Source organism: Pedobacter sp. ok626 (assembly GCF_900100435.1).
Lineage (GTDB): Bacteria > Bacteroidota > Bacteroidia > Sphingobacteriales > Sphingobacteriaceae > Pedobacter.
The window spans coordinates 230687-288357 of sequence record NZ_FNEX01000002.1 but is presented as its reverse complement, the minus strand read 5'-3'; the positions used below and the strand labels follow the sequence as shown (position 1 = coordinate 288357).

51 protein-coding genes (1 of these 51 cut by a window edge) are annotated in these 57671 nt (G+C 40.2%); 21 read left to right on the top strand and 30 right to left on the bottom strand.

What is annotated here, in order from left to right; translation table 11 throughout:
* The first annotated feature begins 689 nt into the window (after positions 1 to 689).
* A complete protein-coding gene (locus BLS35_RS03410) occupies positions 690 to 1094 on the top strand; it encodes a hypothetical protein (protein WP_090777811.1) in 405 nt (134 codons plus the stop codon).
* 44 nt (positions 1095 to 1138) lie between these two features.
* On the opposite strand, the gene BLS35_RS03405 is transcribed toward BLS35_RS03410, so the two are convergent.
* The 3 genes from BLS35_RS03405 to BLS35_RS03395 form a co-directional block, all read right to left on the bottom strand.
* The gene (locus BLS35_RS03405) at positions 1139 to 2665 is read right to left on the bottom strand and encodes a TlpA family protein disulfide reductase (RefSeq protein ID WP_090777809.1); all 1527 of its coding nucleotides are present in this window, start codon (positions 2663 to 2665) and stop codon (positions 1139 to 1141) included.
* 66 nt (positions 2666 to 2731) lie between these two features.
* A complete protein-coding gene (locus tag BLS35_RS03400) occupies positions 2732 to 4120 on the bottom strand; it encodes a RagB/SusD family nutrient uptake outer membrane protein (RefSeq protein WP_090777807.1) in 1389 nt (462 codons plus the stop codon).
* A gap of 21 nt (positions 4121 to 4141) precedes the next feature.
* The gene (locus tag BLS35_RS03395; RefSeq protein ID WP_090777805.1) at positions 4142 to 7366 is read right to left on the bottom strand and encodes a SusC/RagA family TonB-linked outer membrane protein; all 3225 of its coding nucleotides are present in this window, start codon (positions 7364 to 7366) and stop codon (positions 4142 to 4144) included.
* A 752-nt stretch (positions 7367 to 8118) separates the two neighbouring features.
* Between BLS35_RS03395 and BLS35_RS03390 the strand changes: the two genes are divergently transcribed.
* From BLS35_RS03390 to BLS35_RS03380, 3 genes are read left to right on the top strand one after another with little or no spacing between them, the layout of a single operon-like run.
* Complete coding sequence (locus BLS35_RS03390) at positions 8119 to 8349, top strand: helix-turn-helix domain-containing protein (protein WP_090777803.1); 231 nt, start codon at positions 8119 to 8121, stop codon at positions 8347 to 8349.
* Positions 8350 to 8394: 45 nt separating this feature from the next.
* Positions 8395 to 8595 (top strand): helix-turn-helix domain-containing protein, encoded by a 201-nt coding sequence (locus BLS35_RS28345; protein WP_090777801.1) that lies wholly within the window; start codon positions 8395 to 8397, stop codon positions 8593 to 8595.
* Positions 8595 to 8915: a hypothetical protein gene (locus BLS35_RS03380; protein WP_090777799.1), complete on the top strand. Its 321-nt coding sequence runs from the start codon at positions 8595 to 8597 to the stop codon at positions 8913 to 8915. Before BLS35_RS28345 ends, BLS35_RS03380 begins: the two co-directional genes overlap by 1 nt.
* Here BLS35_RS03380 and BLS35_RS03375 read toward each other — a convergent pair.
* The 20 genes from BLS35_RS03375 to BLS35_RS03280 all read right to left on the bottom strand — a co-directional run bounded on the left by BLS35_RS03375 (position 8902) and on the right by BLS35_RS03280 (position 30897).
* Positions 8902 to 9609, bottom strand: coding sequence for an FkbM family methyltransferase (locus BLS35_RS03375; protein WP_090777797.1), 708 nt, complete (start codon positions 9607 to 9609; stop codon positions 8902 to 8904). The genes BLS35_RS03380 and BLS35_RS03375 overlap by 14 nt on opposite strands.
* 90 nt (positions 9610 to 9699) lie before the next feature.
* Positions 9700 to 10923, bottom strand: a complete 1224-nt coding sequence (locus BLS35_RS03370; protein WP_090777795.1) for an ATP-binding protein — start codon at positions 10921 to 10923, stop codon at positions 9700 to 9702.
* A 91-nt stretch (positions 10924 to 11014) separates the two neighbouring features.
* Positions 11015 to 12130, bottom strand: a complete 1116-nt coding sequence (locus BLS35_RS03365) for an MraY family glycosyltransferase (RefSeq protein WP_090777794.1) — start codon at positions 12128 to 12130, stop codon at positions 11015 to 11017.
* The gene (locus BLS35_RS03360; protein ID WP_090777792.1) at positions 12127 to 12675 is read right to left on the bottom strand and encodes a WcaF family extracellular polysaccharide biosynthesis acetyltransferase; all 549 of its coding nucleotides are present in this window, start codon (positions 12673 to 12675) and stop codon (positions 12127 to 12129) included. Before BLS35_RS03360 ends, BLS35_RS03365 begins: the two co-directional genes overlap by 4 nt.
* The gene (locus tag BLS35_RS03355; protein WP_090777790.1) at positions 12662 to 13525 is read right to left on the bottom strand and encodes a glycosyltransferase family 2 protein; all 864 of its coding nucleotides are present in this window, start codon (positions 13523 to 13525) and stop codon (positions 12662 to 12664) included. Before BLS35_RS03355 ends, BLS35_RS03360 begins: the two co-directional genes overlap by 14 nt.
* On the bottom strand, positions 13518 to 14669 hold the full coding sequence (locus BLS35_RS03350; RefSeq protein WP_090777788.1) for an XrtY-associated glycosyltransferase XYAG1: 1152 nt from the start codon (positions 14667 to 14669) through the stop codon (positions 13518 to 13520). Before BLS35_RS03350 ends, BLS35_RS03355 begins: the two co-directional genes overlap by 8 nt.
* Positions 14650 to 16071: an exosortase Y-associated Wzy-like protein gene (locus tag BLS35_RS03345; RefSeq protein ID WP_090777786.1), complete on the bottom strand. Its 1422-nt coding sequence runs from the start codon at positions 16069 to 16071 to the stop codon at positions 14650 to 14652. Before BLS35_RS03345 ends, BLS35_RS03350 begins: the two co-directional genes overlap by 20 nt.
* Positions 16064 to 17182: a glycosyltransferase family 4 protein gene (locus BLS35_RS03340; RefSeq protein ID WP_090777784.1), complete on the bottom strand. Its 1119-nt coding sequence runs from the start codon at positions 17180 to 17182 to the stop codon at positions 16064 to 16066. Before BLS35_RS03340 ends, BLS35_RS03345 begins: the two co-directional genes overlap by 8 nt.
* Positions 17179 to 18462 carry a glycosyltransferase gene (locus BLS35_RS03335; RefSeq protein ID WP_254778632.1) on the bottom strand — a complete coding sequence of 428 codons (1284 nt, stop codon included), beginning with the start codon at positions 18460 to 18462 and terminating at the stop codon, positions 17179 to 17181. The genes BLS35_RS03340 and BLS35_RS03335 overlap by 4 nt, the downstream gene beginning before the upstream one ends.
* Positions 18452 to 19681: a glycosyltransferase gene (locus BLS35_RS03330; protein ID WP_090777780.1), complete on the bottom strand. Its 1230-nt coding sequence runs from the start codon at positions 19679 to 19681 to the stop codon at positions 18452 to 18454. Before BLS35_RS03330 ends, BLS35_RS03335 begins: the two co-directional genes overlap by 11 nt.
* Positions 19635 to 20672, bottom strand: a complete 1038-nt coding sequence (locus BLS35_RS03325) for a glycosyltransferase family 4 protein (protein WP_090777778.1) — start codon at positions 20670 to 20672, stop codon at positions 19635 to 19637. The genes BLS35_RS03330 and BLS35_RS03325 overlap by 47 nt, the downstream gene beginning before the upstream one ends.
* Positions 20650 to 21609 carry a glycosyltransferase family 2 protein gene (locus BLS35_RS03320; protein WP_090777776.1) on the bottom strand — a complete coding sequence of 320 codons (960 nt, stop codon included), beginning with the start codon at positions 21607 to 21609 and terminating at the stop codon, positions 20650 to 20652. Before BLS35_RS03320 ends, BLS35_RS03325 begins: the two co-directional genes overlap by 23 nt.
* Positions 21606 to 22538 carry a glycosyltransferase family 2 protein gene (locus BLS35_RS03315; protein ID WP_165973291.1) on the bottom strand — a complete coding sequence of 311 codons (933 nt, stop codon included), beginning with the start codon at positions 22536 to 22538 and terminating at the stop codon, positions 21606 to 21608. Before BLS35_RS03315 ends, BLS35_RS03320 begins: the two co-directional genes overlap by 4 nt.
* 2 nt (positions 22539 to 22540) lie before the next feature.
* Positions 22541 to 23863 carry a glycosyltransferase family 4 protein gene (locus tag BLS35_RS03310; RefSeq protein WP_132225978.1) on the bottom strand — a complete coding sequence of 441 codons (1323 nt, stop codon included), beginning with the start codon at positions 23861 to 23863 and terminating at the stop codon, positions 22541 to 22543.
* 2 nt (positions 23864 to 23865) lie between these two features.
* A complete protein-coding gene (locus BLS35_RS28125) occupies positions 23866 to 25113 on the bottom strand; it encodes an ABC transporter ATP-binding protein (protein ID WP_254778630.1) in 1248 nt (415 codons plus the stop codon).
* A 23-nt stretch (positions 25114 to 25136) separates the two neighbouring features.
* The gene (locus BLS35_RS03300) at positions 25137 to 26000 is read right to left on the bottom strand and encodes an ABC transporter permease (protein ID WP_090777770.1); all 864 of its coding nucleotides are present in this window, start codon (positions 25998 to 26000) and stop codon (positions 25137 to 25139) included.
* Positions 25984 to 27114, bottom strand: a complete 1131-nt coding sequence (locus BLS35_RS03295) for a glycosyltransferase family 4 protein (RefSeq protein ID WP_090777768.1) — start codon at positions 27112 to 27114, stop codon at positions 25984 to 25986. The genes BLS35_RS03300 and BLS35_RS03295 overlap by 17 nt, the downstream gene beginning before the upstream one ends.
* A gap of 119 nt (positions 27115 to 27233) precedes the next feature.
* The gene (locus BLS35_RS03290) at positions 27234 to 27746 is read right to left on the bottom strand and encodes a UpxY family transcription antiterminator (protein ID WP_090777766.1); all 513 of its coding nucleotides are present in this window, start codon (positions 27744 to 27746) and stop codon (positions 27234 to 27236) included.
* Complete coding sequence (locus BLS35_RS03285; RefSeq protein WP_254778628.1) at positions 27725 to 30124, bottom strand: GumC family protein; 2400 nt, start codon at positions 30122 to 30124, stop codon at positions 27725 to 27727. The genes BLS35_RS03290 and BLS35_RS03285 overlap by 22 nt, the downstream gene beginning before the upstream one ends.
* Positions 30124 to 30897 carry a polysaccharide biosynthesis/export family protein gene (locus BLS35_RS03280; protein ID WP_090777762.1) on the bottom strand — a complete coding sequence of 258 codons (774 nt, stop codon included), beginning with the start codon at positions 30895 to 30897 and terminating at the stop codon, positions 30124 to 30126. Before BLS35_RS03280 ends, BLS35_RS03285 begins: the two co-directional genes overlap by 1 nt.
* Positions 30898 to 30993: 96 nt before the next feature.
* On the opposite strand from BLS35_RS03280, the gene BLS35_RS03275 reads away from it, so the two are divergent.
* The 7 genes from BLS35_RS03275 (at position 30994) to BLS35_RS03245 (ending at position 39520) form a co-directional block, all read left to right on the top strand.
* Positions 30994 to 31743, top strand: coding sequence for a glycosyltransferase family 2 protein (locus BLS35_RS03275; RefSeq protein WP_090777760.1), 750 nt, complete (start codon positions 30994 to 30996; stop codon positions 31741 to 31743).
* A gap of 10 nt (positions 31744 to 31753) precedes the next feature.
* Entirely contained in the window at positions 31754 to 32479 is a 726-nt protein-coding gene (locus BLS35_RS03270; RefSeq protein WP_090777758.1) for a tyrosine-protein phosphatase, read from the top strand.
* Positions 32480 to 32551: 72 nt separating this feature from the next.
* On the top strand, positions 32552 to 33631 hold the full coding sequence (gene rhaT, locus BLS35_RS03265) for an L-rhamnose/proton symporter RhaT (RefSeq protein ID WP_090777756.1): 1080 nt from the start codon (positions 32552 to 32554) through the stop codon (positions 33629 to 33631).
* Positions 33632 to 33655: 24 nt separating this feature from the next.
* Positions 33656 to 35776: a bifunctional aldolase/short-chain dehydrogenase gene (locus tag BLS35_RS03260; protein WP_090777754.1), complete on the top strand. Its 2121-nt coding sequence runs from the start codon at positions 33656 to 33658 to the stop codon at positions 35774 to 35776.
* 10 nt (positions 35777 to 35786) lie between these two features.
* Positions 35787 to 37061, top strand: coding sequence for a sugar isomerase (locus tag BLS35_RS03255; RefSeq protein WP_090777751.1), 1275 nt, complete (start codon positions 35787 to 35789; stop codon positions 37059 to 37061).
* Between the two features lie 15 nt (positions 37062 to 37076).
* Entirely contained in the window at positions 37077 to 38468 is a 1392-nt protein-coding gene (locus BLS35_RS03250; RefSeq protein ID WP_090778161.1) for an FGGY-family carbohydrate kinase, read from the top strand.
* 20 nt (positions 38469 to 38488) lie between these two features.
* A complete protein-coding gene (locus BLS35_RS03245; protein WP_090777749.1) occupies positions 38489 to 39520 on the top strand; it encodes a GntR family transcriptional regulator in 1032 nt (343 codons plus the stop codon).
* A gap of 69 nt (positions 39521 to 39589) precedes the next feature.
* Here BLS35_RS03245 and BLS35_RS03240 read toward each other — a convergent pair whose 3' ends face one another.
* Positions 39590 to 40297, bottom strand: a complete 708-nt coding sequence (locus BLS35_RS03240) for a hypothetical protein (protein ID WP_090777747.1) — start codon at positions 40295 to 40297, stop codon at positions 39590 to 39592.
* 145 nt (positions 40298 to 40442) lie between these two features.
* On the bottom strand, positions 40443 to 42371 hold the full coding sequence (gene dxs / locus BLS35_RS03235) for a 1-deoxy-D-xylulose-5-phosphate synthase (protein ID WP_090777745.1): 1929 nt from the start codon (positions 42369 to 42371) through the stop codon (positions 40443 to 40445).
* Positions 42372 to 42464: 93 nt separating this feature from the next.
* Between dxs and glyA the strand changes: the two genes are divergently transcribed.
* On the top strand, positions 42465 to 43736 hold the full coding sequence (gene glyA, locus BLS35_RS03230; RefSeq protein ID WP_090777743.1) for a serine hydroxymethyltransferase: 1272 nt from the start codon (positions 42465 to 42467) through the stop codon (positions 43734 to 43736).
* A 17-nt stretch (positions 43737 to 43753) separates the two neighbouring features.
* Positions 43754 to 46531: a PAS domain S-box protein gene (locus BLS35_RS03225; RefSeq protein WP_090777740.1), complete on the top strand. Its 2778-nt coding sequence runs from the start codon at positions 43754 to 43756 to the stop codon at positions 46529 to 46531.
* Positions 46532 to 46757: 226 nt separating this feature from the next.
* Here the strand turns inward: BLS35_RS03225 and BLS35_RS03220 are convergent, their stop codons facing one another.
* From BLS35_RS03220 to BLS35_RS03200, 5 genes are all read right to left on the bottom strand, one after another.
* A complete protein-coding gene (locus tag BLS35_RS03220) occupies positions 46758 to 47456 on the bottom strand; it encodes a ComF family protein (RefSeq protein WP_090777738.1) in 699 nt (232 codons plus the stop codon).
* A 46-nt stretch (positions 47457 to 47502) separates the two neighbouring features.
* Positions 47503 to 48552 (bottom strand): dual-specificity RNA methyltransferase RlmN, encoded by a 1050-nt coding sequence (rlmN, locus tag BLS35_RS03215; protein ID WP_090777736.1) that lies wholly within the window; start codon positions 48550 to 48552, stop codon positions 47503 to 47505.
* 64 nt (positions 48553 to 48616) lie between these two features.
* Entirely contained in the window at positions 48617 to 49657 is a 1041-nt protein-coding gene (gene rluF, locus BLS35_RS03210; RefSeq protein ID WP_090777734.1) for a 23S rRNA pseudouridine(2604) synthase RluF, read from the bottom strand.
* Between the two features lie 90 nt (positions 49658 to 49747).
* On the bottom strand, positions 49748 to 50242 hold the full coding sequence (locus BLS35_RS03205; RefSeq protein ID WP_371328238.1) for a DinB family protein: 495 nt from the start codon (positions 50240 to 50242) through the stop codon (positions 49748 to 49750).
* A gap of 106 nt (positions 50243 to 50348) precedes the next feature.
* Positions 50349 to 51041, bottom strand: a complete 693-nt coding sequence (locus BLS35_RS03200; protein WP_090777730.1) for a helix-turn-helix transcriptional regulator — start codon at positions 51039 to 51041, stop codon at positions 50349 to 50351.
* Positions 51042 to 51166: 125 nt separating this feature from the next.
* Here BLS35_RS03200 and BLS35_RS03195 point away from each other — a divergent pair, with 125 nt between their 5' ends.
* The 8 genes in view from BLS35_RS03195 to BLS35_RS03160 are tightly spaced (at most 22 nt apart) and all read left to right on the top strand, a layout consistent with a single transcriptional unit that may run on beyond the window.
* The gene (locus BLS35_RS03195; protein ID WP_090777728.1) at positions 51167 to 52345 is read left to right on the top strand and encodes an amidohydrolase family protein; all 1179 of its coding nucleotides are present in this window, start codon (positions 51167 to 51169) and stop codon (positions 52343 to 52345) included.
* 18 nt (positions 52346 to 52363) lie between these two features.
* The gene (locus BLS35_RS03190) at positions 52364 to 53311 is read left to right on the top strand and encodes an NAD(P)H-dependent flavin oxidoreductase (RefSeq protein WP_090777726.1); all 948 of its coding nucleotides are present in this window, start codon (positions 52364 to 52366) and stop codon (positions 53309 to 53311) included.
* An 8-nt stretch (positions 53312 to 53319) separates the two neighbouring features.
* Positions 53320 to 53598 (top strand): acylphosphatase, encoded by a 279-nt coding sequence (locus BLS35_RS03185; RefSeq protein ID WP_371328237.1) that lies wholly within the window; start codon positions 53320 to 53322, stop codon positions 53596 to 53598.
* On the top strand, positions 53599 to 55083 hold the full coding sequence (locus BLS35_RS03180; protein ID WP_090777724.1) for an oligosaccharide flippase family protein: 1485 nt from the start codon (positions 53599 to 53601) through the stop codon (positions 55081 to 55083).
* The gene (dut, locus tag BLS35_RS03175; protein WP_090777722.1) at positions 55080 to 55511 is read left to right on the top strand and encodes a dUTP diphosphatase; all 432 of its coding nucleotides are present in this window, start codon (positions 55080 to 55082) and stop codon (positions 55509 to 55511) included. Before BLS35_RS03180 ends, dut begins: the two co-directional genes overlap by 4 nt.
* Complete coding sequence (locus BLS35_RS03170) at positions 55512 to 56561, top strand: tetratricopeptide repeat protein (RefSeq protein ID WP_090777720.1); 1050 nt, start codon at positions 55512 to 55514, stop codon at positions 56559 to 56561.
* Positions 56539 to 57333, top strand: a complete 795-nt coding sequence (locus tag BLS35_RS03165) for a lipoprotein insertase outer membrane protein LolB1 (protein WP_090777718.1) — start codon at positions 56539 to 56541, stop codon at positions 57331 to 57333. Before BLS35_RS03170 ends, BLS35_RS03165 begins: the two co-directional genes overlap by 23 nt.
* 22 nt (positions 57334 to 57355) lie before the next feature.
* A protein-coding gene (locus tag BLS35_RS03160; RefSeq protein WP_090777715.1) for a murein hydrolase activator EnvC family protein crosses the window boundary here: on the top strand, positions 57356 to 57671 show its 5' end (the start). 1001 nt of this gene lie beyond the right edge of the window; only the first 316 of its 1317 coding nucleotides appear in the window; the start codon lies at positions 57356 to 57358; its stop codon lies off the right edge, out of view.

Sequence of the window (57671 nt, the reverse complement as noted above, 5' to 3'; positions counted from 1 at the left end):
GTTGTAAGTATACTTATAACCTTAGCCAATTGGTTACCCGTTAAACTCGAAAAGCTGGGCAAAGATTTCGATATCAAGTACAGCTGGTGATTTATTTTAAAATAAAGGGGGACCGTTAATTCGGCCCCCCTTAGCATTTTCTATTTTTTTAAAAAGCAGCGTTTAAAGATATTCAGGCCTATTTTTCGGGCGAATATTCAAGGCTGGCTATGGCTTCTGTTTTTCTTTGCGGTGTCCCCCTTTATGCGTTTAAAGTACCTCAAAGGCAGGTAGAATGATCCCTCCCAGATCCGTTTTTTTAATGCTCTTTTGCTTCATAACCCTTTTTTAACGGCTATGAAAGCAAGAATGTACCCAGCGTTTAGTACCCGGATGTTTGTCCAGGGTAATCTTCTGTCCCTTTGTCTGTTTGACTGCGAGAATAGAGCGGCAGTATCCCTGAGTGGTCGATCGGCAGGTTATGTCTTGTTTTCACATGTTGTTGTCCACAATCGAAGATATGCAGTGTTTCCGGGTGGCGCCAGCAGGGATAGAATAATGGGATGCCCATCTTAGGGGCAAAAGAATAAAAACGATGAATAAGGATAATGATATAAATGGAATGCATTTTTCATTGCATTCGCTGTATTTGCCTTGTGGCTGGGAAAAGCAAAACAAACAATTAATTACAAAATTTAAAAATTAGTATTATGAAAAATTTAAGTTTAAATATCAAAAAAATAGGTTTAGGTTTAATGGTGGCTTTTTTAGCCATAGGGTTTAGTGCTTTCAAAATTGCTCAAGAGAGTAAGGCGCTCCAACCGGGATCAACATTTTCCATATCTGATGACTTCCTGGTTCAAAGGACTGTCGGAGAACTGGAACCGGTTAATCCAGGCTCACCAACAGAAGAACCTAATCCGTTTTTTTGTGAAACAGAAACCAGTTCATTTGCTTGTAGTTATCAGGTGACAGCCGCTGGTAAGGCTAATATCAGGCCACTTACACCTATGGCACCCGTTTATACTACAGCAGAAATCAATAGTTTCCTGTCCGCATCACCAAATCCATACATTGTGGCAGTTGGGACAACCGGAAGCATATACGCTGATTAACCTGTTAAAATTAACAATTGGCAATTGCCAATTGTTAATTTTACTTATAAATATTGATTGATAAACTCTTTAAAAGTATTGTCACTGTCTGGGATATTTTTAGATGGTCGCGGCGGAGCAGTAGAAATTACTTTCCCTTTTTTGGATATAATCAATAAAAATGGGAAACCAGTGATTTTATAATGCCTCACCATGGGATGGTTTGTGGCCAAACCATCGGTGAACAAATTCAGCTCATGCGGACTGCTATACTTTCCTTCCCTGATACTTTTGATCCAGGTTTTTTTGTCCCGATCAACGCTTACGGTGACAAACACAATGTTAGGATTCTTCTTGTATGACGCAATTATTGGTTTCATTTGTTCAGCTAATGCACTACAGCCAGAACAACCCGTAAACCAAAAATCCATAATCAACAGCTTACCGCTAAAATCACTTAATTTATGAACGGTTCCTTTCTCATCTGAAAGCTCAAATGGGAAAGCATTGCTGGAGCTGAGCTCTGCTAATGTTTGCAGGGCTGCCTTGAAGTTATTTTCACTAATATCAGCAATTGCGTTGATATAATATTGATTGATATCTGAGCGGCGGTTTCTTTCTGCCAGAAATGATATCAAAATCAGTTTATCATTTATAATCCCTTTGTATTTGTCTTTAATTCGTTCAAACACACCCTTGAAAGGATAATTTAGATTATAATATTGTCCTTCTGGTCTGCTTGTAAGTATTGTCGCGAATTTTGCCCGTTTATAAAGAAAATCACAGTATCTGTAAGACCTTAACAAAATATTCCTACTAAATTTATTCGTGTCCATTTTGGATTGCAGGTCCTGATAAGCTTTTTCGACGATGTCATGCCATTTATTGGCACGTTTTCTATAGGGTATAGATTTGCTGTATAAAACAGTTGTCAGCCGGTCATTGTATGCTCCCCAGAGATCGGCACCGATCAAAAAGTAAATCTCATCACCTAATTGGTGTCTGTAACGGGTTAATATTTCAAGTTTTTGCTGATAAAATAGATGTTCTTTATCAAAATAGGACTGGATCAACTCGCCCTGTTGCATATCAGGTGTTATAGGATTTCCTAAATTATAAACCTCACCATGATCCTTTTGGTTCAGCTTAGTCAGGCAGCTATATTTTTCATTTCCCTTTCCGCTAAAAGTAATCTCATCAGCATTGATGTGAATAACAATACTGTCCCCTTTCTCAAATAGATATAAGCTTTTATGAAGACTGGGGTGGGGACTTGATGAACTGAAATTAATTGTGCCATAGTTGATCGCTGAATTCAAGGGGACTTTAAAGGTTGTAATCGGTCCGTTGAGAGGATACTGATAAACATTAAGGTCTTTTGAATAACTGGTATTGATATCGTTGATGCACATTTCAAAAGTGATCGTGGCATCTTTGGCCATATCATTATTATTCAGAACAATCCTTACAAATACAAAAGATTGATCTGGCTTGCTGTTCTCTAAGCGGGCCTCAGTAGCTAAAGGAAATAAAACGATAGCGAACAAAACAAGGAGAAGCGTTTTCTTAAAAAAATACGGTAAAGACATCATTTTTTGGTTAAATAGTAATTGGGCTGTGGCCCATTATGATAATTTTGTTTTGGTACTGTCGTTTCTTCAGCGCGGATTTTGCTTGATCCCACTGAGTGCAACCTCATCAGGATATATCGGAAACACCCAGCGGTTATCGTTTGGCGGCAAAGTGTAGGTCTTTTCATTCACCTGCCGTGTGAGTGTGATATTGGCACCTTCCTTATTCAGGCGTTTGAGATCAAACCACCGGAGCCCCCGCCATACCAGTTCTTTTTGTCGCTCCAGTAATACTATATTCAGGGCTTCAGCAGCCGAAGTACTGGTTGCCGGCCGGAAGCTTGCCGGGGCGAAGCGCCTGATAAGGAGTTGGTTCAGTTTATCCATTGAAGCATTTACCTGGTTTCTTCTGGCAAGGCATTCCGCTTTAATCAAAAAGAGCTCATCAGTCGCTAATCCATAAAACGGATAATTAGCTGTTACTGCGCCGGAGTAACCTCGTTTTTTTCTGTAGCTGCCATCGGCTTCTTTAGCAAAGTATATCGGTAACCGAAGATCGTTTGAATTGTATAAGTTGATAAGGTTTACATTGATCCTGGCCACGGTACTTGCGGCGGCACCGATAACATTACTGTAATCCAGAGAAGGTGTAGAAATATAAATCAATTCTGGATTTGTGATCGGAAAAGGCGTATTAGAGGTTTTACTGATGTTGTTGTAATCGGTTAAATTACTATAAAGCGCAAGGCTCTTGTCTGCGTAAACTTCTGCTTTTTCATAATCGCGCGTATCCAGGGAGATTCGGGCAAGCAGGGCATATACAGCTATTTTAGACGGGCGGTTCAGATTCGCAGATGGCCGTTGTTCGGGTAGCAATTGTTCAGCGATAAAGAGGTCGCTAAAAATCTGATCGAGGCTTTCCTGCATTGTAGAACGTTGTTCCATGTAATCTATACCTGATTTTAGCCGCAGTGGGATTCCCAGGTCGGAACTTGCAGCGCCAGGATCATAAACCCTGCAATAATTCCTGACGAGGTCATAAAATCCATACCCTCTCACAAATAAAGCCCAGCCCTTTAAAAACCGGCCCTGGTCTGTGTGTTCAAATCCAGATTTGTTTAGCCCGTCTAAAACACTATTTGCAAAGAACACCTGTTTATAGATGTTATCCCAATCACTTGTGCCCTTTTGACCATTATATATATCACCGGCCCATATGTAAGCATTTCTGGGAACCGTTAATAACCCTTGCCAGTTGGCATATGAAGGGATTGTAAATTCATCAGAAGATAATTGGGCTAAGGTTACACCACCAGCGTTTATAACCTCATTATTTTCAAGCAGAGCCTGGAAATCCTTCAATGTTGTTGGCGTTAAGATACTGGTGTTAGGCTTTTTGTCCAGAAACTCCGATCGTTTACAGCCTGAGTAGATCAATAAAACTAATATAAACACGATATTTTTATAGGTTCTCATACTATTTTGATTTAAGATGGATTAAAAAGAAGCGGATAAACCAAAGGCAATAGTTTTGGCTGGTCTGAGTCCGCTGGTACTCGGGTAGTCAGGGTCAACTCCATGTTTATTGACTTTCCAGAGGATTCCCAGATTATTGGTATAAATGAAAAGATTCACGTTCTCTATAGGAAGCCATTGCTTTTTAGGAATGGTATAAGCAAACCTTAAATCCTGTAAACGGACGTGGTCGCCTTTTTCAACGAGGATGTCCGCATAGGTGTACAGGTTGTCTCTGGCCGCATTTACAGGATAAATAGCGGAAGGAACATTGGTGATCAATTCGTCTCCTGGTTTCTGCCACCTCAAATGATAATCTGCGATCTTATAACCGGAACCCGCATACAGGTCTACATTACTTAAGGAGGTTCTCCGGAAATAATAACCCAGCTTATAAATGATATTGAACGACAGCTCAAAATTCTTGTAAGCAAATGTGTTGCGTATGTTGCCAAAACTGGTAGGTGCAGCCGGTCCGCTATAAACCAGCTCATCACGATTACCAGAATTTAGGATGTCGGTATAATTGCTGCTGATTTCTCCGTTTACATAGCCCCTGGGATTTCCAGAAGCATCGAGGCCTGCATACCTGTAACTAAAAATGGCATAGAACGGATACCCTTCAAGAGGGTTGTTCCAGTTTCCTGACACCACATTAGCATTGGTGCCGTTTGCCACCTTGTATCCGGTAACCTTGCTATGATTAAAGTTATATAGTAAGTTAGTTGACCAGGTAACTGCGCCGGTTAAGTTCAGCGTCTTTACCTGAATATCTACGCCCCGGGTTAACGTATTGGCCGAATTGCCCCTGAAGAGGCTTACTCCGGTTTGGGCCGCAATAGGACTATTGCCAATAAGGTCTAAACCTTTCTTTATCCAATAATCAATACTGCCGCTTATTCGGTTCTGTTTCAGTCCGAAATCGACTCCAAGATTGATGTTTTTTACCCTTTCCCATTGCAGGGAGGGATTAGGCGGATTTCTGATATCTGAAAATGGCTGTTTATAGGACGGACCTACTCCCCGAAGAACGGCCGTTAAATAGGCAGATATCGTATTGTTAACCGTTCCTGTATATCCGAAAGTGGTTCTTAGTTTCAGTAAAGGAAGCCAATCCAGCTGATAAAACTTTTCGTTGTTCAGCGACCATGATAGTCCCGCACTCCAGAGCGGCACTCCTTTTTGGTTGGTCGATACGCCAAACAGGTTGGATTCATCACGGCGGGCACTTAGGGTTGCCATATATCTGCCGTCATAATTATAGGACCCGTTGAAATAGTACGAAAGAAAGCGGTCGGTGCTGCTGTATTGCGAAGTAGGATCACTGATGCGTCCGGTTAAACTGGAGTCATAGAATAAGGGGTAATCGATGGTATGATTGATGGTGTTATTGGCGTTAGTGGCAAAATCCGGATTATAGCCATACATGCTTCCACTGTTACTTATTGTGGTATTGTCCCTGATTTCGTAGCCTGTCAATAAGTTGAGGACATGTTTTTTCCAATCTTTATTATAATTCAGCTGTATACGACCGTTGTGGGAGGTCAGCTTATTCTGGCTGGAGTTCAGGATTGCCCCCATTGGTAATGGGTAAGTTACGGCGCCAGTATTTGGATCGATTTGAGAAAACCTGTTAATTAAGTTTCGGGTATAATAAGAATCAAGCTCGTTTAAGGTATTACTTTCGTTCATTCCTTTACCAAAGCTGTAAGCAGCAGCTGCATTAAGCCCCTTTATTAAATTATAATTCAGCATTAAGTTAATCCTGTAATCAGTCAGGTTACTGATCGTACTGCTGTAGCCGTTATGCTGTTCTTCCAGTGGTTTCCATGTCCAGTCCAGCAGCTTGCCCTTGCCCGCATTTTCCAGATATGCTAATCTGAAGTCTGTTACTACCGGTAGGGGATTGCCGGATTCATCAACTATGCTGTTGTAAGGGTAGGGGGTACTCACTACCGATGGCCCTGCTTTACGTTTGCTGCCGGTATAAATTATGCCCGATGAGAATTCCAGCTTATTGTTAAAGAAATAGTAGGTATTGTTTGCATTCAGCGTGATGCGATTGAAGCTGTTGTTGTAGGTATTATCCTGGTTTTTATCATATCCACCAGAGAAAAAATACTTTTGTGAAGAGCCGCCGCCGGCGATGCTTCCAGAATATTGCTGATGTATGCCCCAGTCTTTGTACCCATATTTTGATATTTGATCACGTGAATCAGTGGTCTTTAATTTATTGATCATCCTTAAAGAATCGGCTTCGGAAATGTTGCCATTTCTTTTGGCGAGGAAGATTTCAACAGCTGGTGACAAGGCTGCATAGCCTGTATTGATTGTATTATTGTAACGCCCTTTGTCAAATAGGAAATCTTCGACCTCAATAAATTCTGCTGAACTTAATTGTTGCCGGTAGTACAAGTCTGGTTTTCCGGTCAGGCTTACATTGGAGTTTACACTGATTTTGGGCGAAGCATTTAAGCTACCTTTTTTTGTAGTAATTACAATCACGCCGTTCCCACTCCTGGCTCCCCAGATAGATGCAGCTGCAGCGTCTTTCAAAATCGTAATGGTTGCTACATCATTGGGATTGATATTACTCAATTCTCCCTCGTATGGAAAGTTGTCGACAATGATTAAAGGTTGCGCATCGGAAAACAGCGTTGCCCGCCCTCTAACCTCAATACTACTGTTAGGTGCTGTTGTATTTCCTCTATTAAAGGTCAGTCCGCTTGTTACTCCATCCAGTCTATCAAGGATGTTGATACCTAGACTTCTGTTTAAGGTTTTGTTATCTATAAGCGTAAAAGAGCCTGTGGCTCTTTCTTTAGCGATGTTCTGGTAGCCGGTAGATACAATTTCTACTTCCTGCAGGTTTTTATCATCGAGCTGCAAGGCAATGATGAGTGGTGCTGTTAGCGGAATCAGAATGCTGATGTTGCTGGTTTTGTAGCCCAGGAGGGATACCGATAAGTTATAACTGCCATTAGCCATATTGAGGATAAACTCTCCTTTATTGTTACTGACCAGGCTTTGGCTGGTGCCGGTTATTTTGATGGTTGCGCCAGGTAAAGCTTGGGCAGTTGTGGCAGAAATTACCTTACCCAGGATAGCCTGTTTTTTGGACAGGGCTGGGGTGTTTTGGCTTTGTGCTTCGGCCGTTAAATTGAGGCAAAGCGCGGCCATTACGATGGTTTTTATCGTTTTAAACATGGTTGATATGTGTTTAGTTAATGCCTACTAAAGACTTTAAATCGTAGTTGTGGGATGATTAAGCGGATTGTTTTTTACTTTTTTTAGGGTTGTTCTTTTCGCCTTGTTTGTAACCTTTTCTAAACCCTTTGATAAAGGCCCTGCGAAACAAAAGTGTAAAATTTGCAATCCCATATTTGTCAATAATATAACTGTCTGTTATTTCAGTGGATTTTGAGCCCATGTTTCCGTCGTCTTATTTTAAAGTTCTGTGTTAAATTGATCTTTTCACAAGAGGAAGCTTGAGTAAAGCTGAAGAATTAAACTATCCTGGCGGACAAAGTATAAGCGTGTGCGGTTGTAAGGCTGGAAATTTGGTAGTTTTCATATATCTCATTTAAGTTAGTTGAATATTAAATGAGTCTGTTAGAAGGCAGAAGCTAAATAGGTTGGGCTTCACTGCTTCTGTGCAAGGTACCGCCAGGAACCCCCTAGATTCTACTCGAGAATCCAAGTTGACCACAGAAGACTAAAGTGAAGCCCAACCGTAAATATATTTTTTGTTTCACAAAGATACAATATACCTCAGGTATGGGCAAATCACTCAAGCTCTCGCGGTCATACTGGCGGTTTTTGCGCAAGACTCTTAAATTATTTCAAACGTAATAGTTGTCTATATCATAATAAATTAGCTAAAACAAATATAATAAATTATTTCTTAATAAGACATATGTGTCCTAATATTATTTTTATTGTATTCACACCTTAGTTGTGTGATAAGAAACTATAGAGACCAGGAGTATTTAAATAAAGTTGGAAAGAGAATTGTCAATATCCGCAAAGGGAAAAATATCACTCAAGAGAAATTGGCGGAGCTGTGTGATCTTGAAGTTAGGACAATTGGTAGAATAGAAAGAGCCGAAACCAACGTTACAATAAGTATCATAAAAGCAATTGGAATAGCGTTGAAGGTTTCCGCTTCGGAAATTTTAGATTTTGATTAATTATGAGGATTTTTTTCATCCACGTACATTTTTATACCATGCTTTATGGTAACATTGGGGCAAACCTTACAGAACTTACGGGATTCCCGTAGATTAAGCGAGAGTACGATAGCTAAAGCGGCTGGTTTATCTATTGGTTCCTATCTCAATATCGAGCGCGGGCAAAGAGAGGCAAGTTCTATCGTCATTTTTAGGATTTGCCGGTTCTATGAAATTAGTCTACAGGAAATCGAACCTGTGCTGTAGTGTTACCTTACAGCCTTTTAAAGGATGTATTTTTGTGGGCTTACGAACGTACAGCGGCTCGTTATGCAGTGATTCGCCAATCTTTGGGTGCCCCTGATCCTTTCAAGTTAAACTATCAGATCAGGATGCGCGAATTAATTAGTACAATAATTATCGGGGGAATGGATTCGAAAGCGGCCTCCAAATTGATCAGAGTAAGGCCGGCCAAATTGCCTGAGGACGAGCAGGCGAGTTTTGTCGAGGCAGTTGATACGGAAATTCTGGCATTACATGAGGGTAATTTTGCAAGGTATAGGGTTGCTATCGCTAGGCTGTTTTAACTTTTATAAAAGAAACCTCCTCAAGAGAATCTGATACCGCAAATATTTTATAACCATGAGCGGCAAAAGATGCTAACAATCTCTTGTTTCTCAATTTCCCATCTTCAAAAAATCTTTCATGAAGCTCTATTAGAATCTGGTCTATTTTAACATCAGATGCAAGAATACTTTCGATTACATGGTACTCACTGCCTTCGATGTCCATTTTTAATACATCTATGTGCGTATGCCCCAATTCTTTGGTGATGTCGCCAAAGCTTTTCATAGGGACAGAGATCATATTCTTTTCGTCTACATTTTTATGAGAGATGGTGCTTCCTGATACAAAATCCTGGTTTATGGGTAAATTGAAATTTACAAAATCAGTCCTTGAGTCAATGCCATATTCTAAAAAAGAGAAATTTGAGGGTAATTTTTCTTTTTTAATCCAATCAATGGATTTGGGTGTTGGATCAAATCCAAAAACCTGACAATTGTGCATTTTTATAATTTCTCTATCGAAAGAAATGTCTTCACCGATTCCGAATGAGTATACAATAGATTTGCTGTTTAAAACATTAGGATGAACATAAAAGCCGCCGTAAGTATTCCCGTACCATTTATGGTTAATCTTAACTTCTGCCTTGATATAGGTGATTGATCCGGTTAGGATTTTAATATTTTGTTTAAGCTTTTTTAGCAGTTTCTTTATCATACGCTATTGGTTTAATGCTGTTATTTCTTTTTAACGAAATAATGGGTGCTAACTTACAATAAAAAAGTATTAAAGAAGGTCGATTTAGCTTTATACTATTGTTTTGAGCATCAAGAAGTCTCGGATGTAGATATGTTTGATACCCTGTTGTGTGTTTCCATTAAACTCATCATTGGTGACGACGATTTTAGGATAATTGTCTGGTATCGCCAACAAGTTGCCAAATTCGCGTTCTATGGTAGCTTCGTTGTCTAGTCTTAAGGCCACTTGAACATACAGCAGTTCCCCATTGCGCTCACAAACGAAGTCGATTTCCTGGGTGTTCATGGTTCCGACCTTTATTTTATATCCCAGATACAAAAGATGGTTGTAAACTACATTCTCAAGTATTTTACCTAAATCGTTGGGTTTATATCCGATAATGGCATTTCTTAGCCCTGTATTTTCGAAATAGAATTTGCTGCCACTTTCAAAGATTTTTTTGCCGATAATGTCATATCTACCGGCCTCGTGGATAATATAAGCACTGGTGAGGTAGCTATTATAAAGCTGTATTTGATGTGGCGCCAAGTTCGTTTGCTGAGATTTGAGGAAATCACTGATTCTTTTTGCTGAAAAGAGACTGCCGATACTATCTGCTAAAAACAAGACTAGTTTTTCCAGAAAAAGACTATTCCTTAGGTTATAGCGGCTAACTACATCCCTAAATATAATCGTAGAATACACACTTTTAAGGTATTCAAATGCCTGGTTGTTAAGTGGAAGATTGATTAGGTAGGGTAAACCTCCGAACTTAAAATAATGAGCAAGGCTTTGATCTGTATCCTTTAGACGGTGAAAAGAAAGAAACTCTGGATAGGAAAGGCTATAAACATTAAATTCAATGTATCTGCCGCTTAGATATGTGGCGAGCTCGCCCGAAAGCATTTTAGCATTGCTTCCGGTGATGTACAAGTCATTATTTTCGTCTAATAATAAGGATCTTAGCGCCTTTTCGAAATCAGTAATGTCTTGTATCTCATCTATAAATATATAATTATGCTGCTCAGATTTAAGCTGGGAATGTACATATTCGTGGAGATCATTCGCATTTTTGATGAAGTCAAATCGAAGGTCTTCTTTGTTGATATAGATGAGGTTAGCCCTTTCTTCGGAATCTTGAATTAGTTTCATCAACTGAAACAACAGATAGCTTTTTCCTACCCGCCTTTGTCCGGTAATTACCTTTATTAGGTTCTTTTTTATATAAGGAGAGATCTGGTCTATGTAACTTGGTCGCTCAATTAGAGAAGAAGGGATCGCTTGCTGTTTCATTTTAATTATACTTATAACTTTTGTAAAGTTAGCTATAAATTGTAAGTGTAATTTTATTTTTTGCTATTTACTTTGAAAATTGTAAGTATACTTACAATTTTTCAATTCCCCCTTGAATTGTATTTGCGAGTTTGCGGTTTTTGGCGTTTACAAAGACCGCGAGCATTTGGTTAAATATGAATAAGGCTATGGCAATGGTGGTTATCATCACCAGATTCCCATAAGCTGAAAAAGTGAAAGCAAGCAAAATAATCGCTCCATTTAATAGGGCCAAAATAAGAGTGGTTTGCAGATGTGTAAATCCCAATGTGAGCATGCGGTGATGAATGTGGTTTCGATCTCCCCGAAAAGGTGATTTACCTTTTGCCAGGCGAATGATAAATACTCTTAAGGTATCGGAAATTGGTCCAATCAGTATTGCCAATACAATTCCTAACGACGAAGACACCTGCGAAGCCGACTCAATTTTGGAAGCATCATTTAGGGAGATAAATTTTAAGGCCATTACCGCAGAAACCAAGCCGATTAACAAAGACCCCGTATCGCCCATAAATATCTTAGCTGGTGTTAGGTTAAACCTCAGAAATCCTATAATTGCACCGACAAGGGTTAAAGAAACAGCCGCTAGCTCGTAATGATGAAGGTTGATGAACAATACGGAGAATACGCTATTTACGATAATCCCGGTGGTGGCTGCTAAACCATCTATACCATCAATCAGGTTAAAGGCATTGATCACAAACGTAATGATCAGCACAGATAAAACGATACTAGGGATATAGGACAGCTCGTTTATGCCGAATAAGTTATGCAAGTTGCTGATGCGGATATTGCCGGGTACAACAAGGATCAATCCTGCTATAAATTCTATAAGAAACTTAGTGTGATGACCTACTCCTGCCAGATCATCCTTGATCCCTATAGCGAAAAGCATAATGGAAGCAGTAAGTAGATAATTGACCGGTAATTCTGTAGTGCTAACGTTCCAAAGCAATAAAGTGATGGTAAAACTGACAAAGATGGCTACGCCACCTAAACGGGGAATGCCAGGGTTGTGAATTTTTCGCAGATGTCCTAGATCATCATACAAATGTCGGTCGCGCGCAACATGGATAATCGAGGGGATAGCCAATAAAGTAATAAAAATGGAGGTGACCAGTATAAACATAAAATATTGCGCATAATGATCTTGAAAATAGGCTGTCATAATGGAATTAGTTTGATTTTGGTTGCTGGGTTTCCCTGATAAATAACACAAGAATCTAGGTTTTTGGTGGCTATGGATCCCGCACTGAGTACGGAATGGCTCCCTGCGGTGATGCCTTGGGTAACTATCGCTTTTGCGCAAATCCATACCCCATCTTCTAAAATGATGCTTCCTGTAATTAAGCCAAAAGCAGGATCTCTATAGTTGTGGCTACCAGTAAGGAGCAAAGCGCCCTGAGATAGGCAGACATGATTCCCTATCCTTACCTGAACCAGGTTGTCGATCCAGACCTCTTCGCCAATCCAAGAATGATCGCCAATTTGGAGGAGCCATGGATATTTAATATTTACACAGGGTTTAATCACCACGCCTTTGCCTACTATGGCACCGAATAAGCGTAACAGATAGACTTTTAGACGGCTTGATGGAATAAGGGATGTTTTAAAAAGAAAGGCGTTGACATAGAACCATAGGATTCGTTTAACCAGGCTTCCCCCTGGATGATACGCAGCGTTGTTGTAAAGTGAGAGGTCAGTCTGTTTCATTGGCATCTATGATTTCTTTTATTTTGACATCCACCATCAACCGAAACCAAAAACCTTGTAAGAAATGGAAAAGGAAGCCCTGGTAGCCATCGAGAATGCCCAACCTGAATAGGTAGCGATAGCTAAAATAAATGGCTGGTCTAAGGAATAATGGCATTCGCCACCATAGTTTTTTGAGCCATGCTGTCTTTTGGTCGGGACTGCCCCAAAGTAAAGGCTTTACCGTTTGGGCCCTTAGCAACTGCCGGCGTTCTACCTCTTCCCTTGCCAATAGGTCGCTATAAGTATTGTGTTTTTCTATCCAAAAGCGGATGCTGTTTTCTTTTAGGTTTTCTTCCAGCAAGTGTCCGTCTTTCCAAACTACCGTTTTACCTGGGACAATAAAGCGATGATCCATTAGCTCATTCAGATCAGAATAGCCGATACTAAGCCTGAACATTTTTAACAGATAAAAGGGATATAGTCCGCCATTTCTGATCCATTTATTTTTGAAATAGTTTTTTCGATTGAAATAGATTCCATCTATATCGAGGTGATCCTCATCTTTAAAATCCAGTAAACGTTGCTTTAGTTCATCCGATACAATCTGATCGGCGTCAAGACCAATTACCCATGGAGTTTGGATGTCGAAAGTTTTGAGCGCATAATGCCATTGGTGCGGGTGATTTAGGAAAGGATGTTGTTTTACCTGGGCGCCAAAGCGCCTGGCGATGCTTATGGTTTGATCGGTACTTCCAGAATCTAAGACATAAACTGTAGCTTTAAGACTGTAAATAGAGCTCAATAATCGGGGCAGGTGTTGTTCCTCATTATAAGTTAAAATAACGAAAGCGAAATGAGGATTAACCACGAAATTGTAGGGTTGGGTTGAGGATTTGTTGGTACATTTTTAGGTATTGTTGGATGAGTTTGTGCTCGTTAAATTCATTGACGATAATGATAGGGGCATATTCTCTGATGATCGTTAATAGGCCGGGATTGCGGTGTATGGCATGTAGACGTTCTTTAATCGAGTCGATATTGGTGTCGCAAATCCAGCCAAGATTGTTTTTTGCTACATATTTTGCCAGTCCAACGGCATTGCTGATTAAAACTGCAGTGCCTACACAGAGGCTTTCGATCACCACATTGCCAAAGTTTTCATCATAAGATGGCAGGACAAGGAGGTGGTGTTGGGCAATCAGTTCGAATTTGTCATTGCCTTTAAAACCTACCCAATGGATATGCTTATGAATTTGGTATTGCCGGCTTAGTTCCTTCAGCATTGCGATATAGCGTGCCTCGCCGGCCCCCGCAATGGTGAGCTGGTATGGGATGCTGAGGGCCGCCAGGGCGCCAAACAATAACTCGAGCCCTTTTTTCTGATCGATCCGGGAAAGAAAGAGCAGCTTAATCATTTCGTTTTCCTGGACAGCTGGAGGGATGTATGGTGGCAGATCTACGGCGTTATATATGGTAGAAATGCTTTTGGGTTTAACCAACTGTTCCATGCTTTCCTGTTCCCTTTCCGAAGTGGTGTGGAAATGGCAACGGTTAAGCAAAAATCGCCCTGCGATAGCATGGAATAGTCTTTTTATAGCAATATGCCTGTTCGCAAAAGAATAGCTACTCAAGGTGCCACGGGGGGATAAAACAACCGGGACCTTCCTGAATAGGGCAATGCAGCAGGAAAAAATAGATACAAGATTCCACCAGGCATGGATATGTACCACATCAAATTTGCGTACTTCTTTCCATAGGGTGATGAGCAGCTGTGGAGAGAGATGACTGTGGTCTTTGGTGATTCGTTTAAAGTATCGCACAGAAACGCCATCTATATTTTGTGGTCGCCCTTTAACAACATGTAATTCGGCAGCACCATTGGCTGTTGTGCTGAATACTTCCACATTGCAGCCATATTTGACCAGCTGCTCACTCAATTTTGAAACAGACATGGTTGGACCACCATAAATGTAAGCAGGTTTATAAGATGCATTAATTTGTAAAATGTTCATTATAGGTTAGTTTTAAGATATTTGTAAAGCGTAGTATGTTAAAAATCAACAGCATGCTGATGTAGCTCCAGAACACGGAGTTGATTAGAAATTCGAAGCTTTGTCCACGCCAGAATATTTGGAATAGCCCGGTGAACAATAGTGCTGTCCCCAAAGTATAACCACCAAATAGGCTTTCTGCTTTATTGGCGATCAGTTGAGCTATTGCACCGTAGAAAAATAGGCAGATGAAAATTCCAAGGCTGCCGCCAGAGAGGTAGGCATCGACGATGAATGCGGGTTTGGCGGAAGCTTTTGAACCCCGATTTATGACGCCTGCTTTGTAAACACGCTCCATAACCAGCTGTTCGGTAATTGGTTTGGACGGCCAAACTGCGCGCGGTATAACCGATAGCAATGATTGCTGAAGCAGATCGAAGCCATAGTAATCAATATATATAGGTGTGGACTGAACATATTTGCTAAACATGTCGATTTCGCTTAAGCGGTAGGTGAAAAAGGACCAATTGCTATCCGTTTCGTCCTGGTCGAGCGTGCCTTCCAATGCAAGTATGCCAGCTTGCTCTGCAGCAACATTATCCGACCAGGCCTGCTCCCGAAATATACGATTGTAGGTAGGTAGGAAGATGAAAAGCAGTAACAATAAGGGTATGAAAGTGAGGGATACTAATTTCTTATAATTGGGATATAGAAAAACACCCAGTATGAGTACACTTAAAATTATGGGTTCTTTAAATCCGGAGATCAATGCCTGATAGGCATTAAATCCATAAATGAAAAGGCAAAAAGTGGTGCTCCATATTTTTCTTTCAGGTATGGCAAAAGCGAGGGCCAGGGTAGCTGCAATAAAGCTCAATGTGTTGAGCTGGTGAGAAAACTGGGCTAAGCCAGTAAAAAATGTAAGCGAATAAGATATCGCGAGGGTAATTAGAGTCATCTTGAAAATCAGCTTACTGAGCTGAGGTCGGTCGTAGGTATACTTCGGTTCCAGAGAAGGATTCATGAAGACAAGTATCCCGCTAACAAAAGAAGCATGTGCAAGGCAATAGTATCGCTGACATTGCGCGGTAAGTTTTAACTTTTCTGGGTCTATTAAATAGGCATTGCTCAGCTCATTAAAATCAATATAGCCCAATACGTCGAGGAAGTAGAAAATAGAAGTGCAGCACATATACCCGGCAAAGATGAACTGTACCAGAAAGATGGGGCGCATTAGTTGTTCAGCTATGGATAGGTCGTTGGGTAAAGGTTTTATCCGCCCGGTTAAGGTTACATAGAAAATGAAAAAGGAGCCGGACCAAGCCAATAAATAGGATAGTATAGGATGCTCTATGCATAGCAAGGCCAATATCCAGGGAATAAATAGAATGAGATACCTTTCTATGGAGATTTGGTTATCCATGCTTTATAACTGCGCTTTCAATCGCATTGACTTGTTTTTGAAAGGTCCAATGATTGATGATTTGTTTTGAATTTGCACCCATTTGGGCTAGCTCATTTTTGCCCTGATGAACTGATTTTTCTAAATGCTGGGTTAGGCTGGTTAAAGATTGAGCTTTGAAAGTCCAGCCGTTGTATCCGTCTTTTACCAGATCAACAGCACAGCCTACCTTGTCAGATACCAGTATTGCTTTTGAGCAAGCCATTGCTTCGTTTACTGCTAGTCCCCAGGTCTCGCTACTGGAGGGCAGGCAAAATAAGTCGGCGGCCTGGTAAAATACCGGCATATGGGATTGGTTTTGAAAGCCTATGAAATGAATGTTTGCTGATAATGTGCTTTTTTGCGCCTGCTGTTTAAGATTTTCCTCTTCAACACCATTTCCCACAAGGAGTAAATGGGCTGTTGGGTTGTTCATGTTGATGAAGGCTGAGAGTAACAAATCGACATTTTTTACCGGATCGAATTTTCCTGCATATAGGATTAGAATCTCATCCTTGCCGATATTTAAGGATGATCTTAATCCTTTTACGCTTGACTCCTGCTCATCTTCGAAACGTGTATTGTCTATGGCGTGTGGAGCAAAACTGAGCTGATGATCCTTTAGTCCGTATTTTTTAAAATAAGCTTTGTTGTGGCTGCCCACATAGAATGCATGATCCACATGCTTGTAGACCCAGCTCAGGTATAGCTTTCTCAATAGTTTTTTTAAGCCTTTGGGTTCATTTAATAAAGTAGAGTCGCCCCTAAAATATATAGGGATCTTGTTTTTGAAAAAGCGTAGGCATTTCAAGTGTCCCTTAAAGGGCCAGCCATATACCAATAGGGCATCTGGTTGCCAGTTAGCTACCTGTGCGATTAAATCCCGATGCTTTACCCATTGATAGGAGTAGCCTTCAAGTAAAGGAATATCCCAGCTGATCAATTGCTGAAAGCCTGGGTCAGGTTGTTGCATTGCTGAATTGCCTCGGGTGTAATAAACGCTAATCTCTAATTGTTCGCTTCCTCCGAGTAATTTAAACACCGGTGCATAATATTGTATGGGGTGTGTAGTAATGATGGCTAGTTTTTTCACCGTTGATGGATCGCTTTGTTAAACAATTCGGTTTGTCGTAAAGCAATATGGGCCGCGCTATATTTTTTAATGTGTGGTGTAAGTTGAAGTGGTGCCAATGACCTATTTGCCCAGTCGGTTAAAACGGCCGACAGTCTGTTGCCGATGTCTTGATCAGAAAAATTAATTAATGTGGCATTGGTTGTGCATCCATTGATTACATCAATGGCGCTGGAGTTTTGATTAAATATGGCCAGCAATGGTTTTTTGCTGAGCAGATAGGGATATATTTTCGAGGCGGTATATTGTGGGTCGTCTGAACCTGGAATAAATAAGGCATCTGCTTGTTGAAGGCTAAGTAAGGTATGGTAAAAACTGATTCTGTCGGTAATTTCTGTCACATGGTCCTGGACCTGGTATTTCTTAGCAATGGGCAATATGGTTGGTAAGCCTTGACCAGAGGGTGCATAGCTGGTTCCAATAAAGTAAAAATGCAATTGCTTAAACAAGCCAGGTTCTTCCTGTAATCCTTTTTGTAAAGCTTCAAATAATAGACTTAGGGCTGTTTGCATGTCTGCTCCGCCACGTCCTACATATACAACATTAACTTTTCCGGGGTTCAGCAGTTCTTTAAATAGCTGCGTGTTGGATTTTGCAATTGTAAAATCGGTTTCGAGCACCCCAAAGGTGATTACTGAAGAAGGGATGCGTGCAATGCGGGCATAACGGGTTTGTAAAACGGATAGGTAAGCAGCAGACACACTAATCAGTCCATCTACATGTTTCATGGCCAGAGGCTCCAGGTATTTATTTAAGCGATAGGAAAACCAGTACTTAGGAGGGCGCTGATTTTTAGGTTTATCCCGATAATAGTTAGAATGCCAGGGATCCTGCATGTCGATCACATAGGGGATTCCAAAGCGTTTTTTCCAATAGGCGCCTAAAATGCAGAGCGGGAATTGGGTGGTTGAAAAATAGATCAAATCGTATTGCTGTGCTTTAAGCAATTGATCCACCTTTTGTTTATAGAACCACATTGATCGTAAAGCCAGACTTCCTAAGCCGAATTTAGTGGTCCATTTCTTATTAAAAGCAGATACTTCATGAATTTTGATGTCTGCGGGGATGCTTTGTTTTAACAGCTCATCTTTCATCAGCTCAGAATGCTTCTGGTTTACGATAACAACTTCCGCATCCCAACCATGTTGTGCAAAATAGGGCAGGCTCATTCGTATGCGATGCGTATCGGCAGCGTTGGAAGGCGCAAAGTAGGGCGAAATAATGAGGACTTTAGAATTCAATATTTAAGGTTTGCTGTACAATTTTTAAGAATTTGACCTGCTCGATCTCCCAGTTCAATTTGCTGTGTGCTAGCGTCAAGGACGCTTTTCGGGCATTATCAAGTCGGCCTCTGTTTTCGGAATAATGTAAGAGTGCTTTAGAAAGCGATTGGGCATTGTTGGATTCATATAGGCTGCCAAACTCAGGATGCTTTGTTAAAAGGTCACATTGTGCAGTGGTATTGCTGGCAATTACGGCCAATCCTGCTTGTAGGTACGTGAAGATCTTATTGCTTAGTGCCAGGTCGTTGTTTATGGAAAAAGAAGGCTCAAGAGCTAGTCCTATATCAAATTGAGTAGAAAAAGTGATCAGTTCATCAGCTGAAATAGGCGGGTGAAAGTATAGCTTAAATAAGTTGGGGATGGTTAGTTTTTCAAAATATGCTTTGCTGCCACTATGTTGGAAGTTTCCTAATAAATGCAGTTCAAAACTTTCGGCAGCTAAACTATTTAGTGCTTCAATTAATGTTTCAATGCCTCGTTGAGGGCCAATTGTTTGAGAGAACCAAAAGAGTTTTATCGGCGAAATGGGATCTGTTTTAACGATTTTGACATCGGAAACTGGATTGAAAACATTGAGTAAGGTTACAATGTCCTTGGAGGGAAACATGGCTTGATAAGCTGCGGTGATTTGAGGACTACTTGCGGTTAAATAGTTTGTTTTTGGCAGGTACTTCTGTTCTATATGGGTTTTTAATTTTACATCAAAGTTGTTGGGATCATTGCTGACTTCATTTCTGTGGAAATCTTCTGCATCAAATCCGCAAGGCTTATGGTGATGTCGGGCAGCCTTTACTGCGGCTGGCAATGCACCGAGGTTGTGGGCAATATAAAGATCGGCCTGGTATTTTTTTGCGGCTATTGAAAGCATAAAGCTGCTTCTCGCAATAGCTGCTTCCGCAAAAATGGGAATACTTAGTTTTTTAGCACCTATGGTTGCTAATTTATGAATCAGTCGGCTAAGGAAATAGCTAAGCTTATTTTGTTTAGGTGCCCCGCTAATGCGTACTGCCGTCCATTTTCTAGATTTTAATAAAGCGTAATCAAATTTAGTTCCCCATTCGTTCCAGTAGGCATAGAGTACCGTTACGTTGTGCCCTGCGGAACTCAAGGCATCGGCTTCTTTTACCAGTCTAGGATTTAAGGAGGGTTGACCGCTTGTAATGAATAAGATCTGCATAAATTTTTAGGTATTGGCTAAGCATAACTTCGGATGAAAAACGTAGCTCAGCATCCATTCTCACTTCTTTTCTGTCTATTTCGGGTAGGCGATGGATAAAGTCCGCCATTTCATCTACTGTGGAGCAGCTGAATCCATTTATTCCATGTTTTACAATCTCCGGAACGGCCCCTCTTTTAAAGCCAATTACGGGTGTTCCACAAGCTAAGGCTTCTGCCATCACGATTCCGAAAGGTTCATCCCATTCGATAGGCATTAATAGTGCTGCTGAATTTCTTAGGAGTTCGTTTTTTTGATGATCATTTACAGGCCCAATATAAGTGATGGTCGCGTTTAATAATGGGTTAATCTGTTGATCAAAATAACCCTGATGGCCCGGAGAGATATTGCCTGCAATGACCAATGCTTTGCCACTTTTTAGCGCGGCTTGAATGGCTAGATGTGTGCCTTTGATGGGCTCAATACGGCCTAAAAATGCTAAGGGCGCACTTGCTGGTAGTTCATACTGCGGAATATATTTGTTCATCTCTACAGCATTGTACACGGCATAAGTAGGGGCATAGGGTTTAATTTGATCAGCTATGTAGTTGCTGCAGCCCGTAAACCATAGATTTTGTGAAAGCCGGACTGCTTTTTTGATTTGAGCCTGGGTTGGTTCGCGTTGGTAGCTCATGAGCTTAGGTATGCTTAGTGGTAACATCGGTAATAGGTGACTTAGTTTTCCGAAGCTGTGGACCAGGTCGAACTTATTGCTGAGTGTCGTTTTGTTAATGGTCCAGGTGTTTTGTAGCTGGTCAATTCTGCTATTGCCAGTGGTACTGGGGTAGCCAATTAATTTGCAATCTACTTTTGAATCGGGATGCGCAAATAGGGTGACTTCATGGCCTTGATCGCTAAGTGCTGTAACCAGTAGGTGTATAATTCGTTCGATACCGCCATAGAAAACTGGTGGAACGGGGATCAATGGGTCAGCGGTTATGGCTATTTTCAATCTTATTTTTTAATCTTTTAATGGCTTTCCAGCCAATTAATTGCTTAGCTATTTTGGTGTATCCTCCACAGGGATAACTAAGGCTTGGTTTGATCAATTGTGCTATGTTTGTTTTTGCACTGGCAATTAAATCTGCATGTTTTGGGTAAATCTCATAGATGAAGTTTTGCCAAATGTTTGAACAGGCCAACTGTGCTTTGGTATCGTTTCGGTAGCTTAAGAGCATGCTACAGGCATTCTTTATCGCACAAAAGGCGGATTCGTAGGATGCTCTCGTCTTAGCTCCAGATACGCTGCCTTTTAAGCCAGATCTATAATAAAGTGTAGCTTCGGGCTCAAATAGTACCTTTTTACTGTTTAACAATACCCTGGTGAAAAATTCAAAATCATTAATCAAGGATAGTTTCTCATCCCACAATCCCGACAAAAGCAATGTGTTTCGTGGGATTAGCCATAAAGCGCATTGCATCATTGGTTGTGCATCCGTCCAGGCTGTTATCAGCCATTCATCTGGAGACATATCCCGCCAAACGGGCTCAGGATTCAATTTAAAAGTATCCATGTTGTCGTCATAGAAACGTCCCCATTGGGCTGAAACTACACTGTCTGGATTGCTTGTTAGGCGATTAACCTGGGATATTAAAAAATTCGGAGACAATAGGTCATCAGCATCAAAGAACTTTATGTATTGGCCTTCCGATAAGTTAAAAGCTTGATTGGCGGCAGCACTCTGACCTTTGTTTTTTTGATGGAATACTTTTATTCTTTCGTCTATAAAGGCTCGAAGAATTCTATCTGTACCATCTGTGGAGCCATCATTTACGACAATTAATTCCCAGTTGGTATAAGTTTGAGCCAGTAAGGATTGTATGCTGTCTTTAATATAACTAGCGGCATTATAAACGGGCATACATATCGATACTAAGGGCTTAGTCATTTGCGTAAATGTGGTTTTAGCAGGCGTATCGTTTTTTCTCTTAACCAAACCGCTAGATAAGGATGTATCCTTGTTAAAAAATTAAAGGTTTTATTTCCATTGCTGCAATGTGGCTGACCTAACGTTTTACAAAGTGTTAGCGCTTTTTTAACGTAAGTCCAGTCTTTTACTGAAGCCAAAGTGGCAACACAGCCATATAGCTGGTCTGACAACAAACGAGGATAAATGCTGCCATGACTTATCGCTGTTTTCTCGAGAACATGGTAATTGGCTCGGGCACATTTTAATTTGTTAGCGCGCGACATGCTATTGTGATTTCTGTAATTGATGCAGGTGACCTCTGGCAGGTAATCGAACTTTAAACCTTGTTTGGCTAATTGTTGATGCAGGGCATTGTCTTCATTGTAAAGTACATTTGGATCAAGATCGAAGCCTCCTGCCTCGAGAAAGTCTTTGCGTTTGTATACCCCGAAATTTACGATTTTGGTTTTTATGGCATATTTGAGGGGGTCTTTCTGCAATGCTTTAACATTATAATTAGCAGAGCCTAGTAATTGTCCGGATGCAGCGTCGATATATTTAAAGTTAAGTAATAACACCTCGTAGCGATCGCCATGGTAAATTATCCATTGCTGAACTTTTGTGCTAAAATTGGGTAGTAAATCATCATCAGCATCGTGAAAATGTATCCAGGTGCAAGCGCTGTGCTTCGCCAAAGTGTTTTTGCCAAAAGAACATCCTTTATTGATGCTGCCGGATATTACTTTTGCCCCGTATTGTGCGGCTATTTCGGCAGTTTTATCTGTGCTGCAATCGTCATATACGAGGATTTCATCGAAAGGTATTTGCTGGGTATTGGCCGATTTTAACAATCGTGGAAGGTAGCTTTCGGCATTGTAGGCAGGAATGCAAAGTGCGAGCGTATTCATGATCATTGATGCAGGAACTTTGATTTTAATCTATTGTAGATGTAAACTAACAGTTTTCTTAATGGCTGTTTGTCAAGAATGGATGCGATAGGGTATTTGTGAGCCGATGGACTGTAGGATTCCTTAAAAAATAGGTTGACCTGGTTTGGCTTGAAACTACTGATAATGGATCTATAATGTTCGAGATAACCGGGATTTAATGCTGCTGCAGATAGTAAGGTCTCGACCGTTTTTAATCCTGCTGCAGCCATTTTATGGTATGATTCTTCATCTAATTCTGTCATTGTATGGATGCATTCAGCCAGTGCTTTGATGTCATTTGCGGGGTATTTGAATCCATTTTTACCATGTTCAATCAATTCCGATACTCCAGCTTCCTCGGCGCAAATTACAGGTGTGCCATTTGCTAAAAATTCCAGACAGCTAAAATTAAACATATCCCAGGTGGAGGGTACGATGCCAAACTTTGCTTTTTGTTGTATAGGTTTTATTTCTTCATTCGGTAAAGGCAGTTGGGGTAGGATTTTTTTGCCCCAAATGGTAGGGAATTCTGTTTTTAGGTAAGCTCCGGTACTCCACTCATCGTTAAAAGGCATGTCGCGACCAATCCATTTAATTAATGGTGGTGTTTCCATGAGCTGTAATGCCGCGCATAATTGTACCGGGCCTTTCCATTGTTGTGCTCTTGCGGTAACTAAGCCAAAATTTTCGGGTTTTTTATAAGGTGTTGTAGGATGGGAGATGGTGTAAATGGGACGGAAATGATGGACTGATTTCGGAGCTAGCGTCAGGTTCCAAAAAGTTTGATTGGCCAGGCTATAGGTAATCAGGCTATCACTTAGCGGTAACAAAGCCAATTCAGTTTGTCGGTACATTTCGGCCATTAGGCCACCGTTAATAGGATGCTCATGTAAGGCGATTTGTCCTGAGCTTCCGTGGAGACGGGTAATTATCGGCTTGTGATGTTGAATAACCCATGGAATATATCCTAAACCAAATTCGGTGCATTCGATGATATCAAAGCCATCGCCCTGTCGGGCTTGTTGCCACATCGCCCATGCTGCCGCTATATTATTCCTGAACTCAGGAAGTAAATCGTATTTGCTAAACATCGCTGAATACTCAAGAAATAAATCTGGTTTGAGGTATTCAACAGTTACACCATCATGATCGAATCGATCATAGGCCTGTACATAGCCACTGCCTACAATCACACTTATTTTCTCGCATTGAGGTTTAATTGCTTGAATATAATGCTGGTAGTAAGTGGATATCCCTCCACCTGAGTGGGGAAGATATTCGGGAAGTATAAATAGTATTTTCAATTTTATTTGATGCGTAAAAAATCGCCATTTATGATGCCTTCATCTTGTTTTCTAATTTGATCAGTCCACACTTCTCCTATCTCGAAAAGGGATAGGTCAGGCCCCCATATCCAATCGTGATCAGTCTCCCCCCAGGCACCTATCGCTATGGTATATTTACCTGGGCGTAAGAAACTGGCGGCCAAGTTAAAGTTTACAGTAAAATCGCCAGCTGTTAAGATCCGGCCATTTATATGTTCCGGAAGCGTAAATAGTCTGATGCCATTGCAAGAAATGCCTATTATAAAAACAATTCTTTTAAAATCTATTTTTGAAATGCCCCTTACTGTTAAAGAGATGGGGTCGGATGGTTTTAAAGTGCTATTATACCCTATGGATTCATTAATAAGGATTTGATTAAATGTGATTTTATCTTTCAGGTTTCCGGCAAAGCCTGTTTCATTGATTACAACTGTGTTCAATAGTTTTGTATAGGATTCAACTGCTTCTTTAATTGAAAGGACAGGTGTTGCGATCCCGGTGTTTAATACGATGCCTTTTTTACAAAGGGTACCTATACTTGCCATATTATGGCTCACAAACAATACGGTCCGGCCTTGTCCTTTGCTCACCTCGTTCATCTTTCCCAGACATTTCTTCTGAAACTCTGCATCTCCAACAGCCAGGACCTCATCAACAATCAATATCTCAGATTCCAGATGTGCCGCCACTGCAAAGGCAAGTCGTACATACATGCCCGATGAGTAGCGCTTTACCGGGGTTTCGATATACCGTTCTACCCCTGCGAAATCAACTATCTCATCAAACTTCCTTTTAATTTCTGCTTTGCGCATTCCTAAAATAGCGCCATTTAAAAAGATATTCTCTCGCCCTGTAAGCTCCGGGTGAAAGCCTGTGCCCACTTCCAGTAAGCTGGCAATGCGACCTTTGATCTTTACAGAACCCGTGGTAGGCGCGGTTACTCTACTCAATATTTTTAGTAATGTGCTTTTCCCGGCGCCATTACGGCCAATGATGCCAATCGCATCTCCTTGTTCAATTTCAAAGTTTAGATCTTTTAAACTCCAGACAACGTTGCTGTTACCCTTGGCATTCCTGTCATTGGTTTCACCAATGCGTAAAAACGGATCTTCTTTGCCCCGTAATCTTGCCCAGTAGCGTTCCAGATCGCGGGATAGGGTTCCTGTACCTATTTCGCCCAATTGATAGGCTTTTGAAAGATTTTCTACTTTAATTGTGATGTTACTCATAAATGAGCTGGGTTAATCCAGCGTTAGACCGTATCTACAAATGTTTTTTCTACTTTATTAAAGACGATTAGGCCAGTAATCATAATGAAAAATGTGATGCTGGCGCAATAGCCCAGACTTTGCCAGCTTAAGCTGCCCTTGCCCAGAAAGCCGTACCTGAACGTCTCTATGATGGGGGTCATCGGATTGTATTCGATAATCCAGGCATAGCCTGGATATTTATCCAAAACCGTGGATAGAGGATAAATTACCGTAGTGGCATACATTAACAACTGTACCCCAAATGTGACCAGGAATGCGAGATCACGGTATTTAGTCGTCATTGCCGAGATGATCATGCCTAAGCCCAAACCTAAACCCGCCATCAACACCACAAGTAAAGGGAATAGCAGGATATACCAGTTTGGAATAAAATGGGCATCCTTGCTTGTGTAAAAAAGCATCATCAATAGGAATAGGAGCATTTGGACGCCAAAACGAACTAAGTTGGATGCCACAATACTTAAGGGCATAATTAACCTTGGGAAATAAACCTTTCCGAAGAGGTTTGCATTGTCTTTAAAGACAGTGCTGGTTTTATTTAAGCATTCTGCAAAATAATTCCAGGTGGTAATTCCGGCCATATAGAACAAGGGCTGGGGGAGGCCATCTGTTGAGATGCCGGCCAGATTGCCAAAAATAAATGTAAATATGATGGTGGTAAAGAGTGGCTGGATAAAAAACCACAATGGCCCCAATATGGTCTGTTTATAAAACGATACGAAATCTCGTTTTACCAATAGCAATAACAAATCTCTATAATGCCAAACATCCTTTAGTTTTAAATCCAGTAGGTTGTTTCCTGGTTTAATCTCAATATCCCAATCTTCTTCAGTCAGTGATTTCATCTATAATCAATTTCTCTAAAATATCCCTGTAATCAGGTTCATTAAAATGCTTTAAGCATTGGCGCTGAATGTTCTTCCGATCATCGAGTGTTAAGCTTGAGCTTAGTTTTTGGAGGATGGCCATTTCTAGCGCATCTAGATCATCTGGGTCAATCGACAGTCCCATTTCCGCATTGCGTACAGCATCAATGCTCCCATCTATATTGCCGCAAATGACTGGTAAGCCGTAGGCCATCGCTTCGATAAATACAATTCCGAAGCCTTCTTTTTTGCTGGGTAGTACAAACAAATCTGCCAATAGATAATGATCAGCCAGTTCTTCTTCTTCAATATAGCCGGTCAGGATAAAATTGTGACTGAGTCCATGATCTGAAACCAACTGTTCAATTCTTTTTTTCTCAGCGGGCTCACAAGGACCAGCAAGGATGTATTTAATTGAAGGAACGCGTTGTTTAATTCGAGCTATAGCAGCGATAACATGGTCATAGCCCTTGAATTTTTCGTCGGAATTGATCCTCGTTAGGGTAAAAATGACCTTGTCTTCCGGTCTCAACCTGTATCGCCTTAAAAGGTATTCAGGCTTATCGAATTTTTCTGGCAGTTTCATAAAAGGATCTAATGCATTGTTCAAAACGACGCATTGCGCTGGTTTTGCGCCATGCAGGTCTATTACCTTGGATTTTGTGAATTGACTCACACATATAAAGCGATCTGCAGTATCCCAAATGCGCTTCTTCCAGCCCTTTAATGGCTGCCAAACCTCTATTCCATGTGCCACCAGCCATATTTTACAACCAGGGTTTAATAATCGTATCGCATGGCCAATTACAGAAAGATTAACATGGCTAAGCAGTACCAGGTCAGTGTTCATTCCGTTCATTATGCTCTTTAAAGTGAACATGGCTTTGTTTTTGTTGAACCCTTTGAAACAAAAAAATGGTAGATACTTTGGATTTACATCAGCAGACAGGTCATTTAAACTGTACAAATTAATGTCCCAGTTATTTTTTTTACATAGCTCGTGTAAGGAATATGCCAAAGTTCGGTTCATGCTTTGGATACCGCCAGCTGCGCTGAATGTTTCCAGTGTTAGGAATAGTATTCTTTTCGACATAATATCTCCTCTCGAGGCTGCGGTTAACCCATAGCTTCGCTCCCTAAGTCACATTTTCATTGACTTATTGCTGTTTGTGTTTTTCAGATGCTAAACGCTTTTGTAATTGCGTTTAACTTTTAAGGTATTCTTTCAATTAAGGATGCGGCAACTTTCACAATAATGGAATGTTGTAGATCTCCCAATCTCAAAAGCAATTGTTTTTGAGACTTATATTCAATGACCTCGCCTGTGATCCCTTTTAAAGGACCGGCTTTGATCTCTATTTTTTCGCCTGGTTGCAACCGCTCTTCTGTAATTTCCAGTTGATAGGGGCTGGCCAGTAATAATTTAAGGTCTTCAATCTGTTTGTCTGGCATTGCTGCAATCTCTCCCGAAAAGTAAATGAAACGGGAAATGCCCTTGGTCATCAGTACCTCGGTTTGCTGGGCTGCCTCGATACGAACAAATAAGTATGATTTGATCAAGGGCTCATCGACCCACTTTTTTCTGTCGCTCCATTGTTTGAGCTGACGTTGAAGTGGTAGGTATGCTTCAATATTTTTGCCCAATAAAGCCTGTTGCGCTTTCTTTTCAGCGCGTGATTTGGTATAAACCGGTAGCCACCTCTTTATCTTCTGATACTCCACCATTTTGATTTTTTTTCATCCTCATAATAACCTGAATGCTGATGTCCATTGTAATCAGCATAATAATGAAGCCTACCCTGGCTTGTACTGCTCTTATAATAACCCGATTGTAAGACGTTTTCTTCGAAGGCGTTCAGTACAATCGCCACATTGTTTAAATTATATTCCTGTGCCAAGGCCTGAGGGATCATGGCTGCATTGTGCTTGGATTTCCCATATCGGATCACAAAAAGGTTGATGTCGCTCTTACAAATTAAGGGGATGGAATCAGACACCAGGCCAACCGGCGCAGTGTCGATCATAATGATCTCATACCGCTTTTTCAGCTCATTCAATAAATCTGTAAGCCGCTCATTGTGGAGTAATTCAGACGGATTGGGCGGAATTGGTCCTGAGCTGATAAAGTCAAGATTTTTATGACCTGTATGTTGGATAATCTCATCAATCGTACTTTGACCGACCAGGTAATTGCTAAGTCCTTTGCTATTGGCTGTTCCAAAAGTGTGGTGTAATTTTGGGCGTCGCAAATCTGCGCCAATCAATACCACCTTTTTATCAATTAGGGCAAGGGTACTCGATAGGTTAAGGGCGACAAAGGATTTCCCTTCTCCCGCCACCTCGGAGGTAATACAGATGACCTTGCTTTTTTGATCTGCCGCCAGGAAATTTAGATTGGTCCGCACGGCCCGAACGGATTCGGAAAAGATTGATCGGGGCTTTGTTAGTGCCAGAATTTGAGCGCTGTCTTCATCAATAGGATCCGGAAATTTTCGGATGATCCCTACAATCGGGATCGTTGTCATGCTTTCAACAGATTCTTTATCATAGATGTACGGATTTAACACGCGGATAAATGCAATAATGGCCAGACCAGCTAACAATCCGAAGATAATGGCGCTGCGGTAAATTTTGGGGACATTAGGTGATATTGGCGTATCGTTGACCTGCGCGGGCTCAATGATTGTTGCACCGGGAAGAATTGCAGATCTGTTGATTTGTGCTTCGAGCTTCTTTTCAGATAAAAAGGAATATACTTTTTCATTGATCTCAAAATCCCGAAGCAAACTGATCATGTCTTTTTCGGCAGCTGGAAATGACGACACTTGCTGATCGACCTGTGACAATTGGGTATTGATGTAAGCTATATTCTTTTGGATTCGTTCGTTGGAGGAGTTGATATTCTGCAATGCAGCGCTTTTAACCTGTGCAATCTGACGATTTATCTCTTCCACCGTTTCGGATGTACTATTGTATGTTTTTAGCAAGATATTTTTATCTGTCAGTAAATCATTCAACTTGCTGATTAGTGTCCCCAGCAAGGGGTCTATATTGCCTTCCAGATTGAAATTGAGACTTGCATGGTGTTTGTCATTGCTGATTTGCTTTTTTAACTGATCAATGGCCATCAGTTGTATTTTTAATAAGGAGCGTTGCGACTCCAGGTCGCTTACTTTTGTTAAGGCAATGCTGGCCGAAGAATTGACGTCCATGATGCCAGAATTCTGTTTGTATTTCTCCAAAGATTTTTCTGAGCCTTTCACTTTTGAAGAGAGGTATTCCTGCTGTTCATTGATAAAGCGGATCATTTGGGTGGCCGACTGGGCTTTTTGATTTCGGTCGTACTCCAGATATCCGGTCATGATTGCATTTAATATATCTGCTGCAAAGCGAGGGTTGGAGTCTGTTTGTTGCAGGCTAACGATGTTGGAGTTTTTTGCCGCTTCGCTTGTTCGTAATCCGTCGCTTACCCTGCCCAACAGGCTTTCAGGCGTGTTAAACTTAAACAGGTAAACGACCTTAGGATTTATTGGACCAGGATATGTAATGAAAAAATCCACATTGCCAATGGTTAGGGGAGTATCGTAAGTGCAGACTTTTTGTATTTCCTGACCAGCAGCATTCCAGCTGAGGTTAAATGTCTTTTTGTTTATAGGCTTAAATGCAATTGGCCCCTGATAAAAATTCAAGCTGTCAAGCTTCAATAGGCTGATTTGAAGAGGTTGCTTAGGGTACAGGTCATAATCCCGCAGTCTACCGGAAATGTAATAACTAATGCGATAGTCGAGTTGCTTAATGGCGCTTAATAGTAAGTTCCTACTCTGTAGTATGAATTTTTCGCTTTGCAAATTAGCAGGGCTGCGGCCCGAGTTGCTCATCACATTAACAAGGTCTGATAGTTCCGATTTCTTTTCCTCAAACTTTAGAATACCGGATGTTGCATATGTTTTTGGTGTAAACCATAAATAAACATAGACAATTAATAGGGCAGTTAAAATTGATCCGGCCAATAAATACCAACGGCTAAGTAATATTCGAGCTATTTTTAAGTAGTCAATTTCCTTCGTGACGTTTCTTTTTTGAACCTTTTCTATTTCCTGCATCAACGTGTAATTGTATAGATGATTAATGCTGTATTTAGTAAAGCAATAATCGGTTGTAAGAAGGCCGACATGCTTTGTAGCTTTTCGGATCGTATAGCTCGCTTGTTTTGGGCGATGTAAATGATATCGTTATTCTCTAATAAAGTTCTCGAGTCAGAAAGCGTACTGATATCGGTCAGGTCAAGGTCAATAATCTGCGGATCTTGCATTCCGCCTCGAATTATTTTTACGTTTTTACTACTCGCTTTATCGGTGAGTCCGCCCGCTTCTCCAATGATTTCAATTAAAGAAGTCTGGTCTTTTGAGAGCTTGTAGATGCCTTGATTTTTGATTTCTCCTAGTAAAGTTACTTTTAAGTTAATGATTTTCAATTCTATGATGGGATCTTTAAGCTCTTTCTTGTAAAGTGATTCTACTTGCTTTGCCGCTGCTATACGTGTAAGTCCCCCAACTTTTACGCGCCCAAGTATGGGGAGTCCTATGGTACTATCTTGTTCGACCAGGTAAGCCTGTTCATTGTTGTTATTTGATCCTGCTTTTTCTTTTGTAAGTGATTCATTAACAATTAGATTTCTGTTCTGTAAGTTTTTTACCTGTAACAAATCCCCGGGTTTTATCTGATAATTGGGTGGATTGAAGACCTTTTTTTGGGTTTGGTTTGTCGCTGATTTTTTTTCAAAAAGAGCCTGTTTTTGCCTGCTAGCGCAAGAAAAACTAGCAAATAGAATTGTAGAAACAATCAATAAATTGATGATTTTCTTGACGAAACACATATTAAAAACCTTGCTTAATTCCCATAGCTATATGCCAATTCGCCAAAAGTACATATTAAATATAAATAATTGTAATTATTCATTAAATTTGTTGTCATGATTAATGTAAAAATTTCGCTAGTTACAATAACATACAACGCAGCAAAAACCATTCAGCAATGCATAGATTCAGTCGCTCGTCAAACTTATAAAAACGTTGAATACATCATTATTGATGGAAATTCTAGCGATGCTACTCCGGGGATTATCCTGCGAAATATGGCGCATATTCATTACTTTAAATCGGAAGCAGATGATGGGATTTATGATGCCATGAATAAAGGAATCAGGAAAGCAACAGGCGATGTTGTCGGGTTGTTAAATGCAGATGACTATTTTGCTAACAGTAATGTACTAAGTGAAATAGCTTCGTCTTTTGTGCAAAATAATGTCGATCTTTTATACGCCGATTTGGATTATGTAAACCGAAGCGGTAAGGTGATGCGCAAATGGCGATCTGGTAATTATTCGCCGGGTAAATTTAATTGGGGTTGGATGCCACCGCACCCAACTTTTTACGCAAAAAGAGAAATGTTTGAACGGCTGGGTTTGTATAATTCTGCGTATGGTACGGCCGCAGATTATGAATTAATGCTTCGTTTTATGCACTTAAATAAACCGAAAGTTTTTTACTTAAATAAAGTAATAGTTAATATGACCCAGGGTGGTGTAAGCAATCATGATTTATCAAATCGTATTAAAGCCTGGAGATGTGATTTTAGAGCAATGGCTAATAATAACATTAATATGCCATTCTTAGGTCTCGTGTTAAAACCGTTAAGAAAGGTAAGACAGTTTATAGGTTAAAGAATAACTCATGATTTCATTTTTTAACAGGAAAAATTATGTACGCGATGCAGAATGGCTAGGTGTAGATGTGCACAATCATTTACTGCCTGGTATTGATGATGGGGCAGTTGATACGCTACAATCCATTGGTTTTATTAGAGAATTGACTGAGCTGGGATTTAATAAATTTATTTGCACACCGCATATTTTTACAGAGTTGTATCCCAATACCATCGCGACGATTACTCAGGCCTTGGTGGATGTTAAGAATGCTTTGGTTAAGGAGGAATTGGATATTGACATCAGTGCTGCGGCAGAATATATGGTAGATGAAACATTTAAGGTAACTGAGACTTTATTGTGCTTGCCGGGACAGCATATCCTTATAGAAATGTCTTATCTATCAGAAATTCCTTTTCTTGAAAAGGTTGTTTTTGATCTTCAATTGGCTGGTTTTAAAGTGATTCTAGCCCATCCGGAACGCTATGGTTTTTATCATAAGAAGCCTGAGCGGTACGAAAGGTTAAAAGATATGGGTGTTTTATTTCAATTAAACTTATTGGCACTATCCGGATATTATGGGACAGAAGTGAAATCGACAGCAACTGGCCTCTTGAAAAAGGAGTACTATGACTTTGCAGGAACAGATTTGCACCATAACATCCATTTAAAGGCAATCAAGGATTTAATTTGTACCGGAAAGCTATATAAAATGATAGGAGATTATCCTTTTAAAAATAAAATGCTTTTTTAAGGCATGACAGTACATGACAGAGGTGTAATGTGATTCTTCTATTTTAGTGGAACCAAATTTAAAACCTTAAACATGCAGATTCTTTTAGGAGTTATTTTCCATTTCATCGGCGGCTTTGCTTCCGGCAGTTTTTATATCCCTTTCAAAAAAGTAAAAAGTTGGTCCTGGGAAACTTATTGGATCGTGGGTGGATTGTTCTCCTGGTTAATCGTTCCGCCATTGGCAGCCTGGTTGACTATTCCTGGCTTTATGGACATCATTTTTCAGACGGACGGTAAAATATTATTACTGACTTATTTCTTCGGTTTGCTTTGGGGAATTGGTGGGTTAACTTATGGTTTGGGTGTACGTTACCTCGGTATATCATTAGGTAGTACCATTATTCTGGGTCTTTGCTCTGTATTTGGGGCTTTGATCCCTTCTCTTTATTATGATTTCAATCCAACGGCAGGAAAAGATAGTTTATCTGATATGGCGAATAGTCATTGGGGACAAATGGTCTTGCTTGGCCTATTGGTTTGCGTAATCGGTATTGTAGTATGCGGATTGGCTGGCAGTATGAAAGAGAAAGATTTGGTAGCTTCTGGAAAAGCTGATCCATCTAATAAGGAATATAAATTGGGTATTGGACTGATTGTTTCTATTGTATCAGGTGTTTTAAGTGCTTGTTTTGCCTTTGGCATTGATGCTGGTAAAGACATGGCGCATCATGCTAATGAAGCCTGGAAAGCAATTAATCCAGAACAAGGAGAATTTCTTTTTCAAAACAATGTAACCTATGTAGTTATTTTATGGGGCGGCTTAACGACCAATTTATTCTGGTGTATGCTGTTGAACCGTCGCAATAAAACTTTTGGAGACTATACAGATAAAAAGGCGCCTCTACTTAAGAACTATATTTTCTCTGCATTGGCCGGTACAACCTGGTTTTTACAGTTCTTCTTTTACGGAATGGGCGAAAGTAAGTTAGGTAACGGGGCAAGTGGATGGATTTTACACATGGCTTGTATCATTTTGGTCGCTAACGGATGGGGACTTTTCTTTAAGGAATGGAGTGGCGTGAAGAAGCGGACTTTTGGTACCGTAATCTCTGGAATAGTGATCCTTATTTTATCCATACTCATTGTGGGCTATGGAAATTCAATCAAGTAAAAAACAATTAATTTAAATATTTTTATGAGTACTCGAACAACCGATTTTAAACATGTAAGCTATTTGTGGGATGAAGCAAAGGCTGCTGAAATGGCCGGTGATGAAGTTGCACTGTTAATCTATCGTTCAAATTTGTTAGGTGCAGATTTGCGCTTAACCAACTATGGGGGCGGTAATACCTCATGTAAGGCCATCGCTAAGGATCCATTAACTGGAGAAGAAGCAGAAGTAATGTGGGTCAAGGGATCTGGTGGAGATTTGGGTACTTTAAAAAGCAGCGGTTTGGCAGCTTTGTATGTAGATCGCTTGCGTAACCTTAAAAATGTTTACAGAGGCCTGGCACACGAAGATGAAATGGTTGAGCTTTTTAACCATTGTATCTATGACTTGAAATCTAAAGCGCCATCTATTGATACGCCTTTACATGGTTTCCTGCCATTTAAACATATTGATCACTTGCATCCAGATGCAGCAATTGCGATTGCAGCCGCTAAAGATGGAGAGCGCATCACCAAAGAATTATTTAATGGATCAATTGGTTGGGTGCCATGGCAAAAACCAGGTTTTGAACTGGGCTTAATGCTTCGTCAATGCTTAGATGAAAATCCAGGTATCAGAGGTATCATGTTAGGCTCGCACGGATTGTTTACCTGGGGTGATACAGCTTACGAAAGCTATATGAACACGCTTGAGGTGATTGAAAGATGTGCAGAATACCTGGAAGAAAATTATGGTAAAAAAGGTCCGGTATTTGGCGGTCAGAAAATAGAGAGTGCTGAAAAAGAGCTACGTACAAAACAGGCTGCAACTATTGCTCCTATATTGAGAGGTTTCTGTTCGAGCGAAAAACATATGGTGGGGCATTTTACAGATGATGCAAGGGTATTAGAGTTTATCAACTCCAATGACCTGGATCGTTTAGCGCCATTGGGTACGAGTTGCCCGGATCACTTTTTACGTACTAAGATCAGTCCGTTAGTATTAAAACTAGAGGCTAATGAAGATCTTAGTGATGTTAAAGCATTAAAAGAAAGATTAGCGCCTGAATTTGAAGCTTACAGAAAAATGTATGCTGAATACTACAATTCATGCAAACATAGCAATAGCCCTGCAATACGTGATGCGAACCCGGTAATTATCCTTTATCCTGGTATCGGAATGTTCTCTTTTTCGAAAGACAAACAAACGGCGAGGGTAGCTGCAGAGTTTTATACCAATGCCATCAATGTGATGAAAGGCGCAGAAGCCATTTCTGAATACACTTCTTTACCGAGACAGGAAGCGTTTAATATTGAATACTGGTTGTTGGAAGAAGCAAAACTGCAAAGAATGCCTAAGCCTAAATCGCTTTCAGGAAAAATTGCCCTGATTACAGGTAGTGCGGGCGGTATTGGAAAGGCTATTGCGCGTAAGTTTGTTGAGGAAGGTGCTGTAGTGGTGCTAAATGATATGAATGCTGAGCGTTTGCAAAGCGCTGCTGATGAGTTTGAAGGTAAATTTGGTAAAGACAGTTATGCTACAGCAGTGTTAAATGTAACCAGTGCGGAAGACATCGCAAGCGCATTTGATATCGCTGCATTGGCCTTTGGTGGTGTAGATATCGTGATCAACAATGCTGGTTTATCTATTTCGAAAACGATAGCTGACCATACCGAAAAGGACTGGGATCTGTTGTATGACGTGTTGGTAAAAGGTCAGTTTTTTGTTACTCAGGCAGCAGCAGCTGTGATGCAGAAACAAGAAATTGGAGGCGATATCTTGAATATCGTGAGTAAAAATGCATTGGTTAGCGGACCAAACAATGCTGGTTATGGTAGTGCTAAAGCTGCGCAGTTACATTTGAGTAGACTAAATGCCGCCGAACTTGGTGCTGATGGTATCCGCGTAAATGTGGTAAACCCAGATGCAGTGATCAGTGATAGTAATATCTGGGCAGGTGGTTGGGCTGAAGGCCGTGCAAAAGCTTATGGAATTACTGTTGCAGAGTTGCCAGCTTATTATGCAAAACGTACCTTGCTAAATGAAATAATTTTACCGGATGATATTGCCAATGCTTGTTTTGCGTTTGTAGGTGGGCTATTGAACAAATCAACTGGAAATGTATTAAATGTGGATGGCGGTGTAGCTAACGCCTTTGTCCGTTAAAAACTAAAAAATGAACTTAGAAAATTATCAGATAGAATCACACAATAGCGAGCTTTTACCTAAACATCAACGTAAGCTTGCTTTCATTAAAGAAGAAGTTGGCAATGCGGAAGGTATCATACAAAAGCTGATCGATTTCCAGATTGGTATTCCAAGCTGGGCTTTGGGTACAGGGGGAACACGTTTCGGACGTTTTTCTTCAGGCGGGGAGCCTCGTAACATTGAAGAGAAGATTGAAGATATTGGCTTATTGCATAAGTTAAATGCAGCAAGTGGTGCGATTTCTCTTCATATCCCATGGGATACCGCAGAAAACGTACCTGCTATAAAAGCATTGGTTGCGCAGCATGGTTTGGTATTTGATGCCATGAATTCAAATACTTTTCAGGATCAGGCTGGTTCGGCCCATAGCTATAAATTTGGCTCCCTACAGCATGTAAATAAAGCGGTAAGGAAGCAAGCTATTGAGCACAATATCGAAGTGATCCGTCAGGGTGTGGAGCTGGGTTCTAAAGCGTTAACCGTTTGGTTGGCGGATGGTTCTTGCTTCCCGGGACAATTGAATTTCAGAAAAGCTTTCCAAAATACACTGGAAAGTTTGCAAGAGATTTATGCTGCTTTGCCAGCGGATTGGAAGGTGTTTGTAGAATACAAAGCTTTCGAACCAAACTTCTATTCTACAACAGTAGGAGATTGGGGTCAGTCTTTATTGTATGCGAATAAACTAGGTCCCAAAGCCTTTACGCTGGTTGACCTTGGTCATCACCTACCAAACGCCAATATCGAGCAAATTGTCTCTCTATTGTTGATGGAAGGAAAGCTAGGCGGATTCCACTTCAATGATTCAAAATACGGAGATGATGATTTAACTGCGGGTAGCATGAAGCCTTATCAGTTGTTCTTGATCTTTAATGAACTGGTTGAAGGAATGGATGCACGTGGAATGAATCACAGGGAAGATTTGGCCTGGATGATTGACGCTTCGCATAATGTTAAAGATCCTCTTGAAGATCTTTTGCAGTCGGTAGAAGCAATTATGTTGGCTTATGCTCAGGCGTTATCTGTAGACCGTGTAGCTTTACAAAAGGCACAAGACGATAATGATGTGGCACGTGCGCAGGAAATCCTACAACAAGCGTTCCGTACGGATTTGCGTCCATTGGTAGCTGAAGCTCGTTTACGTGCAGGTGCCGCCCTGGCTCCACTAGAGTTGTTTAGAGCAAGTAATGTTAGACAAGAATTGATTAAAAGCCGTGGTTTAAAAACTGTAGCAACTGGACTATAATTAATGGGATTAAAAATGAAGGCCACTCCTGTAATAGCTGTATTTGATGTAGGTAAGACAAATAAGAAATTGTTCCTTTTTGATGAACAGTATAAAATTGTTTTCGAAAGATCGGCCAGGTTTTTGGAGACTGTAGATGAGGATGGTGATCCCTGCGAAAATCTGGAAAGCTTAAGGCTGTCTATTTTTGATTCGCTAAGGGAGGTGTTTAAAAACCCTGAGTTTGAGATAAAATCTATCAATTTTGCTACTTATGGGGCAAGCTTTGTATACATTGACGAGCATGGAAATCCATTGGCGCCATTATATAATTATTTGAAGGAATACCCAGAAGCGTTAAAAGACCAGTTTTACAATACTTATGGGGGTACTGAAGTGTTTTCTAATCTTACTGCATCTCCGGTTTTAGGGAGTCTAAACTCGGGGATGCAACTATACCGGATCAAGTATGAAAAGCCTGAGTTGTTTGCGAAGATTAAATATGCACTTCACTTGCCACAATATTTAAGTTACCTGATTTCTGGCGAAGCGTATTCTGACATTACCAGTATAGGCTGTCATACCAATTTGTGGGATTTTACGAAAAACGATTACCACGAATGGGTGCGAAAAGAGGGGATAGATGATAAGTTGGCGCCGATTGTTCCTTCGGATAGTGTGTTCCCTGCGGCTTTTCCGGGTAATAATTATGCGGTAGGTCCGGGTTTTCACGATAGTTCAGCCGCATTGGTGCCTTATTTGGTTAATTTTCATGAGCCTTTTATATTGCTGTCTACAGGTACCTGGTGTATCAGCTTAAATCCTTTCAATTCAACCCCGCTTACCGCAGAAGAATTGGAAAATGATTGCCTTTGTTATTTGCAGTATGAGGGAAAGCCGGTAAAAGCTTCGCGTCTTTTTGCGGGATATGAGCACGAGCAGCAGGTAAAACGTATTGCAGCTCATTTCGGTACTGATGTAATCGCTTATCGCTCAGTTCCATTTGATGCTAAAATCATCGAGGAATTGCAACGAAGGGATAAAGTAGCAGATCTTGAAGGACATCCGAGCACAGGGCTTAAAGAATCTCCATTTGGTAACCGTAATCTCAATGACTACGCTACGGATGTGATGGCTTACCATCAGTTGATCCTTGATTTGGTGAATCAGCAATACATTTCGACCAATAGAGTGCTGCAGGGCACAACAGTGAAACGCATATTTGTAGATGGTGGGTTTAGTAAGAATGCCATATTTATGAATTTGCTGGCTGCTGCTTTTCCAGATTTAGAAGTATTTGCGGCCTATATGGCACAAGCTACTGCTGTTGGAGCGGCCCTGGCCATCCATAAATCCTGGAATACAAAACCATTACCCAACGATATTGTTGAACTAAAATATTACGCAGGAGGAACCGTTTTACATTAAAATAGTTCTATCTTGACCTGATGAAGCCGGTGAAATTTTCTGATTATATCCAAGTTGATGAATATTCTTCAACACCAAAGTACTTACAGTTAACTAACTCTATTCTTAGTGCAATAGAATCCGGTAAGATTCAGAATGATTATCTGCTACCTTCCATTAACGAATTGAGTTATGAGCTGGATATTTCCAGGGATACGGCGGAAAAGGGGTATAAATACCTTAAAAAGATTGGTGTAGTAGGCTCTGTCCCAGGCAAGGGTTACTACATTATCAGTACAGATTTTAGACGGACACTTAAAATATTTCTGCTTTTCAATAAGCTTAGTTCTCATAAAAAGATCATTTACGATGCTTTTATAAAAGCACTGGGTGATCATGTAGCAGTAGATTTTTACATCTATAACAACGATTTTAATCTCTTTAAAAAACTGCTTTCTAATAAAAAGGAAGATTACTCTCATTATGTAATCATTCCTCATTTTATGGAGGGACATGATCATGTGCATGAGGTGATTAATCTGATCCCAAAAGAAAAACTGGTGATTCTGGATAAATTGGTTCCGGGCGTAAGTGGGGAGTATGCTGCGGTGTATGAAAACTTTGAGAACGACATTTATAACGCCTTAGACCAAGCCAGAGAACATTTAGGTAAATATCATACCATTAAGATTATTATGCCTAAGCGAAGCTATTATCCTGTTGAGATTCTGAAAGGATTTTATCGCTTTTGTCAGCAATATGCTTTTACTTCAAAAGTTGTTAACCAAATCCTTACAGAAGAGATTGCAGAGGGAGAAGTGTACATCAATTTGATGGAAGATGATCTGGTGATCCTGATCGAAAGGCTGATCAATATGAAATTGAAATTGGGCAAAGATGTAGGTGTGATCTCTTATAATGAGACACCATTAAAGAAGATCATTTTAGATGGGATAACAACGATCTCTACGGACTTTAGACAGATGGGGGAGATGACAGCTAAACTCATTCTGGAGAACTCCAAGGAGCATATGGAAGTTCCATTCCATTTAACGCTGCGAGCTTCGTTGTAGGGCATAAAAAAAGCTGAGCAGATATCTGCTCAGCTTTTTTTATAATAACTGATTAAATCAGTGTTTTATTTAGAATGCAAAACCGATACGAACACCAGTGATTACACTTGGGTTGATGTCAAAGTTGCTTCCAGCAGATTTAGTTTTAACAGTAGTTGTAACACCAGCCGCAGTTGTAGTGATCTCACCTTTACCTGCTTTTTCATAAGCAAAACCTAAACCAGCTTCAACACCTAAGAATAAACGTTTAGCGATATAGTAGTCAGCACCGATTACACCACGTAAACCGATTGATGTAGTACCTGGGTTTTTAACATCCATGCTAGTGTTGTCTGCGTAAACTAGTGTAGTACCAGCATATGTAGCGTTTTCAAGAACGTTTTTTGAAGATCCTGTTCCGAAAAGGATATCAGCACCTATGTATGGAGATAAACGATCAGTACCTGAAAAGTGTTTCTCAACACCTAAGTTGATAAGGATTTCAGTGTTTTTAACTTCTTCAGTACCTTTTTTACCTTCGTTTGTACCTGTTCCATAAGCGTTGTTGGTTTTGTTAGTGCTGCTAACGTTGAAACCTAAACGGAAAGCAAGGTCGTTTTTTTGGAAATAACGGAAACGCAATAAACCAGCGCCATCGTTTAAATTGAAGTTTGTGTTGTTGATACCACCTGTTAAACCAAATTCAGTAGTTACATCACCTTTTGCTGGTTTAAAGTCTTGTGCTTGAGCTGCTAAACCTAAAATAGCAACACCAAACGAAAGTAATAATTTTTTCATAAATGTGTTTGTTGTTAAATAATTGTTAATTGTAATATTTAAGGCTGCAAAAGTAGCCTTAATCCAATTAATAATGTCAAATCAATGTCATTACATGACATTGATTTTCTAACACATTGATTTGCTGAATAATGAATTTTTGGGGTTAAGATGCTATGGTAGCGGTGGTTCTACCTACTGCAATTTTTTTTATGGTCGTAATTATTGCATTGGTATCATAGCCACAAAGTGCCCATAATTCAGGTTGCTCACCATGCTCTATAAACTCATCAGGAATGCCCAATCTAATCACTTGGCTATTGTATTTGTGATCAGCCATAAACTCTAATACAGCACTGCCCATGCCACCTTGTATACAACCATCTTCGACAGTCACTACATGTTTATAGCGTTTAAACACGTCGTGCAGTATAACTTCGTCTAAAGGTTTTACAAAACGCATATCGTAATGCGCAGGGTGTATGCCTTCGCTGTTTAGTTCCTTACAGGCTTCGACAGCAAAATTGCCAACATGGCCAATCGTTAATATGGCTACATCTTCACCATCACAGATTTTTCTGCCTTTGCCCACTTCAATTGCTTTAAACGGACGTTTCCAATCAGGCATAACACCATTTCCCCTCGGGTAACGGATCGAGAAAGGACCTGCATTTTCCAGCTGGCCAGTATACATCAGGTTACGCAGCTCTTCTTCGTTCATTGGAGCTGCAACCGTCATATTAGGGATGCAACGCATATAAGCAAGATCATAAGCTCCGTGGTGTGTAGCTCCGTCTGATCCGGCAACACCAGCACGGTCTAAACAAAATACCACATTAAGGTTTTGAATGGCTACATCATGGATCACCTGATCATAAGCCCTCTGCATAAAACTGGAGTAGATGTTACAGAAAGGAACAAGCCCTTGTGTAGCTAGACCCGCAGAGAAGGTTACTGCATGTTGTTCGGCAATACCCACATCAAATGCGCGGTTTGGCATTGCCTTCATCATAATGTTCATTGATGAACCCGAAGGCATAGCAGGCGTAATACCAACAATATTTTTATTCGCCTCAGCAAGTTCTACCAAGGTATGTCCAAAAACATCCTGATATTTTGGTGGTTGAGGTTTATCAGATACAGATTTCTTAATCTCACCAGTGATTTTATCGAATAAGCCAGGCGCGTGCCATTTGGTTTGGTCTTTTTCGGCTAAAGCAAAGCCCTTGCCTTTTAAAGTAACAATATGTAAAAGCTTAGGGCCGGGAATATCTTTTAGATCTCTGATGACTTGCGCTAAACGTTGTACATCATGACCGTCGACCGGACCGAAATATCTGAAGTTTAGTGCTTCAAAGAAATTGCTTTGTTTAAGCAGGGTACCTTTTATGCTTTTTTCCATTTTCTTTACAAACTTGTGCGCATTTGGCCCAAGCTCGGAAAGTTTAATCAACACTTGCGAAATGTCATCCCTAAAGCGGTTATAAGATTTCGAAGTCGTAATGCTTGTTAAATATTCTTTTAAAGCGCCAACATTCTGGTCGATCGACATACAGTTATCGTTCAGAATTACCAGTAGGTTAGAGTTTTCAATACCTGCGTGATTTAATCCTTCAAAGGCAAGACCTGCGGTCATTGCACCATCGCCAATTACGGCAACATGCTGACGGTCTGTTTCGCCTTTGTAATGCGAAGCAACAGCCATACCTAATGCAGCAGAAATAGAGGTAGAAGAGTGGCCTACACCAAATGTATCGTATTCACTTTCACTGATTTTAGGAAAGCCACTGATTCCGTTAAGGATTCGGTTGGTATGAAATACAGACTTCCTTCCGGTCAATATTTTATGACCATAAGCTTGGTGACCAACATCCCAAACTAGCTTGTCATAAGGGGTGTTTAATACGTAGTGTAAAGCAACCGTTAGTTCCACAACACCAAGGCTTGATGAAAAATGTCCCCCATTTACACTCACCACATCAATGATATATTGACGAAGTTCCTGGGCTATTTGCTCTAAATCTTGTTCTTTATACCGCTTTAAATCAGCGGGATAATTTATGTTGGGTAAAAACGGACCGTTAATATCTTCCATGCAGGCTTTATAGAATAGAAAGTACAAAGTAAGGTATTTTGTTATTAAAGTAAGAAGGAAAATCGCTAATTTTACAAAAAAATACATTGATAAATGACTAGAGATACATTAATTTTTGATTTGATTGACAAAGAATTGACCCGTCAGGAAAATGGTTTGGAACTGATCGCGTCTGAAAACTTTGTGAGCAAACAAGTGATGGAGGCTGCAGGTTCTTGCTTAACTAATAAATATGCTGAAGGACTGCCAGGTAAAAGATATTATGGTGGATGCCAGGTGGTTGATAAAATCGAAACCTTAGCTATTGAACGTGCTAAAGAACTTTTTGGTGCGGAATGGGTAAACGTACAACCGCATTCAGGCGCACAAGCCAATGCTGCAGTAATGCTTGCTGTGATTCAACCGGGTGACAAAATCCTTGGTTTTGACCTTTCACATGGTGGACATTTAACACACGGATCTCCGGTTAACTTTTCAGGAAAATTGTATCACCCGTTATTTTATGGTGTGACAAAAGAAGATGGTAGGATCGATTATGCAAAGTTGGAAGAAGTAGCCCTTGCAGAACGGCCTAAATTAATTATCGTTGGTGCTTCTGCTTATTCCAGAGAATGGGATTATGCATTTGTACGTAGCGTAGCTGATAAAATTGGTGCATTATTAATGGCCGATATTTCTCATCCAGCAGGCTTAATTGCTCGTGGATTATTACAAAACCCACTTCCTCATTGTCATATCGTTACTACAACTACACATAAAACATTGCGTGGTCCTCGTGGTGGTATGATCATGATGGGTAAAGATTTTGAAAACCCATTCGGATTAAAAACACCTAAAGGAGAAACCAGAATGATGTCATCTGTATTAGATATGGCTGTTTTCCCAGGTACTCAGGGTGGTCCGTTAGAGCATATCATTGCAGCTAAAGCAATTGCTTTTGGCGAAGCTTTAAGTGATGAGTATTTAACTTATATCAAACAAGTACAAGCAAATGCACAGGCAATGGCCAAAGCCTTTGTGGCTAAAGGATACGGTATCATTTCTGGTGGTACAGATAACCATTTAATGCTGATCGATCTACGTAATAAAAACATCACTGGTAAGCTTGCTGAAAGTGCATTGGAAAAAGCAGAAATCACAGTAAATAAAAACATGGTTCCTTTTGATGATAAATCTCCATTTGTAACATCGGGAATTAGAGTTGGTACTGCTGCTATCACAACAAGAGGTTTTAAGGAAACTGAAATGGCGGAAATTGTTGACCTGATTGATCAGGTATTAACAAATGCAGAAGATGAAAGTAATTTAGCACAAGTAAAAGAAAAAGTGATAAATTTAGTAAGTCGTTTTCCGTTGTATAAATAACGGCTTTAAAAAGCTAAATGTTATCAAAAGACCAGCATTCATCAACTAGTGAAGATAATCGCGTTAGCGCGTTACATGGTTATAATATTCTGGATACCCCCTCGGAGTACCAGTTCGATAATATAGCTAAGTTAGCATCATTAGTATGCAACGCACCTATTGCATTAATTGCATTAGTTGATGAAAACAGGGTCTGGTTTAAATCTTCAATAGGTATTACTTTTAATGAGATTCCACGTGGAATCTCATTTTGTGAGTATACGATCATTAGCGAGAATAATGATGTTTTTGAAGTTTATGATGCCTTGGTGGATGACAGGTTTAAAAATCATCCCTCTGTAATAGACCCCCCATACGTAAGATCTTACGCCGGCGCGTCCTTAATAGACGAGAATGGCTTTAAATTGGGAACCGTTTGTGTTTTCGATACCGTGCCCCGGCAATTTACGAGCGCCCAGAAAGAAGGACTGCAAACCCTGGCTAAGGAAGTCATGACTCACATATCCTTACAGCGGAAAAGTGAGGAGCTTGCTGCCCATGCGCAGCGCTTTGAGGAATTACTCAATATTTCAGCGGTCTCTCCTGAAATACATTGCATTTTGGATAATGCAGGCAAAGTCTTGTTCGTTAACAAAGCCATTACCCATTTATTGGAGTATAGTGTTGAGGAAGCCACAGGTTTAAATATCTGGGGCTTTTGTCATAGGGAGGACCTCAGTAGGGTTGTAAATACGATCGAGGACGGACTCAGAAAAGGAATTAAACAATTCGAGATTGATTTTAGGATAGTCAGTAAAACCGGCATTGTCCGTTGGATAAGTTGGACAATGGTAGCCAAAAATGCACGATGGTACGCTTATGGAAGAGATATTACCGAAAATAAAAAAGTAGAGCATGAGCTGATGAAGCTCTCCTTTGTCGCTAGTAAGATTAACAATGCTGTAGTCATAAATGACGCCAATAATCATGTAACCTGGGTAAATGAAGCTTTCGAGAAAATTACCGGATTTAATCTGAATGACCTCAAAGGAAAACGTTTGGGTGATTTGATTTCGGGGCCAAAGACTGACATGGAGCTGTTGGAAAAGGCAAGGGAGCTGACTAGAAAAAATAAATCTTTTACTGTTGACCTGTTGGCTTACCGAAAAGATAAACAGCCAATATGGATCTCCATTTATAATACCGTTGTATTTAATGAAGAAGGAAAGGTAGAGATAGAAGTAGAAATCATTATTGATATTACGGATAAGAAAAATGCAGAAGAGGATTTGCAGGTATTATCCTTAGTTGCTAGTGAAACGAATACTGGTGTAAATATCTCTGATGCCAACTGCTACACGACATGGGTCAATCAATCTCTGGAACGATTAACGGGATATGCGAGCAGCGAACTTCTTGGATTTAGGCTTGGTGATGTACTTTGTGCCGAAAGTGACGTTGCGCAGCAACAGTTAATTAATGAAGCAAGAGAAAAAGCACAAAATAAGCAGCCCTATTCTATAGAAGTTCAGGCAAAGAAAAAGGATGGGACAATGGTTTGGCTTTCTGTGGCTACTACACCTGTTGTTGGTGATACAGGTAAACTCGAGCGGCAGATTGACCTGATCACAGACATTACCCAGCGTAAACAGGTAGAGCAGGAAATGGTAGACGCCAAAGAACAGGCGTTACAATTGAGTGAAGCTAAAGAAATGTTTCTATCTGTAATGAGTCATGAGATCAGAACTCCACTGAATGCGGTTATTGGAATGACGCATTTGTTGATGGATAATGACCCTAAGCCTTCGCAAATCGAAGATTTGAATATTCTGAAGTTTTCAGGAGAAAACTTGCTGAATATTATTAATGATATCCTTGATTTCACAAAAATAGAGACTGGGAATCTTCATTTGGAGTCAATGCCATTCTCTATGAAAGGGCTTACAACAGATATTGTCACTTCTTTAAGTATCAATGCCAATAAGCGGGGGAATGAGCTGGTGTTACTTTACGATGATGAAATCCCGAAGCTTGTGTCAGGAGACAAGACGCGGCTCTATCAGGTTTTGATGAATTTGTTGGGCAATGCCATTAAGTTTACAGATCACGGGAAAATCATTCTTCAGCTTAAACTCATAAGCAATGATGATGAGCGTATAGCTATTCACTTTGAGGTGAGTGATGATGGGATAGGCATACCGGAAGATAAGCTCAATTATATTTTTGAAGCGTTTACACAAGCTAAAACCGATATTTCAAGGAAATATGGCGGCACGGGATTGGGGCTGGCTATTACTAAAAAGCTATTGCAGTTGTATAAGTCCGAAATTGAGGTTAAAAGTATAGAAGGTGAAGGGACTTGCTTTTCTTTTACCTTAAACTTTTTAAAATCAACCCTGCTTGCAAATGGGGGAGAGTTGATTGCGCAACCCGAAGCATTTACTGGTAAAAGGATACTTATCGTAGACGATAATGAAATCAATCTATTAATCGCTAAAAGAATCCTTGGGAAATTTGGGGTGAATATTGATTTTGCATTAAGTGGCGAAGAGGCTATCCTTAAGGTTAAGGACGAGCGCTACGATTTGGTATTTATGGATATTAAAATGCCTGGGATGGACGGCTTTGAAACCACCCGAATTATTAGAAGTCAGCCTGATAGTTATTTTAAAATGGTTCCAATTATTGCTTTAACGGCCTCAACACTTCAGAACGAATACCGGAAGTTTAAAGAATCTGGAATGAACGGACATATTTTAAAACCATTCAAACCTGAAGAAGTCAGAGAACTGCTTTCCATTCATTTGTACCAATAAATTCTCATAAATAAAGCGGAATGGATTCTCTTTTTGGGGTAAAAGATAAAGGGCCGATAACTCAAAGAATGAGTTGATCGACCCTTAAATTAACGCTCTCACAACAAAGGTGGGAATTATTTTTGAATTGCCAAATATATTGGAAGTTTTTTTTGTCATAAAATTGTTTTTTCGTTGAAAGCAGTCTTCTTTGAGTAAAGAAGTCGTATTTCGGCGTATATGAACCTTATTTGGCAAACGCAATTGTGGCGATGCTGAGCTTGCTAATCTTGGCTTCGAACAAAACTATTCCGCAAGCTTCAAGTGTAGCACCAGTTGTAATGACATCATCTACCAGCAAGATGTGTTTGTCTCTAAGCACCGCTAAATCTGTAATTGAAAAGACTTCTTGCATGTTCTCAAATCGTTTGTATCTTCCTTTTTTAGTTTGAGTTGTGGTTGCTCTTGCACGCAGTAAACATCGGGCGTTTACCGGAACTTTTAACACTGATGAAATTCCTTGCGCTACGCATAAACTTTGGTTGTAGCCTCTTTGGTGTTCCCTACGTCGATGTAAAGGCACAGGGATGATCAAATCTACATTATCATAAGCAGGATTCATCAGAAGCTTTTGGGCAATCATAACACCAAGTTTTATCCCCAGATCTCTCCGACCACGGTATTTTAGATGATGGATGATGTTTTGTGTGCGGGCTCCCTTTTTAAAATAAAGCAAGGACATGACTGCATGACAAGGTAGGCGACCCCACAGCTGTCTCGCAGCCCCGTTATCTTTATGAAGATGGTGATCAGTATAGGGAAGGTGGTAAATACATTTAGTGCATAGCTGTTCCTCACCATGATATAAAGAGGTGCCACAGCCACAACATAGGTTGGGAAACAAGAGGGCAACGAGGTCGCCTAAAAAACGTTTAAACAGCATCATGCTGTCAATCTAATGTGTTTTAGGCTTACGCTGGTTAAAAGACGGGTTAATTTTGTCCTTTAACGGCCAATTGTCCGCAGGCTGCATCAATATCTTTACCGCGACTGCGTCTGATGTTTGTTGTGATACCTTGACTTTTCAGGTAGTTGGAAAACGCATCTATCTTATCTCCTTCAGCATTCAAGAAATCAGCAAACTGGATAGGATTGTACTCAATCAGGTTTACTTTACAAGGTACGTGCTTACAGAATTTCGCCAACTCCATTGCATCCTCAATTTCATCATTGAAATTATTGAAAACGATGTATTCGTAGGTTACAGGGTTTTTGGTCTTGGCAAAATAATATTTTAAGGACTCCGCAAGCGCCTTTAATGAATTGTGCTCGTTAATCGGCATAATCTCATTCCGCTTTTTGTCATTCGCCGCATGAAGTGATAGGGCTAGATTAAATTTAGCACCATCATCGGCAAGTTTTTTGATCATTTTAGAGATGCCGGCTGTAGAAACTGTAATGCGTTTGTATGACATGTTCAATCCGTCAGGAGCAGTAATACGCTCAATAGATTTCATCACATTGGCATAATTTAGCAGTGGTTCTCCCATACCCATGTAAACAATATTGGTAAGGGGAAGATTGTAGTTTTTCTTTGCTTGTTGATCTATAAGTACTACTTGGTCATAAATTTCGTCAGCGTTAAGATTTCGTTTACGATCCATATAGCCTGTAGCACAGAATTTACAGGTTAAACTACAGCCTACCTGGGAGCTCACACAAGCTGTCATGCGGTCTTCCATAGGAATCAAAACACCCTCTACAATATTTCCATCGTACAGTCTAAACGCGTTTTTGATCGTATGGTCGTTGCTGAACTGCGAGTTGTTTACCTCCACAACATTGATCGCATAATGCTCGTCCAACTTATTCCTAAGGTCTTTAGAAAGGTTACTCATTTCTGCAAATGAGCGTGCTGATTTTTCCCAAAGCCACTGGTAAACCTGTTTTGCTCTATAGGCAGGTTCCTTCATCGCAGTAAAGTGCTCTTGAAGTTGTTGTAGGTCTAATGAACGGATATCTATTTTCTTTGTAGTAGGCATTTAAATGCAAAGTTACCAAAAAAATGCAATACGGATTGTAATTGCGGGGTAAAGGTATAAAAGCCTAACGTTTAGGGCTTCTGGTTTTTGCAGCCGGAGTTCCAGATCTTCCATTACCTGGTTTAACTGGTCTTTTGCTTGGACCACCTGCTTTAAACCAATCGCTGCTAGCCGCTGCACCGCCTCTTGATTTGCTTGCAGGAACTTTACCAAAAGATTTGCCCTTTCCACCTGGAGCGCGTTCTTCTCTGGTTACAGAACCAGGTGCTTTTTTGCCAGGTCTTTTTCCTTTAGTTCTTCCAGGGGTAACATTTTCAGAAAAATCTTCTTCAGCTTGTGCCTTAGGCTTTTTACTCGCGCGTTTAGGAGCTGATGCAGCTTCTAATGCACTTGATTTTGCAACCAGATTAAAAATGTCAGTTTGCTCTTCAGGTGTAAGTTCTCTCCATTCGCCTACAGGAATACCCTTTAAGCTAACGTTCATAATTCTTACACGTTCTAGTTTTGTTACCTCAAATCCAAAATGCTCACACATTCTTCTGATTTGACGGTTTAGGCCCTGAACCAATGTAATTCTAAATACAAAAGTACTCTCTTGTTTTACCTTACATTTTTTTGTCATTACCCCCAATACCGGAACACCTTTAGCCATTCCAGAAATAAAAGATTCAGTAACTGGTTTGTTTACCGTAACGACATATTCCTTTTCGTGATTATTACCAGCTCTTAAAATTTTATTGACCAGGTCGCCATTATTCGTTAAGAAAATTAGTCCTTGTGAGTCCTTATCCAGGCGTCCGATAGGAAACACCCGATCGCTATGGTTCACATGGTCAATCATATTGCTTTTAACCCCAGCTTCAGTTGTGCTGGTTATTCCTACAGGTTTGTTATAAGCGATTAAAATAGTGCTGTCAACCTCTTTTGGTTCTATCGTCTGTCCGTTAACAGTGATGATGTCACCAAAATATACCTTATCACCTACCTTGGCTTTTCTGCCGTTGATATATACATTTCCTTGCTCAATATATCTGTCGGCCGCTCTTCTCGAGCATAAACCGCTTTCACTAATGTATTTATTTAACCGTGTGGTAGAGTCAGACATGGGTATGGGTATAAATTGAAATTATTTACAAAGAAATCAATTTATACCCATATAAACTATGAAAATATTTTTATGCTTTGAAATATGAATCTACATTTCGTCTGCACTTGGTCCGTAACTACCCGGAATAGGGATCTCCAATAGTCTTAAATACACACCTAGTTGTGCCCGGTGATGAACAGTCTGATTTAAGCTCATCCGGATTACATCGGCCTTAGGCTCGACACTATAGACCTGCTTTCCATTTCTTAAAGTCCAATCCCTGTCGAGGACCTCTTCATACTTTTCGATAAGGTGACTACGTCCATCCTGCAATGATTTTTCGAAATAAGCCAGCAACTCTTCTGTGGTATTTACGTTTTCCTGCTGATAAGGGTTGTCTGCAAAATCAAGCCCATCAGTCGTCAGCGCCATGGTAATCCAGGAAGGAAGTTCGGCAATATGGGTGGCCAGTCTTTTCACCGTCATGCTTTTAGGATGTGGCTGCCAGTCAAATTTATCAGTTGGTATCCTTTCCAGCATTTTGCGGGTGGTTACTGCGGCCTCGTCCATTTCTTTAAGGAACATTTTAATTCTACTCATCATATTATGTTTTTTAATGTTTGGATTAATAACACAAATTAAAGAAGTGGCAATGACAACCCTATGGCAGTCTGTTTTTTGAATTACAATTAAATTGATTTTACCGCCACTAATAGTCTACAGGAAGGAGTTTCATGTATTCGTTGAGTGACATGTGGGGAGTTTTTTTGAAAGGAGCGTCCAGTGACCTGATGCGAACGATCCTGGATGCCCTAAAATCACGGTACTCATTACGCAGATGACACCAGGCAATAAGGTGCCAGTTGTAGGCGTAAAATACGAGTCCGATCGCCTCAACTTCGCGCTTGCTGCTTTCTTTATTTAGGTTCTGATAATCGATCTCAATGATATACTTGCCGGAAATGGCGTTCTGCAGATCTGCCAGATGGTCGAATTCCTCAGGGAGCCATTCATGGTTCAATTGAAATTTGATGCTTTGACTAAGGAGTTCCAGTTTTTCTTTTTGAGTATGCTTTAATACAGCCTTTACCTTGTTAAGCGCCGAGGTATAATTGGTAAAGATAGATTTGTCTGCAAAACGTGATACCAATCGCTCCATGATCAGTAAGGCATTTGCTTCATCGGAAGAAAAAGAAACTGGCGGCAGGAAATATCCTTGAACAATATAATATCCCTTGGGTTGTTCGAAACTGATGGGCACACCCTGTTCTAGTAAGGCCTTGATATCGCGATAAACCGTTCTGGTGCTGATTTGAAATTGGTCTGCGATCTTATCCGCAGAAATATATTTCTTCGTTTGTAATAGTAGAAGTATGCCAAAAAGTCGGTCTATGCGGTTCATAAGTTATTCTCTCTACAAATATAATCGATCTCTATATAAAATTAATCGATGTCCTATTTTATTCATATTGTTTGAAGCCCCGGAGGCTATAGTGGTTTTTAGATGGAAAAATCTTTTATTTGCGTATGATTTCTCATATTTCAGCAACCTATGTTTATCCTGTAGTTGGCCCACCAATAAAAAATGGAGTACTTTCGATTGATTCGATAGGAACTATTAAAGGTGTCTACACCCCTGAGGAAGCCAAGGAAAAGCAATTAAATGATATTCAATATCATGATGGATTGTTGGTTCCAGGCTTTGTAAATACGCATTGCCATATTGAGTTGTCGAACCTTAAAGGCCAAATATCGAAGCACACAGGATTACCTGACTTTGTGAAGGCAGTGATTAAATTGAGAACTTCTGATGAATATGAGCTGAATCTGGCCATATTGAAAGCAGATATTGAGATGTACGAGAATGGGATTGTGGCCGTTGGCGATATCTGTAACCAACTCATCTCAAAAGCACTAAAAGTGAATACTCCGGTTTATTACCATACATTTTTAGAAATTATGGGCTTTAATCCTGATCTGGCTAAAGAGGCGATGAAAAGGGCAAAGCAGTTTAAAGATGACCTGAGCCCCTTGCCTGTTTCTATTGTACCCCATGCTCCTTATTCAGTATCTCCTGAATTATTTCGGGAACTGAATGCATATGCAGAATATCAGGACGGGCCTGTGACAATACATAATCAGGAAACTGCAGATGAAAATGCTTTTTTTGAGCAAAAGACCGGTGGTTTTTTGGCGCTTTTTAAGTTTTTAGGACAGGATATCAGCTTTTTTGAACCTTCGGGAAAAACATCGCTGCAGACCTATTTACCCCTGCTGTCACCGGATTTGAAAACTTTACTGGTACACAATACTTATACTTCAGCTGCAGATGTAGCTTATGCTACAAGTATTCATCCCAATTTGTATTGGTGTTTATGTCCAAACGCAAATTTATATATAGAAAATATGTTGCCGGATGTAAATATGATGCGGGCAGCAGGCTTAAGAATTACTTTGGGAACAGATAGTTTGGCCAGTAATGATAGTTTAAGCATTCTTTCGGAGATGAACTTGTTGCAGGAGCGATTTGATGTACCGACAGAAGAATTGCTAAAATGGGCTACCTTTAACGGAGCCGAATTTTTGGAAATCGATAGGCGTTTTGGGAGTTTTGAACTGGGTAAGCAGCCCGGGATAAATCTGGTTGAATTTACAGAAAAGAGTGGTAAAGTGATTTTAGGAGATATGGTAAAGCGACTATTTTAATGAAAGGTTATTAGCAATATGGCAAATAGAATTACTGAGCTATTTGGGATAAAATACCCGATTATCCAGGCTGGAATGGTATGGTGTAGTGGTTGGCGACTGGCCTCGGCGGTTGCTAATGCAGGTGGTTTGGGGATTATTGGAGCCGGGTCAATGTATCCGGATGTTTTACTGGATCATATTAGAAAGTGTAAAGCGGCCACCACAAAACCTTTTGCGGTAAATGTCCCTTTGCTTTATCCGAATGTGGAAAACGTGATGAAGATCATTGTTGATGAAGGGGTACGGATAGTGTTTACGTCGGCAGGTAATCCAGCCATTTGGACAAGTTTTTTAAAAGAAAAGGGTATTAAAGTTGTGCACGTTGTTGCTAATACCAAATTTGCGTTAAAAGCGGAAGCCTGTGGGGTTGATGCTATTGTTGCCGAAGGCTTTGAAGCTGGGGGGCACAATGGTAGAGAAGAAACCACCACAATGTGTTTGATTCCTATGGTTTGCGACGTGGTTAAAATACCGGTTATTGCTGCCGGTGGGATTGGAAGTGGTAGGGCAATGCTAGCAGCGATTGCTTTAGGCGCTGATGGGGTGCAAATAGGTTCGGCATTTGCTGTTGCTGAGGAATCTTCAGGACACCCTCAGTTTAAAGATAAAATCATACATGCTGCGGAAGGAGATACGAAATTGAGGATGAAAAAAGTTGTTCCTGTTCGTTTGCTTAAAAATGAGTTTGCGGATGTCATCGCCGAGGCGGAAGCCAGTGGTGCAGACAAGGATACGCTAATGAGAATTTTAGGTAGGGCACGCGCTAAATTAGGTATGTTTGAGGGCGATATAGAACAAGGAGAATTGGAAATAGGACAAGTGTCGGCAATGTTGAAAGAGATAAAGCCAGCAGCAGAGATACTAATGTCGATTTGGGACGAGTTTTTGAGGGAGAAAGAGCGGATTGCATCGATCAAATTATAAAAGTACACATGGAAATAAAACATATACAAATTAAGATTACTGGAAAAGTACAAGGCGTATCTTTTAGGGCTGTAACCAAGGTTGTAGCCGACCAGATGGGGGTTAGGGGGATGATCAGAAATGAAAAAGACGGTAGCGTTTATTTAGAGGCCGAAGGAGATGATACCTTACTGGAAGTTTTTTTAGATTGGTGTAACGAGGGGACGGATCGGGCTAAGATTGAAAATGTAGAAGTTAGGCCTGGAGAAGTGAAGAACTATCAGAATTTTGAAATCATTAAGAAATAGATGTCAGTATTAAAAAAGTTTTTAGGACAGACTGCAGTTTACGGTATCAGTACTGTTTTTTCCAGACTGTTTAACTTTATCCTGACGCCAATTTATACCGGCAAATTTGCTGCCGGGACTTATGGGATATTTACAACCATGTATGCTTATGCTTCTATGATCAATGCGGTGTTGGCCTTTGGAATGGAAAGTACTTATTTCCGTTACTTGAACAAGCATGAGGATAAAAAGCAGGAAGTTTATAACAATTCCTTTTTATGTATAGCCTTTATTTCGATACTGTTTCTAATTAGTGGATTGGTGCTTTCTAATCCTATTTCAGGATATTTAACGGATGATCCGAAGCAATTAAGTGATTATAAAACTTATGTACAGCTTTTTATAGGTATTCTATTTATTGATGCAATCTGTGTTATTCCATTTGCAAAACTCAGAGCCGACAATAAAGCTTTTAAATATAGTGTGATTAAATTCCTTAATATCGGGTGTTTTGTCGGGTTTAATTTGGTGTTTATTTATATTATTCCATTGGTCATTAAGCATCAATGGCCCTTGGCAACATGGTTGGAGTCATGGTACAGAGGCGTTTGGGTGGGTTACGTTTTTGTGGCTAACTTAATTGCCAGTTTAGTAACCTTTGTATTGTTGTTGCCTGAGTTTTTGAAACTCCAGCTTAAATTTGATAAGGAACTTTTTGGTAAGATGTTCTCTTATTCATGGCCTATTCTGGTGGCTAATTTATCATTTATTGTAAATGAGAATTTGGATAAGATCGTGTTGAGCCAGTTGCTGCCTGATAAAATTGCAGATCATGAGGTGGGGATATATGGTGCAGTCTGTAAGATAGCGATATTTATAAGCATTTTTATTACAGCTTTTAGGTTGGGAGCTGAGCCTTTCTTCTTTAGCCATGCTAAAAATGCAAATGCAAAAAAAACTTACGCGACAATCCTTCATTATTTTGTGATCGCGCTGGCGCTATTGTTTGTGGGACTGATTGCCAATATCGAGATTTTGAAATACTTTATTCGCAAAAGCGAATACTGGGTTGGGTTGCCCGCAGTTCCATACCTGTTATTTGGTTATGTATGTCTGGGGGTTTACATGAATTTGTCCATTTGGTATCGATTGTCAGATCAAACACGTTTCGGTTTATACATTTCCATCGTTGGAGCCGTTATTACTATAGTGATGAATTTTGTCTTGATTCCTAGATACAGTTATATGGGATCTGCGTGGGTATCTATGCTGGCGTATTTTGTAATGATGGTCATCTCCTATGTTTTGGGACAAAAGTATTATCCCATACCTTATGATTTAAAAAGGATTATTGCTTACCTGCTGGTTTCAGTCGTATTGGTGGTGCTTTCCTTTTGGGTATTTAACAGGAATATTTATATTGGTAATGCGCTGTTATTGTCCTTTTTGGCAGCGATTATTTATTTTGAAAAGGATCAGTTGAAACTTATATTGAAAAAAAGATGAACATAAATATTATTAACAATTCCGGGCATCCATTGCCACAATATGAAACTGCACATGCAGCAGGTATGGATATGCGCGCTTTTATAGAAACTGAAATTACCATTAAACCTTTGCAGCGTGTTTTGGTTCCAACTGGTTTGTATATTGAGCTTCCGGTTGGTTTTGAGGCGCAGATTCGTCCACGTAGTGGTTTGGCTTATAAACATGGCATCAGTATTGTAAATTCACCAGGTACCATCGATGCCGATTACCGTGGAGAGATTAAAGTACTGTTAGTTAATTTGTCGGATACTGATTTCGTGGTAAACAATGGTGATAGGATTGCACAAATGGTGATTGCAAAGCATGAGACTATCGCTTGGAATATAGTTGAAGAATTAAGTGATACAGCTCGTGGTGCGGGTGGTTACGGACATACGGGTAAATAAATGAAACAAATTAAAGTGCTTTTATTGGTGTTGTTGGGCAATGCTTCTGCATTGTTTGCTCAGCGGCCTACGGTGCCGTTGACGGATACAGCCATGATAAAAGTGCTTTATTTTGCCGGTTTACGTGATAAGCTAAATGAGGATTACAGTAGGGCAAATGAGAGTTTCAACAAGATATTACAACTAGATCCTAAGAATGCTGCCGTTTATTATGAAATTGCTATTGTAAATTATAGGCAGAATAATCTTTATGAAGCGGAAATGGCCATAAAAAAGGCTACAGCTTTGGAAACTAACAATACATGGTACTGGATGTTGATGGCCGAATTGTATAAACGTAAGGGTGATATGAATGCCATGGCTGGAGTTTTGAACCAGCTTGTTCGGCTTTCACCAGATAAGCCTGATTATTATTTTGATAGGTCCAATGCTTATTTGATGGCGGGAAAAACTGCTGAGGCGATGAAGGGGTATAATGAGTTGGAGAAGAAATTTGGACCATCTGACGAACTTGCCCGCGCAAGAAGACGTGTAACTTCTGGCGCAAAGGGGAATGCAGCTGGCGAAGAAGAGCTTGGGAAGTCGGAGCTAACAGTTGTTGAGCAAACCATGGTACTGGCTGAAGATTTATATAAAAAAGGCGATTTGCCTGGGGCATTGGCTCAATTTAAATTGGTATTGGAAGGAGAAGAACGTCCTTACAAAGCCTGGGAGCAAGCCTTGAATATACAGTTACTCTTAAAGCAGTATAAGGACGCCATAAAAACGGCTGAGGCGGCAATAGAAATTTATCCTAATCAGGCTATTTTATATTACTTTATGGCTCTAGCGTTGCATCAGGATAATCAAAACAGCCAGGCTTTAACAAATGTGAAGTCAGCCCTGCAGCTGGATACTGATAATGGGATTTATCTCGAATTGTATGGTGATGTGCTGTTTATAAGCGGTGAGAAAGAGCGGGCACTGGTAGAATGGAAAAAAGCAAAAGCAGCTGGTAATGGTTCAGAAAAACTAAATAGAAAGATCTATGAGCGGAAATATTTGGAATAATTTATTGTGGGCAGGCTTGCTTTCGACTACCTTGTTGGCCTGTAAAACAAGAAAAGCAACCGTCGTGGCAAACCCTCCGGCAGCAGTGACGGAATTAAGCAGTAAGAATACCGAAAATATTCAATTGTTGAAGTCCCGGGATTTAGTTTTTAATACGCTGTCTGTTAAAGCAAAGGCAAAGTTGGATCTTGGAGGTAGCAAGAACAATGCTACAATGAACATCCGGATGGAAAAAGGGCGCCGTATTTGGGTGAGCGTTACTGCATTGGCTGGTATCGAGGTGGCAAGAGCTTTAATTACACCAGATAGTATTAAGGTACGAAACAATTTTCAGAGCGTATATTTAAAACAACCCTTCAGTTATATCCATAAGTTTACCAATAAGCAGCTGAGTTTTGATTGGTTGGAATCTATTTTATTGGGCAATACGATCCCTTATTTTTTGAATGATCAGGCGAAAATTGAAAAAACGGATGGACAGTGGATGTTACAAGGTGAAAAAGAAGCGCTTATTTATAAAGTGTTTTTTGATAAGGTGATGAAAGTTAGCGAAAATAATGTTAATGATGTAGTTGCTGGGCAGGCTTTAAAGGTTTTGTATAGTGGGGCTTACCAGGATTTGGGGGGCTCATTGTTTCCCAATGGATTGACGATAAATTCTATGGCGGGCAATAAGATTGTGAACATTGAGCTTGAATATTATAATGTAGAACGCAATGTTCCACTTGATTTCCCGTTTAGTGTTCCTGGGAAGTATGAAGTAATAAACTGATTTTTTTTATACTTTTGACCCAATGAAGCTAAGCAAATTTCTTTTCCTCCTCCTATTTATATTATCCGCATCAGTTGCATTTGCCCAAAGCAGTTCGGAACTTAAAAGAAAAAAAGAGGCAATACAAAGAGAGATTGATCTGTTGCAACGAAACCTCAAAAAAACGGCTAATAATAAAAAGTTAACCTTAAGCCAAATCAACGCATTAAATACTAAAATCAAGTTAATGCAGGATAAGATTACGGTCATCAACTCTGAGATGAAGAATCTGGACAATCAGATTCATGAAAATACCAATACCGTAATTAATCTGAAAGGCCAGCTGGGGCAGCTAAAGA

Coding starts and splice junctions, on each gene's coding strand:
- BLS35_RS03295 (WP_090777768.1), bottom strand. CDS start 27,114: ATGTCGAAAAGAATACTATTCCTAACACTGGAAACATTCAGCGCAGCT.
- BLS35_RS03330 (WP_090777780.1), bottom strand. CDS start 19,681: ATGCAGATCTTATTCATTACAAGCGGTCAACCCTCCTTAAATCCTAGA.
- BLS35_RS03180 (WP_090777724.1), top strand. CDS start 53,599: ATGTCAGTATTAAAAAAGTTTTTAGGACAGACTGCAGTTTACGGTATC.
- BLS35_RS03400 (WP_090777807.1), bottom strand. CDS start 4,120: ATGAGAACCTATAAAAATATCGTGTTTATATTAGTTTTATTGATCTAC.
- BLS35_RS03185 (WP_371328237.1), top strand. CDS start 53,320: ATGGAAATAAAACATATACAAATTAAGATTACTGGAAAAGTACAAGGC.
- BLS35_RS03405 (WP_090777809.1), bottom strand. CDS start 2,665: ATGATGTCTTTACCGTATTTTTTTAAGAAAACGCTTCTCCTTGTTTTG.
- dut (WP_090777722.1), top strand. CDS start 55,080: ATGAACATAAATATTATTAACAATTCCGGGCATCCATTGCCACAATAT.
- glyA (WP_090777743.1), top strand. CDS start 42,465: ATGACTAGAGATACATTAATTTTTGATTTGATTGACAAAGAATTGACC.
- BLS35_RS03350 (WP_090777788.1), bottom strand. CDS start 14,669: ATGAACATTTTACAAATTAATGCATCTTATAAACCTGCTTACATTTAT.
- BLS35_RS03270 (WP_090777758.1), top strand. CDS start 31,754: ATGATTTCATTTTTTAACAGGAAAAATTATGTACGCGATGCAGAATGG.
- BLS35_RS03290 (WP_090777766.1), bottom strand. CDS start 27,746: ATGGTGGAGTATCAGAAGATAAAGAGGTGGCTACCGGTTTATACCAAA.
- BLS35_RS03200 (WP_090777730.1), bottom strand. CDS start 51,041: ATGAACCGCATAGACCGACTTTTTGGCATACTTCTACTATTACAAACG.
- BLS35_RS03260 (WP_090777754.1), top strand. CDS start 33,656: ATGAGTACTCGAACAACCGATTTTAAACATGTAAGCTATTTGTGGGAT.
- BLS35_RS03245 (WP_090777749.1), top strand. CDS start 38,489: ATGAAGCCGGTGAAATTTTCTGATTATATCCAAGTTGATGAATATTCT.
- BLS35_RS03410 (WP_090777811.1), top strand. CDS start 690: ATGAAAAATTTAAGTTTAAATATCAAAAAAATAGGTTTAGGTTTAATG.
- BLS35_RS03315 (WP_165973291.1), bottom strand. CDS start 22,538: ATGAATACGCTCGCACTTTGCATTCCTGCCTACAATGCCGAAAGCTAC.
- rlmN (WP_090777736.1), bottom strand. CDS start 48,552: ATGCCTACTACAAAGAAAATAGATATCCGTTCATTAGACCTACAACAA.
- BLS35_RS03205 (WP_371328238.1), bottom strand. CDS start 50,242: ATGATGAGTAGAATTAAAATGTTCCTTAAAGAAATGGACGAGGCCGCA.
- BLS35_RS03300 (WP_090777770.1), bottom strand. CDS start 26,000: ATGAAATCACTGACTGAAGAAGATTGGGATATTGAGATTAAACCAGGA.
- BLS35_RS03275 (WP_090777760.1), top strand. CDS start 30,994: ATGATTAATGTAAAAATTTCGCTAGTTACAATAACATACAACGCAGCA.
- BLS35_RS03195 (WP_090777728.1), top strand. CDS start 51,167: ATGATTTCTCATATTTCAGCAACCTATGTTTATCCTGTAGTTGGCCCA.
- BLS35_RS03280 (WP_090777762.1), bottom strand. CDS start 30,897: ATGTGTTTCGTCAAGAAAATCATCAATTTATTGATTGTTTCTACAATT.
- BLS35_RS03370 (WP_090777795.1), bottom strand. CDS start 10,923: ATGAAACAGCAAGCGATCCCTTCTTCTCTAATTGAGCGACCAAGTTAC.
- BLS35_RS03255 (WP_090777751.1), top strand. CDS start 35,787: ATGAACTTAGAAAATTATCAGATAGAATCACACAATAGCGAGCTTTTA.
- dxs (WP_090777745.1), bottom strand. CDS start 42,371: ATGGAAGATATTAACGGTCCGTTTTTACCCAACATAAATTATCCCGCT.
- BLS35_RS03395 (WP_090777805.1), bottom strand. CDS start 7,366: ATGTTTAAAACGATAAAAACCATCGTAATGGCCGCGCTTTGCCTCAAT.
- rluF (WP_090777734.1), bottom strand. CDS start 49,657: ATGTCTGACTCTACCACACGGTTAAATAAATACATTAGTGAAAGCGGT.
- rhaT (WP_090777756.1), top strand. CDS start 32,552: ATGCAGATTCTTTTAGGAGTTATTTTCCATTTCATCGGCGGCTTTGCT.
- BLS35_RS03220 (WP_090777738.1), bottom strand. CDS start 47,456: ATGATGCTGTTTAAACGTTTTTTAGGCGACCTCGTTGCCCTCTTGTTT.
- BLS35_RS03170 (WP_090777720.1), top strand. CDS start 55,512: ATGAAACAAATTAAAGTGCTTTTATTGGTGTTGTTGGGCAATGCTTCT.
- BLS35_RS28345 (WP_090777801.1), top strand. CDS start 8,395: ATGGTAACATTGGGGCAAACCTTACAGAACTTACGGGATTCCCGTAGA.
- BLS35_RS03250 (WP_090778161.1), top strand. CDS start 37,077: ATGAAGGCCACTCCTGTAATAGCTGTATTTGATGTAGGTAAGACAAAT.
- BLS35_RS03375 (WP_090777797.1), bottom strand. CDS start 9,609: ATGATAAAGAAACTGCTAAAAAAGCTTAAACAAAATATTAAAATCCTA.
- BLS35_RS03320 (WP_090777776.1), bottom strand. CDS start 21,609: ATGACTAAGCCCTTAGTATCGATATGTATGCCCGTTTATAATGCCGCT.
- BLS35_RS03190 (WP_090777726.1), top strand. CDS start 52,364: ATGGCAAATAGAATTACTGAGCTATTTGGGATAAAATACCCGATTATC.
- BLS35_RS03165 (WP_090777718.1), top strand. CDS start 56,539: ATGAGCGGAAATATTTGGAATAATTTATTGTGGGCAGGCTTGCTTTCG.
- BLS35_RS03285 (WP_254778628.1), bottom strand. CDS start 30,124: ATGCAGGAAATAGAAAAGGTTCAAAAAAGAAACGTCACGAAGGAAATT.
- BLS35_RS03345 (WP_090777786.1), bottom strand. CDS start 16,071: ATGGATAACCAAATCTCCATAGAAAGGTATCTCATTCTATTTATTCCC.
- BLS35_RS03360 (WP_090777792.1), bottom strand. CDS start 12,675: ATGAAACAGACTGACCTCTCACTTTACAACAACGCTGCGTATCATCCA.
- BLS35_RS03365 (WP_090777794.1), bottom strand. CDS start 12,130: ATGACAGCCTATTTTCAAGATCATTATGCGCAATATTTTATGTTTATA.
- BLS35_RS28125 (WP_254778630.1), bottom strand. CDS start 25,113: ATGAGTAACATCACAATTAAAGTAGAAAATCTTTCAAAAGCCTATCAA.
- BLS35_RS03240 (WP_090777747.1), bottom strand. CDS start 40,297: ATGAAAAAATTATTACTTTCGTTTGGTGTTGCTATTTTAGGTTTAGCA.
- BLS35_RS03225 (WP_090777740.1), top strand. CDS start 43,754: ATGTTATCAAAAGACCAGCATTCATCAACTAGTGAAGATAATCGCGTT.